This window comes from Buttiauxella gaviniae ATCC 51604 (assembly GCF_001654835.1).
Taxonomy (GTDB): domain Bacteria; phylum Pseudomonadota; class Gammaproteobacteria; order Enterobacterales; family Enterobacteriaceae; genus Buttiauxella; species Buttiauxella gaviniae.
On the sequence record NZ_LXEP01000017.1, the window covers coordinates 57,672 to 115,342 of the forward strand.

Below are 57,671 nucleotides of genomic sequence, written 5' to 3' on the forward strand. Positions count from 1 at the left end.
CATTTGTGATGGATCGCCTGATGCAATCCCTCGGCCTGCCGGGCAAATCATTCGTACCCTTGATTGTTGGCTTTGGCTGTAACGTGCCGTCGGTGATGGGTGCACGTACGCTCGATGCTCCGCGTGAACGCCTGATGACCATCATGATGGCGCCGTTTATGTCATGTGGCGCACGCCTTGCCATCTTTGCAGTATTTGCCGCCGCGTTCTTCGGACAGCAAGGTGCGCTGGTTGTCTTCTCACTCTATATTCTTGGCATCGTGATGGCGATTCTGACCGGGCTGATGCTCAAGCACACCATCATGCGTGGTGAAGCAACGCCATTTGTGATGGAACTGCCGGTCTACCACGTTCCGCACCTGAAAAGCCTGCTGCTGCAAACCTGGCAACGCCTGAAAGGTTTTGTACTGCGTGCCGGTAAAGTTATCGTCATCGTCAGTATTTTCATTGGTGCGCTAAATAGCTTCTCGTTTAGCGGCAAAGAAGTGGACAACATCAACGATTCGGCGCTGGCGTCGGTCAGCCGTGTGCTCACTCCGTTGCTAAAACCGATTGGTGTCCACGAAGATAACTGGCAGGCGACCGTCGGCCTGTTCACTGGCGCCATGGCAAAAGAAGTGGTGGTCGGTACGCTCAACACGCTTTACACCGCCGAAGACATGCACGAAGAACCGTTTGATGCTGCAAGCTTCAATTTGCTTGATGAGTTAGGCGGCGCAGCAGGTGAAACCTGGCAAAGCCTGAAAGACACCTTCAGCCTGAGCGTGCTGCTCAACCCAATCGAAGCCAGCAAAGGCGACGGTGAAATGGCAAGCGGCGCAATGGGTGTGATGAGCAGCAAATTTGGCAGCCCGGCTGCGGCCTATAGCTACCTGATTTTCGTTCTGCTCTATATCCCCTGCATTTCGGTGATGGGTGCGGTCGCCCGCGAGTCCAGCCGTGGCTGGATGATGTTCTCGGTATTGTGGGGGCTAAATATCGCCTACTCGCTGTCCACGCTTTACTACCAGACGGTAACGTTTAGTGCTCATCCGAAGTACAGCCTGGTCTGTATTCTCGCGGTGGTGTTGTTCAACGTGCTGTTAATTGGTGGGTTGCGTAAAGCTCGCAGCCGTGTGGATGTCAGCCTGATGACAACCCGTAAAACAGTCGAAGCGGCCTGCTGTAAAAGCACTGCTGGCGATTGCCACTAAGGAGAAGGTATGGCGAGCTTAATTGAGATTCGTGATGCGCTGGCGCTACAAGGGCGCATGGATGCCACGCAAATTAGCCAACAGCTCGCCACGCCGTTGCCATTGGTGAATGCAATGCTGAGCCGCCTTGAAGCGATGGGTAAAGCAATACGTATCACCGAAGACCCAAGCGATTGCCTGACGGGGAGCTGCAAGAGCTGCCCTGAAGGGAAGAAATGTGTTCGGGAAGTGTGGGCGTTGCGCGCGTAGGTGGAGGGTGTCGCTTACGCTAATCCCCCTACAAAACCCGCAAATGAACTGAACGCGTGCGAACCGACATCCGACATTAACCAAGCTGCTTTTGAAACGCCTCAAGTGCCAGGCACACATCCTGTGGATGCGAAATAAATGGCGCATGAGCCGCTTTCTGGAAAATCACTGCTTCGCTTTGCGGCCACTGTTCATCTAACAAACCCGCGATTTTACGCGGCACCAGCCCATCCAGATAACCGTATAAACGCAAGAACGGTACCGTAAGCTGGCGCAAAGGCTCGCGTAAATCTGCAGTCTTGAGAATTTCCAGCCCACCGTTTAACACCTCAACACCCGGCATTGGTTGCTCAAGCACTACCGCTTTCAAACGGCGAGCGTCCTGGCGTGCGGTTTCTGTTCCCAGCGTCTGGAGCGCCAAAAAGCGCTCAACGGTACGCTGAAAATCTTCACTCAATTGCTGCTGGAAACCTGCCAGCACTTCAGGCTTGATGCCCGGCCAGTCACCTTGCGCGGTGAAACAAGGCGAGGACGCGATAGTCACCAGCCCTTTCACACGCTCCGGATGACTTAATGCAACCTGACTTGCCACCAGCCCACCCAGACTCCAGCCAAGCCAAATCGCCTGCTCTGGCGCCTGCGCCAACACGATATCAGCCATTTCCTCTAGTGAGAGCGCCCCGAAGCCCTGGCTGCGGCCATAGCCTGGCAAGTCGACAAGATGAAGACGAAAATGCGAGCTTAATTCCTCACAAATGCAATGCCACACTTCCGCATTCAGCCCCCATCCGTGCAGCAGCACAAGATCATCTTTCCCTTCACCTTTTGTCTGCCACCAAAGCTTGCTCATCAGTTACTGTTCTCATTTTTATCTGCAAGGAAGCGAATATGCTAACAATCCCAGGGCTATGTTGGCTATGCCAGATGCCACTCACCTGCGCACATTGGGGCCTTTGTTCATGCTGCGTTAAAGCATTACCCGCTCCGCCGCCCTGCTGTCCGCGCTGTGGATTACCTGCCACACATACAAAATCGCCCTGCGGCCGTTGCCTGCAAAAACCACCCGAATGGGATGCGTTGTTGTTCGTCACGGATTATGGCCCACCGCTAAGTCAGCTTATTCAGCGGTTTAAATTTAACGCCACTGTCGCGCTGGCTCCGGCATTGGCGCGTTTAATGCTGTTGCGTGTACTGCAAGCAAAACGCTTTAGCCAGTGGCCTAAACCCGATTGTATCGTGAGTGTTCCATTGTATTCGCGTCGTGCCTGGCGGCGTGGTTTTAATCAAAGCGACCTGTTGGCAAGACAGCTTTCACACTGGCTGCAATGTGACTATATGCCGCGAGGGTTGCTGCGGATCCGCGCTGCGCAGGTGCAGCATCAACTGAACGCACGTATGCGTCGCAACAATCTTAAAGGTGCTTTCAGGGTTGATTTTCCAGTGGCTGGGCGCCATATAATTATTGTGGATGATGTCGTCACGACGGGCAGTACGGTGGCGGAAATTGCGCGGATGCTGAAAAAGCAGGGCGCGGCGACTATCCAGGTGTGGTGCCTTTGTCGAACCTTGTAGACCCTCGATGATGGGCGTATTATAACCGACTAAAATAGTCAACTATTGAGCAATCGTTATGATCCGTATTTCCGATACAGCACAATCCCACTTTGCCAAACTGCTGGCAGGTCAGGAAGAAGGGACGCAAATTCGCGTATTCGTCATTAATCCTGGTACTCCAAATGCGGAGTGCGGGGTTTCTTACTGTCCGCCGGATGCGGTAGAAGCGTCAGATACTGCCCTCAAATTCGAGCAGTTGACCGCATATGTCGATGAACTGAGCAAACCTTATCTTGAAGATGCTGAAATTGATTTCGTCACCGACCAGCTTGGCTCACAGCTGACGCTGAAAGCGCCAAACGCCAAAATGCGTAAAGTTTCCGGTGATGCGCCTTTGATGGAGCGCGTTGAATACATGCTGCAAGCGACGGTAAACCCACAGCTGGCAGGCCACGGCGGTCGCGTTACGCTGATGGAAATCACTGATGAAGGTTTTGCGATTCTGCAATTTGGCGGCGGTTGTAACGGCTGTTCAATGGTAGACGTGACCCTGAAAGAAGGCATCGAAAAGCAGCTGCTGGCTGAGTTCCCGGAACTGAAAGGCGTTCGCGATTTGACCGAACACCAGCGCGGCGAGCACTCGTACTACTAATTGATGTATCGGATGATGCTACGCTAATCCGACCTACAAAATACGAATAAAAAACCCCGCATCGCGGGGTTTTGTTTATCTCTTCTTACGTCGCTTATCCAAATCCTTCAGCAACTTATTCACTTCTTTATCGGCGAATATCGCCTCAAGCGAAGTCGATAACTTGCGACGCCAGTTCTTATATTGATAGCTGGTGCCTGGAATATTCACCGGCTCCGCCATACCCAACCAATCCTCCGGCTGCAGGCCCAGTAACGCACTGTTGCTATCGGCGATGTAACGCTGCATTGCGCGATTAAGCGTTGATGTCATCGCCATCATTGAAGCCTTGTGCCCGGCGCGTTTTGGCAGGCAACCATATTCATGCAGCCCATCCAGCAAACCTTGTTTCGCACGTTCACGATCCTGATACAACTCAGTCAACATCTCGTCGTCAGGATAAAGCCCAAGCGTTTTACCCAGCGTCAAATCACCGCTTTCCCAGTAACCACGCAGCGTCGGTAAATCGTGAGTCGTAGCAACCGCCATTGACTGCTTCGGCCACGCTTTTGGCGAGCGGAACTGCTTTTCGTCGTCATGCTCGAAATAGAGCACTTTATACGAGTAAACCCCGCTGTCGCGCAGCTTACCGACGATCTCAACCGGCACAGTACCCAGATCTTCACCGATCACCATGCAATTATGACGTTTACTTTCCAGCGCGAGGATCGACAGAAGATCGTCGACCGGGTAATGCACATATGCGCCTTTATCTGCGGTTTCACCGTAAGGGATCCACCACAAACGCAGCATCGACATCACGTGGTCAATACGCAATGCACCGCAGCTGGTCATATTGGCGCGCAGCAGCTCGATAAATGGCTGATAGGCACGCGCCGTAATCACATGCGGATCCATCGGTGGTAAACCCCAGTTCTGGCCGAGCGGACCGAGAATATCCGGCGGGGCACCCACCGAGGCTTTCAGGCAGTAAAGCTCGCGGTCACACCAGGTTTCAGAACCGCCTTCGGCAACACCTACCGCTAAGTCGCGATACAGGCCAATTGGCATTTTAAAGCCCTGGCTGGTTTGCCAGCATGCATCGAACTGAACGTAGGCCAGGTATTGCAGCCACAGATAGAAATTCACTTCGTCACTGTGTTCGGTGCAGAACTCTTTTACTTCAGGATTATGCGCGTCGCGGAAACCTTCCGGCCATACCGGCCAGCCCCAACGCATTTCATCTTCTTTAACCTGGTATGCGTGCAGCGCATCGAAAGCGGCCTGGTAATAGAGGCTATCACCGCCTTCCTGCACAAACTTCTGGAATGCGACTACTTGTTCATCACGCGCACCGCGCCGCGAAAACTGCTTCCACGCCATGCGCAGAGCGGCCATCTTCAGCACGGTCACGGCGGAATAATCCACCCATTGCGCATCACGGGCTTCATTCAGCATTTGCTGCGTGACCGGCATTTTCCACCAGTCTTGCGCTTCATCACTGAGCAAGAAATCATCGACCGCATTCACGTCGATATAAATCACATTCAACCATCGGCGAGAAGACGGGCTATACGGGCTGGCGCTTTCCGGGTTTGCTGGATACAGCGCGTGGATTGGGTTCAGGCCGATAAACGCCCCGCCCCGTTTTGCGACATCCACCAGCATGCGTTGTAAATCACCGAAATCGCCAATTCCCCAGTTATGCGCGGAACGTAAGGTGTAGAGCTGCACGCATGCGCCCCACAGTTTTTCATCCTGCATCAGTGCTACAGGTTCATAGCAGCGTTTTGGCGCAACAATCACGCGGCACTGCCAGTGGTGTTCATTCTGGCTGACCGTCAGTTCGTGGTAGCCTTCCGCCAGCGTGGCAGGCAGAGTCAGTTTTTTGCCTGCCAGTGCATGGCCTTTATGCTGCTTACCGTCTTCGGTCGTTAACTGCCAGCTGTAATCACCGTTGCCTTCCAGCACCGTCGCCATGCGAGTGCCAGAGGTAAACACCAGTACATTTGCCACTGGCGTCACCACCACCTTTTTCAAGGTGGTGGTACGGCTCATGGCTTCCAGCAAACGCTGCTTGGTATCCGCAGGAATAGCCTGCGGTTTGCCATGGGCGTTAATGTAGTTTGGGCTAATTCCCGCCTCAAGAGCGGCGTTATCAAGACGTTTGCTGTCCATGCGTTCCCTTAGCGTTTTGCCTGCCAGATGCGTTGCTGATAATCACGGATAGAGCGATCGGAGCTGAACATGCCGCAACGAGCCGTGTTAAGAATGGCGGCGCGCGTCCAGGCTTCCTGGTCGAGATACAGTGCATCCGCCAGTTTTTGCGCTTCTGCGTATGCGGTGAAGTCTGCCATCACTAAATACGGGTCGCCGCCTTGTTTACCGATGCTGTGCAGCATCTGGTCGAACGCATGTTTATCGCCATCGGCATAAATGCCCTTCTCCAGCTCTTTGAGCACCGCATCCAGCGTTTTATCTTTCTTACGCCATTTCACCGGGTCGTAGCCTTTGGCTTTGAGCGCTTTCACTTCTTCGACGGTGTGGCCAAAGATAAAGATGTTTTCCTCACCCACTTTCTCGGCAATTTCGACGTTCGCACCATCCAGCGTGCCAACGGTCAGTGCACCGTTGAGTGCCAGTTTCATATTGCCGGTACCGGATGCTTCTTTACCTGCGGTAGATATTTGTTCAGAAATATCCGCCGCCGGGATCATCACTTCCGCCGCAGAAACGCAGTAGTCAGGCAGGAATACCACTTTCAGTTGATCGCCAACGATCGGATCGTTATTGATGGCGTGGGCGACTTTGTTGATCGCGAAGATAATATTTTTGGCGAGGTAGTAACCCGGTGCCGCTTTCGCGCCAAACAGATACACACGCGGCACGCGGGCGGCTGTTGGGTTCTCACGAATTTCTTTGTACTGCGCCAGGATATGCAGCAGGTTCAGGTGCTGGCGTTTGTATTCGTGCAGGCGTTTGATTTGTACGTCGAACAACGCATCCGGGCTTATCACAATTCCAGTACGCGCTTTCACAAATGCCGCCAGCTTCACTTTGTTCTGGTATTTGATGTCGCGGTATTCTTTGCGGAATTTCGCGTCATCGGCGTATTTTTCCAGACCTTCCAGCACATCCAGATCGTTGGCCCACTCTTTCTTGAGTTTCTTATCAAGCAGAGCTGCCAGCGCCGGGTTGCACTGTTTGATCCAGCGGCGCGGTGTAATGCCGTTGGTGACGTTATGGAATTTGTTCGGCCATAGCTGGTGATATTCCGGGAACAGATCTTTGACCACTAAATCGGAGTGTAGCGCCGCAACGCCATTCACGGCGAAGCCACTGACAACACACATATTCGCCATGCGAACTTGTTTGTCGTGCACAACGGCCAGTTTCGCCCAGACAGCCTCGTCGCCCGGCCAGGTTTTAGTAACCAACTTCTTAAAGCGAGCGTTGATCTCATTGATAATCTGCATATGACGCGGCAACAGCGCTTTCACCAGCTTCTCATCCCAGCACTCCAGCGCTTCAGGCATCAAAGTGTGGTTGGTGTAAGCGAAGGTTCTGCTGGTGATGGCCCATGCGTCGTCCCAGCTCATCTGGTGCTCGTCGATAAGCACACGCAGCAGCTCTGGAATCGCGATAGTCGGGTGGGTGTCGTTCAGCTGAATCACTTCGTAATCAGCCAGTTCTTTTAGCTTACGACCCGCCAGATGGTGACGACGTAAAATATCGCCCACTGAACAAGCGCACTGGAAATACTGCTGCATCAGGCGCAGTTTCTTGCCGTTCAGGTGGTTGTCGTTCGGGTAAAGCACTTTAGTCAGTTTTTCAGCGTCGATGCCCTGCTGTTCTGCTTTCAGGAAATCGCCGTCGTTGAATTTGGTGAGGTCAAACGGATGAGCGTGTTTTGCCTGCCACAAACGCAGCGGTTGCGCCACGCCATTACGGTAGCCGAGAACAGGCAGATCCCAGGCTTCGCCATGGAAGATGAACGCCGGTTCCCAACGCACGGTTTTACCGTCTTTAATCACTTTACCGCCAACGCCCACTTGCACATCGAGCGCTGCGTTATGCTGGAACCACGGGTAGCTGCCGCGTTTCCAGTCGTCAGGCGCTTCCATCTGATGTCCATCCTGGAAGGATTGACGGAACAGGCCGTACTGATAATTCAGACCGTAACCAATCGCAGACTGACCCACCGTCGCCATGGAATCCAGGAAACATGCCGCGAGGCGTCCCAGACCACCGTTGCCCAATGCCGGATCAGTTTCTTCTTCCAGCAAATCAGTCAGGTTGATATCGAACGCTTTCAGCACATCCGCCACTTCCTGATACCAGCCAAGGTTCAGCAAGTTGTTGCCCGTCAGACGACCAATCAAAAACTCCATCGAGATGTAGTTTACGTGGCGCTGCTGCTTCTCAGGTTTCGCAACAGGCTGCGCTGCCAGCAATTCGGCCAGCGCACCACTCACCGCATGCCACCATTGTTGCTGGGTCATTTCGGAAGCAGAGTGAAGTCCGTAACGCTGCCACTGACGTGTCAGTGCAGCCTGAAATTGTGCTTTATTGAAGGTCGTCTGTGACATAGGGGCTCGGGTCCTGTGATGTTCTAATTTCATTACCCGTTAGTGTGCCGGGTGGCCTGGGCTTATTCCTCCTCCTGAGGGGGATTAGGGAGGGAGGAGTAGCGGGGAGTAGCTAAAAATGTGATCGCCGCCACTTAACGGTAGGTGCTTGCTGGCAGAATGCCCACCAGCACTGAATTTTTGCTTCGACCAACTCTACGCCTCGAATGGATTCATCTAATCAGTAGATTTGTGACAAAGTGCAACTTACAACGTCTGAAACCCTTAACAATCTTGCAATAAGCCTTAATCTGGTCGACCTTGTAGTTAGTATTAATTACGAAGCGTGAAAAAAATCGCATTCGTGCATATCTCATACACAGTGAAGTGATTGACCATGCTGATCCCCTCCAAATTAAGTCGTCCAGTTCGTCTGGAAAATACAGTGGTCCGCGACCGGCTGTTGATGAAATTATCGACAGCTAATAACTATCGGCTGGCGCTAATAACCAGCCCGGCGGGTTATGGGAAAACCACACTGATTTCTCAGTGGGCGGCAGGGAAAAATGAGCTAGGTTGGTACTCTCTGGATGAGGGTGATAACCAACAAGAACGATTCGCCAGCTATTTGATAGCGGCTATTCAACAAGCAACATCTGGTCATTGTGTGACCAGCGAAGTGATGGTGCAAAAACGCCAATATTCAAGCCTGACAGCTTTATTCGCACAGCTCTTTATTGAAATGGTGGAATGGCATCGCCCACTATTTTTAGTGATTGATGATTACCATCTCATTACTAACCCTGTAATTCATGAAGCTATGCGCTTTTTTATTCGCCACCAGCCAGAAAATATGACGCTGGTCGTGTTGTCGCGCAATTTGCCACAGCTGGGTATCGCCAATTTACGCGTGCGCGATCAACTGCTTGAAATTGGTAGCCAGCAACTCGCGTTTACCCATCCGGAAGCGAAGCAATTCTTTGATCATCGGCTCAATTCTCCACTCGAACATACCGACAGCAACAGCTTGTGTGATGATGTTGCGGGCTGGGCAACCGCGCTGCAATTAATTGCGCTTTCCGCACGCCAAAACAGCAACTCATCGGCGCATCACTCTGCGCGTCGTCTTTCGGGCATTAATGCCAGCCACTTATCCGACTATCTGGCCGATGAAGTGCTGGATAATGTCGATGCGCAAACGCGTAACTTCCTGCTGCGTAGCTCAGTCCTGCGTTCGATGAACGATGCATTGATTGTGCGCGTCACGGGCGAAGAAAACGGCCAGATGCGCCTTGAAGAGACTGAGCGGCAAGGACTGTTTATCCAACGCATGGATGACAGCGGCGAATGGTTCCGTTTCCATCCGCTGTTTGGCAATTTCCTGCGCCAGCGTTGCCAGTGGGAACTGGCGACAGAACTTCCGGATATTCATCGCGCCGCCGCAGAAAGCTGGATGGCGCAGGGTTTCCCAAGCGAAGCTATTCACCATGCCCTTGCCGCAGGCGACGCCACCCTGCTGCGCGACATCTTGCTGCATCATGCCTGGGCACTGTTTAATCACAGCGAACTCACATTGCTGGAAGAGTCGTTAAAAGCACTACCGTGGGAAAGCCTGCTGGAAAACCCAAAACTTGTTTTGCTTCAGGCGTGGCTGATGCAAAGCCAACATCGCTACAGCGAAGTGAACACTCTTCTGGCGCGTGCTGAACAAGAAATGAATGTCGTGATGGATGATGTCATGCACGGCGAATTTAATGCCTTGCGCGCCCAGGTTGCCATTAATGACGGCAACCCTGAAGAAGCAGAACGCCTCGCAATGATTGCTCTCGACATGCTGCCGCTGGCTAGTTTCTACAGCCGCATTGTCGCAACTTCAGTTCACGGCGAAGTGCTGCACTGCAAAGGCGAGCTGACCAAATCGCTGTCGGTAATGCAGCAAACTGAACAAATGGCACGCCGCCACGATATGTGGCACTACGCGTTATGGGGCTTATGTCAGCAGAGCGAAATCTTACTGGCACAAGGCTTCCTTCAGTCTGCCTGGGAATCGCAAGAGAAAGCCTTTGCGCTTATTGAAGAGCAGCATCTTGAGCAGCTCCCACTGCATGAGTTTTTATTGCGTATTCGCGCGCAATTGCTTTGGGCGTGGTCGCGCCTGGATGAAGCTGAAGCAACCACACGCATGGGTCTGGAAGTGCTTTCAGGCTATCAGCCACAACAGCAATTACAGTGCATGGCGTTGTTAGTGCAATGTTCATTGGCACGAGGCGACCTGGACAATGCGCGTAATCACCTGAACCGACTTGAAAACTTGCTGGGCAATGGTGCGTTCCATAGCGACTGGGTTTCCAACGCCGACAAAGTGCGGGTGATTTACTGGCAAATGACGGGCGATAAAAAATCTGCTGCCAATTGGCTACGCCTGACGCCGAAACCAGAATTCGCCAACAACCATTTCCTGCAAAGCCAGTGGCGTAACATCGCTCGCGCGCAAATTTTGCTGAGTGAATTCGAACCCGCCGAAATGGTGCTCGAAGAGTTAAACGAAAATGCGCGCAGTCTGCGCCTGATGAGCGACCTTAACCGCAACCTGTTACTGCTAAACCAGCTTTACTGGCAGGCCGGGCGTAAAAGCGATGCACAACGTGTGTTGCTCGAAGCGCTGGCGCTGGCTAACCGCACCGGGTTTATCAGCCATTTTGTGATTGAAGGCGAAGCCATGGCGCAGCAGTTGCGCCAGTTAATTCAACTCAACACACTGCCTGAGCTGGATCAACACCGCGCGCAGCGCATTTTGCGTGAAATTAACCAGCATCACCGCCATAAGTTCGCCCATTTTGATGAGAACTTTGTTAACCGTTTACTTACGCACCCTGAAGTGCCGGAGCTTATTCGTACCAGTCCACTGACTCAGCGCGAATGGCAGGTTTTAGGGTTGATTTATTCAGGCTACAGCAATGAGCAAATCGCCGGCGAGCTGGATGTTGCGGCCACGACGATTAAAACGCACATTCGTAATTTGTATCAGAAACTGGGTGTCGCGCACCGCCAGGATGCGGTGCAGCATGCGCAGAAGTTATTGAAGATGATGGGTTACGGGGTTTAACTTTCTGAAATAAAACTAGCAGATGAAGCTAATGCTTATCCGCACTATGGGAAAGGTGGTTGTAGGGTGGATAAACGCAAGCGTCATCCACCGCTAGTTTTAAGACGCCAGCGATAACTTCGCCTTAGCGCCCCTCTTTCCCAGCCACTGTGCCACTCGCGCCTGTTGTTCTTCGCTTAACCACATACCCAATTTGGTACGACGCCAGATGGCATCATCAACGCCACGCACCCACTCATGCTCAACCAAGTAACGCAATTCGGCCTCATAAAACTCATGCCCGAAATCTTCACCTAAATCACTGATGCTGGTAGCTCTGCCCAGAATCAAATCACTGTTGCTACCGTAAGTACGTGAGTAACGGCGTGCCAGGCTTTCGGTCAGGAACGGGTAACGGCGGCGCAACTGCGCGGCGTAATCATCACGGTCACCATTGATATCGCCACCCGGCAATGTGCAGCCTTTGGTCCATGCAGGCCCCATTTTCGGGTAATAACCTTTCAGCTTCTCCAGCGCGTGTTCCGCAAGTTTACGATACGTGGTGAGCTTACCGCCAAACACAGACAACAGTGGGGCTTTACCCTGCTCGTCATGAATATCAAGCGTGTAGTCACGCGTAATAGCTTGCGGTGAATCAGACTCATCATCACACAGCGGTCGCACGCCAGAGTATGTCCAGACAATGTCCTCGCGGCTCAGTGTCTTTTTAAAGTGCGCGTTATACGCATTCAGCAGGTAATTAATTTCATTGTCATCGATGTGAACATCTTTCGGGTCGCCCTTATATTCAACATCGGTGGTGCCAATAATCGAAAACTCATCCATCCACGGGATCACAAACACAATGCGCTTATCTTCGTTTTGCAGAATGTAAGCCTGCTTCTGGTTGTGCACGCGTGGCACGACGATATGGCTGCCTTTGATTAGGCGGATGCCATATGGCGAAGGCAACTGGAGGCCATCGTCAAAGAAGTTCTTCACCCAAGGGCCGGTAGCATTCACCAAGCCACGAGCGCGCCAGGTAAAGGTTTCGCCAGTATCAATGTCCTGCGCTTCGACAATCCAGTGGCCGTTTTCACGGCGAGCACTAGTGGCACGGGTGCGGGTTTTCACTTCGCCACCTTCACGCGTCACCATCTGCGCGTTCGCTAACACCAGGCGGGCATCGTCTACCCAACAGTCAGAATATTCGAAACCGCGCACAATATTAGGTTTCAGGACAGAATCTGCGCCAAAACGCAAACTGGTGGACGCAGGTAAACTGGTACGTTTACCTAAATGGTCGTACATAAACAGGCCAATTCGAATCATCCACGCCGGGCGCAGATGCGGGCGATGTGGCAAACGAAAGCGCATCGGGAAGGCAATATGCGGTGCCATATTGAGCAGCACTTCGCGCTCGGCTAATGCTTCACTCACTAGGCGAAACTCATAATGCTCCAGGTAGCGCAGGCCACCATGAATCAATTTCGAGCTATTCGATGATGTGGCACTGGCCAGATCCTGCGCTTCAAGCATCAACACGGATAAACCACGGCCTGCGGCGTCAGCGGCGATACCAGCCCCGTTAATTCCTCCGCCAATCACAATCAGATCTTTAGTTTCCATGTTGCCCTCACACGCTTTCGTTAAAGTTCAAATATGTTCGTTATCGCTCATACTAGCAAGAGTACGCGCGGTTTGTAACGAAAAAAAAACATTACTGCGTGATATGGATAACATAATGACGTTAATATCAGCGGCCAGAGGGGAGATTCCCTTAATATAGCGCAAGGCAATTCAATAAAATGACGAGCAAAACCATGGAAACTTTTGAGTGTATTGGTGTGGAAGAAGCGCACCAGAAGTTGCAGCAAAAACACGCTGTGTTAGTGGATATCCGCGATCCACAAAGCTTTGCGATGGGCCATACGCCGGGCGCGTTCCATCTGACTAACGACCGCCTTGTCGCTTTTATGCAGCAAACCGATTTTGAAACCCCTGTCATGGTGATGTGCTATCACGGCAACAGCAGTAAAGGTGCGGCGCAGTATCTGCTGCAACAAGGTTACGATCAGGTGTATAGCGTCGACGGTGGTTTTGACGCATGGCATCGCCATTTCCCGTCAGAAGTCGCACACGGCGCGTCTTAATTCGTCAGGAAATGCCGGCGTTGCGGGTATACTCATTTCTTTTGTACGGATTTGGTTGAAACCTTATGATCATGATTACCTCGTTTGCCAACCCGCGAGTCGCGCAGGCATTTGTCGACTATATGGCGACGCAGGGGATTATCCTCACGATTCAACGGCATGAACAAAGCGATATCTGGTTGGCTAATGACAGCCAGGAGTCGCGCGTTCGTGCTGAGCTTGAACAATTCCTCGCCAATCCTGGTGATTCACGTTATCTGGCCGCAAGCTGGAATACCGGCCACACTGGCAGCGGCTTGCAGTATCAACGCTATCCGTTCCTCGCTACGATTACGCAAAAAGCTGGCCCCTTCACAATGGTGATCATGGCCGCCTGTGTGCTGGTCTACCTGATGATGCAAGTGATGGGCGACCGTGCGGTTATGGTCTGGTTAGCGTGGCCGTACAAAGACAGTTTGCACTATGAATTGTGGCGCTACTTTAGCCATGCTTTGATGCACTTTTCTATTATGCATATCGCGTTTAACTTGCTGTGGTGGTGGTATCTCGGCGGCCCGGTAGAAAAGCGCCTCGGCAGCGGTAAACTCATTACGTTAACGCTCATTTCAGCGCTGCTTAGCGGTTTCGTGCAGGCGAAATTCGGCGGCCCGCTGTTTGGTGGCTTATCCGGCGTGGTATACGCGTTGATGGGTTATGTCTGGCTGCGTGGCGAACGTGACCCTGACAGCGGCATCTATATGCAGCGCGGCCTGTTAGGCTTTGCAGTTTTGTGGATTGTGATAGGATTTTTCGATGTTTTAGGAATGTCGATCGCCAACGCCGCGCATATTACCGGTCTGGTGGTTGGCCTGGCGATGGCGCTGGTTGATACTTTGCATGCGCGAAAACGAACATAGCATTTCAGGAGAATAAAACAGCGTGAAGCAAACACAACGTCATGATGCGATTGTCGAACTGGTTAAAAAACAAGGCTATGTCAGCACGGAAGAGCTGGTTGAGCAGTTTGCGGTAAGCCCACAAACTATTCGCCGCGATCTCAACGATCTGGCTGACCAGAACCTGATCATGCGTCACCACGGCGGCGCGGCATTACCTTCAAGTTCTGTGAATACGCCGTGGCATGACCGTAAAGCGACTCAGACAGCGGAAAAAGAGCGTATCGCCCAGAAGGTCGCCAGTCAGATCCCTAACGGTGCCACGCTGTTTATTGATATCGGCACCACGCCGGAAGCCGTCGCGCATGCGTTGTTGAATCACAGCAATTTGCGCATAGTCACCAATAACCTGAACGTGGCGAACACGCTGAAGGTTAAAGAGGACTTCCGCATTATTCTCGCCGGGGGCGAATTACGCAGCCGTGATGGTGGAATTATCGGGGAAGCGACGCTCGATTTTATCTCTCAGTTCAGGCTGGATTTCGGTATTCTGGGGATTAGTGGCATCGACGGTGACGGTTCGCTGCTGGAGTTTGATTACCACGAAGTTCGCACCAAACGCGCCATCATTGAAAACTCTCGCTGCGTGATGCTGGTTGTCGATCACTCTAAATTCGGCCGTAATGCGATGGTGAATCTGGGTAGTATTGGCCTGGTTGATGCGGTTTACACCGATGTGATGCCGCCCGCAGGCGTGATGCAGGTGATTGCTGAGAACAATGTGCAACTGGAGTTATGCTGAGATTGTTTTGCGTGGAACAACCCTCACCCTCTCCCTGAGGGTGAGGGGAATAATTACAATCTCACCGGCTTAATATGCCAAATCTCATCGGCGTATTCCTGAATCGTCCTGTCGGATGAGAAATACCCCATGTTGGCAATATTGTGCATCGTGCGGATCGTCCACTCTTCCGGCTGGCGATACAGCTCATCTACCCTATCCTGGCAATCCACATAGCTGCGGTAATCTGCCAGCACCTGATAGTGGTCACCAAAGTTAATCAGTGAGTCCAGCAGGTCGCGGTAGCGCGTCGGTTCGCCAGGACTAAATGTGCCCGTGCCGATTTGCGTCAGCACCTGGTGCAGTTCTTCATCTTTTTCATAATATTCGCGCGGCTGATAGCCTTTACGCCGTAGCGTTTCAACCTCTTCCGCCGTATTACCAAAGATAAAGATATTATCCGCCCCCACATGCTCCAGCATTTCGACGTTTGCCCCATCCAGCGTGCCGATGGTCAGCGCGCCGTTCAGGCCAAACTTCATATTACTGGTGCCGGATGCCTCGGTTCCCGCCAGAGAGATCTGCTCGGAGAGATCCGCCGCCGGGATAATGATCTGTGCAAGGCTCACGCTGTAGTTCGGGATAAACACCACTTTCAGGCGATCTTTCACCACCGGATCGTTGTTGATCACCGTCGCCACATCATTGATGAGATGAATGATATGTTTTGCCATGTAATACGCCGATGCCGCTTTACCGGCGAAGATATTCACGCGCGGCACCCAGTCGGCTGTCGGGTCGGCCTTAATCCGGTTATAGCGCGTAATCACATGCAGGACGTTCATCAGCTGGCGTTTGTACTCGTGAATACGTTTGATTTGCACATCAAATAACGCGTTCGGGTTCACTACCACATTGAGCTGCTGGCCGATGTAACTTGCCAGGCGCTTCTTGTTGGCCAGTTTCGCCTTGCGAACATCCTGATGCACCGTCGGGTAATCAATATGCTGCTTCAGATCGTTCAACTGGCTCAGATCGGTGCGCCAGGTGCGGCCAATATTTTCATCCAGCACTTCCGACAGCGGCGGGTTAGCCAGTGCCAGCCAGCGGCGCGGGGTCACGCCATTGGTTTTATTACAAAAACGCATCGGGAAGATGGCAGCAAAATCAGCAAATAACGACTGAACCATCAGGTTGGAGTGCAGTTCAGAAACGCCATTCACTTTGTGACTTACTACCACTGCAAGCCATGCCATACGCACTTTACGGCCATTAGATTCATCAATAATCGAAGTGCGCCCCAGCAGAGCGGTATCGTTTGGATGCTGCTCCTGCAAAGTTTTCAGGAAGTAGTCGTTAATCTCGAAGATTATCTGCAAATGGCGCGGCAGAATTTTGCCCAGCATATCTACCGGCCAGGTTTCCAGCGCCTCGCTCATTAGCGTGTGGTTGGTATAGGAGAATGCCTGGCAGCAAACTTCAAACGCATCTTCCCAGCTGAACTTATGCTCGTCGATTAACAAACGCATCAACTCAGGAATCGCTAATACCGGATGTGTGTCGTTGAGGTGAATGGCGATTTTATCCGCCAGATTGTCATAGGTTTTATGGAGCTGGAAATGACGGCTGAGAATGTCCTGCACCGTTGACGACACCAGGAAATACTCCTGACGCAGACGCAGTTCGCGGCCTGAATAGGTCGAGTCATCCGGGTAGAGCACGCGCGACACGTTTTCCGAATGGTTTTTATCTTCTACCGCTGCGAAATAATCGCCCTGGTTAAACTTACCCAGATTGATTTCGCTACTGGCTTGCGCATTCCACAAACGCAGCGTGTTTGTTGCATCGGTATCGTAGCCAGGGATTATCTGGTCATACGCGACCGCAAGAATTTCTTCAGTTTCTACCCAACGGAATTTTTTGGCTTCAAGCTGCACGCGCCCACCAAAGCGCACTTTGTAGCGTGTGTTGTGGCGCTTGAACTCCCACGGGTTACCGTACTCGAGCCAGTAATCCGGCGACTCTTTCTGGCGGCCATCAACGATATTTTGTTTAAACATACCGTAATCGTAGCGAATGCCGTAACCACGGCCAGGCAAGCCCAGTGTTGCTAATGAATCGAGGAAACAGGCGGCGAGACGACCGAGCCCGCCATTGCCGAGGCCGGGGTCGTTCTCTTCGTCAATCAACTCTTCAAGATCCAGCCCCATTTCTTCCAGCGCATTTTTGACGTCATCATAAATACCCAATGACAGCAGTGCGTTGGAGAGCGTGCGGCCAATCAAAAACTCCATCGACAGATAGTAAACCTGGCGAACTTCCTGGGATAGCTGAGCACGGTTAGAGCGCAGCCAGCGCTCTACCAACCTGTCACGAACCGCAAACAACGTGGCGTTTAGCCACTCATGTTTGTTCGCAATGGCAGGGTCTTTGCCCACCGTAAACATCAGTTTATAGGCGATTGAGTGCTTTAGAGCCTCAATACTGAGCGTTGGTGAAGCATAGGAAAAGGGTGCGTTCATATCAGTGATTCCTGGTGGATGGCTACAGCAAACGTTGGTACAGATCGCGGTAGGAATGCGCCGCTACCTGCCAGCTAAAATCCATGCCCATTGCCTGACGTTGAACAAATCGCCACAGCGAAGGGCGAGACCACAACACGAAGGCACGTCTAATCGCTCTTAACAGCGACCAGGCATTACTGTCTTCAAACACGAATCCACTGGCGATACCGTCAGCCAGGTTTTCCAGCGAGCTGTCAGACACGGTATCTGCAAGCCCGCCTGTACGCCGCACCAATGGCAATGTGCCGTACTTCAGGCCATACAATTGCGTTAAACCACAAGGTTCAAAACGGCTTGGCACCAGAATGACATCTGCCCCGCCTATAATGCGGTGCGAGAAAGCTTCGTGATAACCAATTTGGACACCCACCTGCCCTGGATGTTCTGCCGCCGCCGCAAGGAATCCTTCCTGCATCACCGAATCACCCGCGCCCAGTAATGCCAGTTGCCCACCTTGCTCGAGTAACCCCGGCAACGCTTCCAGCACCAAATCCAGGCCTTTCTGGCTGGTTAAACGGCTAACGACTGCAAACAGCGGCGCTTTATCGTTAACCTTAAGTCCCATCGCCACCTGCAGTTGGCGTTTGTTCTCAGCCTTTTCCTCAAGCGTGTCGCGGGTATAGCGAGAAGCCAGAAGCAAGTCATGAGCCGGGTCCCAAATTTTCTCATCCACGCCGTTAAGAATGCCGGACAGTCGTCCCTCGCGGTGGCGCTGGCGCAACAGCCCTTCCATCCCGTAAGCAAATTGCGGCTCGGTTATCTCACGGGCATATGTCGGGCTGACCGCCGTAATATGATCAGCATAGTAAAGGCCAGCTTTCAAGTACGAAATTTGACCGTTAAACTCCAGACCGTTGATGTTGTAGAACGACCATGGCAGGTCAATTTCATTCATATGATGGGCGTAAAACAGCCCCTGATAAGCCAGGTTGTGAACGGTAAATACCGACTTTGCCGGGCGACCACGAGCCTCGAGATACGCTGGCACCAGGCCCGCATGCCAGTCATGCGCATGCACAATATCCGGGTGCCAGAAGGGGTCCAGACCACATGCCATCTCAGCGCCGACCCAACCGAGCAATGCAAAACGCAGCACGTTGTCGGTGTAAGCGAACTGATTGGTATCGTGATATGGGCTGCCGGGGCGTTCGTATAAATGTGGAGCGTCAATGAGGTAAATCCCCACGCCGTTGAAGTGGCCATATAACAAAGTCATATGACCCGCGAAGGTGTCGCGGTGTGCAACAACCTGTGCATCAACAATGCCACGACGAATATCAGGGAAAGCAGGCAGCAGGACTCGCGTCTCCACCCCGCCTGCAATTTGTGCCGCCGGTAACGCGCCAAGCACATCTGCCAGACCACCCGTTTTCAGCAGTGGAAACATTTCAGAACATACATGTAAGACCTGCATTATCGCTCCCGTATGGAAAGTCGCAGCGCTCTCATCAAGTAAACTTCAGGAGCGCCAAACGATAAAACTTCACCGTGCAGCCCTTGCTGCACGGTGATCAATCCTTTAAAACTTAACCAGGCAGCTTGGCCAGCATTTCACGGGTGACAAGCACAATGCCTTCTTCAGAACGATAGAAACGGCGTGCATCTTCTTCGGCGTTTTCCCCGACGACCATCCCTTCAGGAATGACACAGGCGCGGTCGATAATGCAACGGCGCAAACGGCAGGAACGCCCGACGACGACATCTGGCAGTAATACTGACGAATCAATATTGCAAAACGAGTTAACGCGCACGCGTGGGAACAACACCGACTGAACCACCACCGAACCGGAAATAATGCAGCCGCCAGAAACCAACGAGTTCAGCGTCATGCCGTGGCTGCCCGAGCGGTCTTGCACAAACTTCGCCGGAGGCAACGGTTCCATATGCGTGCGGATTGGCCAATCCCGGTCGTACATATCCAGCTCTGGCGTTACCGAAGCGAGGTCGAGGTTGGCTTTCCAGTAGGCTTCAAGCGTCCCCACATCACGCCAGTAGGGTTCGGCATCCGGGTCTGACTGCACGCAAGAAAGTGGGAATGGGTGGGCGAAGGCCGAGCCGGATTTCATGACGTACGGAATGATATCTTTCCCGAAATCATGGCTTGAGGATTCGTCTTTATCGTCAGCTTCCAGCAGTTCGTAGAGGTAATCTGCATCGAACACGTAGATACCCATACTGGCGAGAGCTTTACTGTCGTCACCAGGCATAGACGGTGGGTTAGCTGGTTTCTCAACGAACTCGATTATTTTCTCTTCGTTATCAACCGCCATCACGCCAAATGCTGATGCTTCATGGATCGGAACTGGCATACAGGCCACGGTACAACGCGCACCTTTTTCCACATGGTCAATCAACATGCGCGAGTAATCTTGCTTGTAGATATGATCACCCGCGAGGATAACCACATACTCCGCTTTGTAGCGGCGGATAATATCGAGGTTCTGCGTGACGGCATCGGCGGTGCCGCGATACCAGTTTTCACCATGCACACGTTGCTGCGCCGGGAGCAAATCGACAAACTCGTTCATCTCTTCGCTGAAGAATGACCAGCCGCGCTGAATATGCTGTATCAACGTGTGAGACTGATATTGCGTAATCACGCCAATACGGCGAATACCTGAGTTAATGCAATTCGACAGTGCAAAATCAATAATACGGAACTTGCCACCAAAGTGGACAGCAGGCTTGGCGCGCGTTGAGGTCAAATCTTTCAATCGGGTACCGCGCCCACCAGCCAGAATCAGGGCTACAGATTTATTTGGCAGTTGTCTTGCCAACATCAGAGGATCGTTCTTATCAAGCCTAACCATGACTGACTCCTTTTTTATGATTTCTGGAAAACGCATACTCCGTGCGCGGGACCATGCCATACAGCCATTACCACCGGGTTGTCTTCGCCGGCAAACGGAGGAATAGCACGCCATTCCCCTTCGGGTAGAACGATGTCAGCCACTTCTTCGGTAGCGTTAATCGTTATTAGCCAACGGTCTGAGAGTTGGATTTGTAACCGATGAACCCCGTTCTCCCACTCGTCAGCATTCAGAGGTTGAGCCTCTTTATTCCACCAGCGCACATTGCCATCGCCTTCCTCCCACCAGACATTCCGGGTAAGTGCTGGAATCGTCTTGCGTAGATGAATCAATGCCGCGGTAAAAGTGGTTAAGCCATCGTTGCAGTTTTCCCAGTCAAGCCATGTCAGTTGGTTATCCTGGCAATAAGCATTGTTATTACCATGCTGACTGTGACCGTGTTCATCACCGGCCAAAAGCATCGGCGTACCCTGAGAAAGCAGCAACAACGTCAGCAAGGCGTGAACGCTGTCGCGCCGTCTTTCCTTAATATTCAGTGAAGCTTCCAGCCCTTCGAAGCCATAGTTATTGCTGTAGTTATTGTTGGTGCCATCACGGTTGTCTTCACCGTTCGCTTCATTATGTTTTTGATTGAAGCTGACACAATCGCGCAGCGTAAAACCGTCGTGAGCCGTGATTAAATTGATGCTGGTCGAAGGGAGGCGATCCCCATGTCGATAGACATCGCTTGAACCGGCAAAGCGGCAAGCGAATCCTCCCACCGATAAATCTTGTCGCAGCCAGAAACGGCGCATGCCATCACGAAAATGATCGTTCCACTCCGCAAATAACGGTGGATAGTTGCCGACCTGATAACCCCCCGCGCCAATATCCCAGGGTTCAGCTATCAGTTTTATCTGCGACAAAACCGGGTCATTTTTGATGGCTTCAAACAACGGCGCATCCTGACGGAACACTGGCGTACGCCCCATGATCGAGGCAAGATCGAAGCGGAACCCGTCAATATGGCAGCTGTCGACCCAATAACGCAGGCAATCCACCACCTGCGCCACCACGCCTGGCGTACTCAGATTCAGCGTATTACCGCAACCGGTCCAGTTCTGGTAATCACCGTTATCCATTAACCAATAATAGCTACGGTTGTCGATTCCGCTTAGGGAGAGGGTCGGGCCGTCGCGATCAAGCTCCGCACTGTGGTTAAGAACGATGTCGAGAATCACCTCAATGCCCGCTTCGTGCAGCGCTTTCACCGCACCACGCAGCTCGTTAGCAGCCGCCAGCGGGTCATGATTCACCGCGTAGTAGCCTTCGACGGCGTAAAACGAACGCGGGTTATAGCCCCAATAGTTGCTTAAACCTAAATGGGCGACGCGTGGCTCTGTGACAAAATGCGCGACCGGCATCAGTTCAAGCGCCGTGATCCCGAGGCGTTTGAAATAGTTAATCATCACCGGATGGCCGAGTGCGGCATAAGTGCCACGCAGCTCTTCGGGTATTTCAGGGTGCAGAAGCGTCAACCCACGAACATGCGCTTCGTAAATAACCGTGTCGCCCCAAGGGGTACGCGGGTGTTCGTCGCCTTCCCAGTCAAACTTATCGCGCACCACCACGCATTTCGCCATGTGTGGGCCGCTGTCTTCCAGGTTCGGCTCGTCATAACCACCGTGAAGATGAGGGTGGTTATCGACACCGCCAACAACCACTCGAGCGCAAGGGTCTAGCAGCAGTTTTGCCGGGTTAAAACGGTGCCCGTTTTGCGGGTCCCACGGGCCATGGACGCGATAGCCATATTTCAGGCCAGGTTTAGCATCGGGCAAATAACCATGCCAGATGTCGCCTGTGCGCACCGGCAAGTCATAACGACGCTCGTGGCCGTGTTCGTCAAAAACGCAGAGTTCGACTTTTTCTGCATGAGCCGAAAACAGCGTGAAATTGACACCTTTGCCATCAAAAAACGAACCATACGGAGCCGGGTTCCCGGCAGTCAGTTGCGTCATTCAGCCTCCCGTACCAACCAGATAGTCGAAAGCGGCGGCAATGTCAGACTCAGAGAATGGTCACGCCCGTGGCTTGGGATCTCGTCGCTATGTACCGCGCCACTGTTCCCTGCATTACTGCCGTGATAATGCATTGAGTCCGTGTTCAGCTCCTCGCGCCAACGCCCCGGCTGGTTGATACCAAAGCGATAGTTGTAGCGCGGCACCGGAGTGAAGTTACTGGCAACAATGATTTCATTGCCCTTCGAGTCGCGGCGCACAAAGATAAACACCGAATTAACGTTGTCTTCGACCACCAGCCATTCAAAGCCGTAGCTGTCAAAATCCAGCTCGTGCATCGCAGCGTGGTGACGGTAAGTATGGTTCAAATCGCGGACCAGGCGTTTCACACCGTGGTGCCAGTTGTCGCCCCCTTCCAGCAAATGCCAGTCGAGGCTGCTGTCGTGGTTCCATTCGCGACCCTGGGCAAATTCGTTGCCCATAAACAGCAACTTCTTGCCTGGGAATGCCCACATCCAGCCGTAGTAAGCACGCAGATTGGCAAATTTCTGCCAGGCATCACCCGGCATACGGTCAAGAATGGATTTTTTACCGTGGACCACTTCATCGTGCGACAAAGGCAGTACGAAGTTTTCGGTGCTGTTGTACAGCATGCCGAAAGTCATTTTGTCGTGATGGAATTGGCGATGCACCGGGTCGAGTTTCATGTAATCGAGCGTGTCGTGCATCCAGCCGAGGTTCCATTTAAACCAGAAACCTAAGCCGCCCATTGAAGCCGGGCGCGAAACGCCTGCAAAGTCGGTCGACTCTTCCGCCATCGTCACCGCACCTGGCGTTTGCTCGCCGATAATACGGTTGGTATTACGCAGGAACTCGATAGCTTCGAGGTTTTCGCGCCCGCCTTTATCGTTGGGGATCCACTCGCCTGGCTGGCGGCTGTAATCACGATAAATCATTGACGCCACCGCATCGACGCGCAGGCCGTCAATGCCGAAGCGCTCAATCCAGTACAGTCCGTTACCGACCAGATAGTTACTGACTTCACGCCGCCCATAGTTATAAATCAGCGTGTTCCAGTCCTGGTGATAACCCTCGCGCGGGTCGCCGTGTTCATACAGCGAGGTGCCATCAAATTTCGCAAGGCCAGCATCGTCCGTCGGAAAATGGCCTGGAACCCAGTCCAGCAGCACATTCAGGCCCGCAGCATGTGCGGCATTAATGAAATAGCGGAAATCGTCGCGCGTGCCGAAGCGGCGTGTCGGCGCATACATCCCTTGTGGTTGGTAGCCCCAACTGCCATCGAACGGATGCTCATTAATCGGCAGCAGTTCGAGGTGAGTAAAGCCCATCTCTTTGACGTACGGTACCAGTTGATCTGCCAGTTCGCGGTAACTGAGCCAGAAATTATTGTCGGCATGGCGACGCCAGGAACCGAGATGCACTTCGTAAATTGAAATCGGCTGGTCAAATCCGTTGGCGCGTTGACGCGCAGGACTCAGCGTAGTTTTTTCAGGCAGGCCACAAATCAGCGACGCCGTTTCCGGGCGCATTTGCGACTCAAACGCATACGGATCAGCCTTCAGGCGCAGATGCCCTTCGGTGTCGATAAGCTCGAATTTATATAACTGCCCAGGGTGAGCGCCAGGAATAAACAGCTCCCAGATACCGCTTTCACGGCGCAAACGCATAGGATGGCGACGGCCATCCCAATAGTTGAACTGACCAACAACTGAGACACGGCGGGCATTAGGTGCCCAAACGGAGAAACGAGTACCGGTAACGCCATCCATTGTGTCGGCGTGCGCGCCGAGCGTTTCATAGGGGCGTAAATGCGTGCCTTCGGACAAAAGCCAGCTATCCATCTCCTGAATTAGCGGGCCAAAGCGATATGGGTCATCAATCAGGTTTTCATGGCCATGCCAGACGACAGCCAATTGGTAACGAAAGATATTTTTACGACGGGGGATTACCCCGCAAAAGAAACCGCGCGAATCAATACATTCTAACTTACCGACCTTCCCACCGGTCTTCGGGTCGATAATCCACACTTCTGTCGCGTTCGGTAACAGGGCACGAACTTCCAGCCCGGCTTCAGTTTTATGCATTCCCAGCAGCGAAAAAGGATCAGCAAAATGACCCGCAATTAGCGCATTTATCACGTCTTTCTCTGGATGAACAGACATGGAATTCGTCCTGTTTTTTATGTTTCATCCCGGCGCTACGCTTACACGCTCAGGTGAAAGTTATCATTGACCCAACAGGCAGCGTAAATGGAACTCCTGTAAGCTGCTCCGCCCAACAACCCATCAAGACAGTTTTTCACTGCCCTGAATAAAGCATAGCCAACGCTCTGTTTTGCTCCCGAAAATTAATGAACGAAAGTCATACGCTTCATGTATACCCAAATAATTCATGTTATGGGGTGACGGAGTGCAACCAACACATCCATAACGTGAAGTATGAAGGGTATATGACGTGATAAAAAAAGGGGCTGCAATGCCCCTTTGGTGAGTAAGTGTAATTATGCGAGCAAGCGCAACATTCTACGTAACGGTTCGGCAGCGCCCCACAGCAACTGGTCGCCAACAGTGAAGGCAGACAAGTACTCAGGACCCATATTCAGTTTACGCAAACGCCCGACTGGAGTAGTGAGCGTGCCGGTTACTGCCGCAGGCGTCAGCTCACGCATAGTGATATCACGGTCGTTTGGCACGACTTTGACCCAATCGTTATGCCCGGCCAGCATCGCTTCGATGGTTGGCAGAGAGACATCTTTTTTCAGTTTGAGGGTGAATGCCTGGCTGTGGCAGCGCAGTGCGCCAACGCGGACACACAAGCCATCAACTGGAATGATAGTGCCGGTATTAAGGATTTTGTTGGTCTCAGCCTGGCCTTTCCACTCTTCGCGGGTCTGGCCATTATCAAGCTGCTTGTCGATCCATGGGATCAGACTGCCAGCCAATGGCACACCGAAGTTATCGGTTGGCAGGCTGCCGCCACGAGCAAGATCAGTCACTTTACGTTCGATGTTCAAAATGGCAGATGCAGGATCAGCAAGCTCGCTGGCAACATGGCTATGCAGTTGGCCCATCTGGGTCAACAGTTCACGCATATGGCGTGCACCGCCGCCGGATGCCGCCTGGTAAGTCGCAACAGAAACCCAGTCAACCAGGTCGTTTGCGAACAGGCCGCCGAGGGACATCAGCATCAAGCTGACTGTGCAGTTACCGCCCACAAAGGTTTTCACGCCGTTGTTCAGACCTTCCTGAATAACGTGCTGGTTTACCGGGTCGAGAATAATAATCGCGTCATCTTTCATACGCAGTGAAGACGCTGCATCAATCCAGTAACCTTGCCAGCCGCTTTCACGGAGCTTTGGATAGATTTCGTTGGTATAATCGCCGCCCTGGCAGGTAATGATAATGTCCAGTGCCTTCAGCGCTTCCAGGTCATATGCGTCTTGCAGCGTGCCATTGTTCTGGCCTGCAAAAGACGGGGCCGGGAGGCCTAACTGAGAAGTGGAGAAGAAAACTGGGCGAATGGCGTCAAAATCGCGTTCTTCAACCATGCGTTGCATGAGAACGGAACCGACCATACCGCGCCAACCGATAAAACCAACATTTTTCATAGCGACTAATCCTGCGGATGTGTGTTGTGTACATTAATTGAGATTACTGTTCACCTTACAAAATGCTGCCGAAGTCGCAAGTGAAATTAATCAATGATATGCAAGCTATTAGAAATAGAACTTATCAATGAACACGTTATTTATTAGAGAACACCATTCATGACCGAAATCATTTCTGCGGCAGTACTGTTAATCCTGATTATGGACCCGTTAGGAAACCTGCCGATTTTTATGTCGGTGCTCAAGCATACCGAGCCGAAGCGCCGCCGGGCCATCATGATCCGCGAGCTGCTTATTGCGCTGATAATCATGCTTATTTTCCTGTTTGCCGGGGAAAAAATTCTCGCGTTTCTTAATCTGCGTGCGGAAAGCGTGTCGATTTCCGGCGGGATTATTCTGTTCCTGATCGCCATCAGAATGATTTTCCCAAGCAAGGAAGGAAACGCTTCTGGCCTGCCTGCGGGTGAAGAACCCTTTATCGTGCCACTGGCGATTCCATTGGTTGCCGGACCGACACTTCTGGCAACTTTAATGCTGTTATCGCATCAGTATCCAAACCAGATGGGGCATTTAGTCGCCGCACTTTTACTGGCCTGGGGCGGTACCGTGGCAATTTTGCTGCAATCTTCTCTTTTCTTACGCCTGTTGGGCGAGAAAGGGGTGAATGCGCTGGAGCGTTTAATGGGGCTGATATTGGTCATGTTGGCAACCCAAATGTTCCTCGATGGGTTGCGGGTGTGGATGAAGGGTTAAATAAAAAAACGGTGGATGTCGCTTGCGCTAATCCACCCTACAACTGCTCTTCGTAGGTCGGATTAGCGTTAGCGACATCCGACACATTCACTAAAGCTCGATAACCAAACCTGACTCAGCCGAATCTGGCGTAATCACCACACCCTGCTCGCCCGCAACACTCTTACCTGCCTTCACGCTCTTCACATTACCGATATTACGCAAACACAGCGTCCAGTCTTTCGCCTGGCCTTTACCCTGCACCGTCAGCGTATTGCCCTCGCGCTTCACTTTCAGCGTGAAGATAACCGAACCGTCTGCCGCCGGGACTTCGCAAATTGCTTCGCGGCCATCGTCGAGATTAAACAGCTGGAAGGCGGTGCCTTCGTGCCATGCGTAATCCGGCTTCTGGTCGTTATTACCGAGCGCCAACAGCGTGTTGTCACGCACATACACTGGCAGGCTCTGGAAACCGTGCTGCTCTTTATGCCAGCGGCTGCCCTGCGCTTCAACGTTGTTGAACAGATGCGTCCAGCGCCCTTCCGGCAGATAGAACTGCACGTCACCCGCTTCACTGAACACCGGCGCAACCATCACTGACTCGCCCAACATGTACTGGCGGTCGAGATAATCACAGCCCGGATCGTCCGGGAACTCCAGCATCATCGAGCGCATCATCGGCGTACCGAACTCTGCGGCAAATGCGGCCTGGCGATACAGATACGGCATCATGCGCGATTTCCACTGCGTGAAGTGGCGCACCACATCGCAGGCTTCGTCGTCATACGCCCATGGCACACGGTAGGATTTGCTGCCGTGCAGGCGGCTGTGGCTGGAGAGCAGCCCGAACGCGCACCAGCGCTTATAAACATGCGCAGGCGCGGTGTTTTCGAACCCACCAATATCGTGGCTCCAGAAACCGAAACCGGACATGCCGAGGGATAAGCCGCCGCGCAGGCTTTCCGCCATAGATTCGTAGTTGGCGTAGCAGTCGCCACCCCAGTGAACCGGGAATTGTTGTGCGCCAACGAAAGCCGAACGCGCAAACAGCACCGCTTCTTCTTCGCCCAGTTCCTGCTTGAGCACATTCCACACCAGTTCGTTATAGATGAACGCGTAATGGTTGTGCATTTTCTGCGGGTCAGAGCCGTCATGCCACACGACGTCAGTCGGGATACGTTCGCCGAAGTCCGTTTTGAAGCAATCCACACCCATGCGCACCAGGCGTTTCAGGTGCCCTGCATACCATTCGCATGCTGCCGGGTTGGTAAAATCGACAATAGCCTGGCCGGGCTGCCATTTATCCCACTGCCACACCGCGCCGTTCGGGCGTTTCAGCAGGTAGCCCTTTTCCATCCCTTCGCGGAACAGCGGGGATTTCTGGCCGATGTAGGGGTTTATCCACACGCAGATTTTCAGGCCGCGCGCTTTCAGGCGTTTCAGCATCCCTTCCGGGTCCGGGAAGGTCACCGGATCCCACTCAAAATCACACCACTGGAAGGCTTTCATCCAGAAGCAGTCGAAGTGGAAAACGTGCAGCGGCAAGTTACGCTCCGCCATGCCGTCGATAAAGCTGTTAACCGTCGCTTCGTCGTAGTTGGTGGTAAAGGAAGTGGTGAGCCACAGGCCAAACGACCACGCAGGCGGCAGCGCCGGGCGGCCCGTGAAGCGGGTATAACGATCGAGCACCGCTTTCGGCGTTGGGCCGTCAATCACGAAATATTCGAGATATTCGCCTGCCACGCTGAACTGCACTTTGGAAACTTTTTCGGAACCCACTTCAAAAGAGACACATTCCGGATGGTTCACCAGCACGCCGTAGCCACGGTTAGTGAGGTAGAACGGAATGTTTTTGTAAGATTGTTCGGTGCTGGTGCCGCCGTCGCGGTTCCAGGTTTCCACCGTCTGACCATTTTTCACCAGCGCGGTAAAACGCTCGCCCAGACCGTAAACCGTTTCGCCGACGCCCAAATCCAGACGCTCGAACATATGGGTATTTCCGGTATTACCGTCCTGCACGTAGCCGTTGTTTTTCACCGCACTACCGGTGATGCGCACGCCGTCACGCATGAAATCCAGCGCCCAGTCCAGGCCTTTGGTGACACGCACCGCCAGGTTGCCACTTTTCAGCTCGGCAAACTCTTCCGTGTTCTGCATGGTGACTTTCACGTCCTGCAACACGTTCAACGGGTAATGTGGGCCGTTATTCACCGCGCCCTGGAAGTGCTCGATACGCACGCCGACCACACCTTCCTGCGGGGAGAAAAAGCGCAGCGTAAACAGAGGTGTATCGAGCTGGTTGCCACGTTCGCGCACATCTTTCATGCCCGCGTACACCACCATCTCGTTACCCTGCTGCTCCACATCGAAAACCTGCACCGGGTGGATAAGCGATAAACCCGGCTGAATCAGCCAATTGCCGTCACTAATTTTCATTATGCCGTCCTTTTGAATACTGAATTTTTGGAAACGGTGTGCCAGTGGGTCTGGTGATCACCTTTAAAAGCGAGTGTAAAAAATTCGATAGTTCAGGTTTTAAAGCATCGGGAGGCGGGCCGGAATTCCAATTTCTGGTTATCAGATTATGTTTCTTGATAACTGTGAGCAGTGTCGCTCTCTTAGCAGACTAAGAGTTAAGGAATGGGTGTTTTTCGGGCGGTTTGATTGATCTGGCTAATAGTTTCTGAGAAATGATTGGGGAAAGGACAAAGCATTGTTTGGTAAGGGGGGAAAAGTCGGTATACTGCGCACCGCCTCCATGTAGCAATCGAGGCTAGGAAGATCGTCGTCTCCGGTGAGGCGGCTGGACTTCAAATCCAGTTGGTGCCGCCAGCGGTGCCGGGCAGGTTCAACTCCTGTGATCTTCCGCCATTTTTCTATCTATAATGCACATATTGTCATTCCATAGTTGCAAGCGGTCATCTCCCCAGTCGGGTATATTATTCCTATCACCTAATTTTCTTGATATATTTATAAATTCAAAACACACGTAGAGGAAATATCGTGGAATGGCTGATCGGTGGTTTTATTTTATTAGCAATAATCGGAAGTATTCTCAAACCAAGAAGATGCAGTGTTTGTGACTTAAGTTTCAAAAGAAAATAGTACACATGGAAAATTGGAGGGAAAAAGCAACATCTTTGTCCTAACTGCAACAGCAAAATGACCCGCAGAGTGAGTTCTGAGAAGTTTAAGGACAGATTTGATTAGTCTTAGATACAAATTATCTTCACTGCACAATAATTACTACATATCAAAGCAGCAACCATAGTTATGTCTAAAAATAGAATACCAATCGTCAATAAGTTGCTATTTTAATATTTAAACACACTCTGTAATACAAATTCCACTTCATATTATTTATATACATTTAAATAATCACGGCACTTATATACTTATCTAAATTTGATTATTTTCTCTATCCAAACGCTCCAACTCATCCCTCCCCAACGTCTTCAACCAATTACCTAAACTCATACCTGCATCTTTCGCTGCAACTTCAAACTGAGCTTTCAGTTCTGGTGAGATCCTGATCTGAAAAGCAGGATTTTTACCAGAAGCGGACTGTTTAGCATCATATTTGACCGTTGACATGTATGTACCCTTAGGATTAGTGTGGTTATTAAGGTACACACCCTATCATAGGGTAGCCTGAAAAAAAACGCCCCCGAAAGGTATTACGAGTACCAGACGGAGGCTTACCACTAACGTTAAGGACATAACGCAATGGCTAACACCAATACTATCACAACCACCCGCACTGAAATCGTGTGCCCGCCGTCAGTTAATGAAACCGCTATTATCAGCCTGTTGAAAATCCCACTTGGTGCGCATCTGGATTTATTCCAGCTCCTCGATAACTGCCAGCACCATGTCGATGCGCTGATTGAAAACGACGACAACACCGAATGTATGGCGCTTTGTGGGCGTTTATATGCCGCGCTGGAAATGTTGAAGTTCGCGCTAAAAGCGCCGTTACCGGCACATTTAATTGAGTGCCTGACGGTGAATGTGGCAGAACCCGATAACTATCGCGGCCCACTTTCTACCGATTCAGAAACTATGCGCGAATATTGCGCGGCATTAACCATGCTGCTGTTGCAGCACCAGCCGTCGCCGGAACAGAAAGAACACATCACTGGGCTGTTATTCGAGTTAGTTAACGTTCTGGTCGAGGATTTAAAAGCACCACGCTTTGTTAGCACAGATGCAGGTTTGGTGATGATCAGCGGCGAGGCAGTGCCTGGGATTCATTAGGTTTTGTAGGTCGGGTAAGCGCAGCGTCACCCGACAAACTGGTGGATGACGCTAGCGCTTATCCACCCTACGTCCCCCCCGCCGCACAACCTATACGGTCTTCTTTGTCACCACGGCATGTGACATACTGTGCCGATATTGTTCCCGCCGTAAAAAAACAAACTGGCGTAAACAAGACAAAACAAGGGGTTACGCAATGGCGTAGCCCTTTTTAATGCCTGATGAAGCAGGCATTCATTGAAGAGGTTTTTATGAACTGGGATGTGTTGAAGTGGTTGATTGGCATCTACTTTGGCTGTTTTTTTGGGCTTCTCAAAGTCGCCTACTCCGACCCAAAATTTTATCTTGAGTACATAGATAAAAAACTGACCTGGTTTTGTTACACCTGTCTGGTCGGCTTCAGTGCCTTCTGGTACGGGCTTTATGCGTGCAAAAATTACACCATAGAAAACATCGACCTGATATCAGAGCAGTTGACCCATCTCGACAAAGAATATAGCTACGTCACTTCCTATCTTCTTGTTTTGATTATTGCGTCCTGTTTGTCTTTCGGCGCCAGCATTTTGTTTATTGATATCGCACGCAGAAAACAAGCTCACTTGAGTTCTTAAGCTTCGAAGAGTCTGAAAATTGAAAGCCCACACGGTAAATCCCTGTGGGCTTTTTTGTTTTGCAGCTTAGTCGTATCTGAATTTCGTAGGACGGATAAGCTTGCGTCATCCACCATTTTAAACTGAACTTCCATCGCGTAGCAGAACACTCTGTAGCGATACGTCAGCAATACGGAATGAAACTACCTGATGCCATTATTTTGGCCAGTACGCAAATTAGTGCCAGGAAACTCGTCACTCGAAATTTAAAAGACTTTAAGGATCTACCGGGCGTAATTTTGCCTTATTCCCTGGGATAAATACTCCTTGCTTCGCAAAAGCACGTTTGGCGTACCACCGTCACCGGAAGCCGAATAGTTGATTGAGCTTATTGACCGACCCGCCACGCAACATCACGCATGGCATCGCGGGCTGCCTGGCTGATACCGCCAAGCTGGAAAAAGCCATGGATCACGCCGAGATAGCGTTGGCAGGTGGACTCAACACCTTGATCCATCAGGCACTCATGCAGAACCTCGCCTTCATTGCGCAGCGGGTCGTATTCAGCGGTGATGATATGCACCGGTGGCAAACCTGCAAAATCCTCACGAAATAATGGGCTGGCTTCATCGTCCATTGGGTCAAGATCGGGCATATAGGCTTCGTAACCTGAAAGCAGCGTATCGCGGGTAATGATGTAGTCGTAGCCATTTTCCTGATAACTGACAGACTCCGCCGTCGCGTCCAGCATCGGGTAAATCAGCATCAGCCGCGCAGGCAACCAGTTTCCGGCACTTTTCAGGCGCAGGGCAGTTACGAGGGCAATGTGTCCGCCGGCGCTGTCGCCTGCGAGCGTCATTCTTTCACGATTCACTTCCAGTTGATCTGCCGCTTTCCAGATAGCGTCCGCGGCACGCTCAGCATCGTCATGCGCTGCCGGATAAGTGTGCTCCGGTGCCACACGATACTGAACGGCAATCACCCGGCAGCCGCTGTAATAGCAAAGCTGGCGTAACTGATTGTCATGGGTTTCAAACCCACCGCTAACAAAGCAACCGCCGTGGTAGTAGATCACGGCGGGTAGTGATCCGCTCGCATTGAGTGGGGAAAATAGGCGTAACGTGCAGCCATTCAGACAGATGTCTTTCACGTCGACTCGGGTTTCCGTTTCACCCGCTAAAACAGTGCTGGCGATATACCCGGCCCGGCGTTCGGCAAAAGTTTGTTGGCGTGAAGAAGGGCGGCCGGAGTCGATGAACTCATCAACCAGCCCGGCGATTCCGGGTTCGAGGGACATATTGTTATCCTGCGTGATGACCAGGGCGGATAAGCCAAAGCTCTCCGCCCTGGGAACTGATTACTCGCCTTCCCCTGGGAACAGGAAAGGATTAATGCTGCTGCGGGCAAAGCCTTCTTGCTCCATGCGAGCATCCAGCACCAGTGTGGCTAAATCGTCGGCCACGGCTTCGACTTTGGCATCTTTCTCCTGATAGAGAATCTTCAGGTAAGTGCCGCAGTCGCCACAGCTTTCCGCTTTAATTGCTGACTGCTCGCTTTCCAGCGACCAGTAGTTCAAATCGCGGGTTTGCTCGCAGTTACTGCATTTCACCCGCACCACGTGCCACTCGGTTTCGCACAAGTTGCAGTGCAGATAACGCAGGCCGCTGGTGCCGCCAATCTGCACGATGCTGGAAACCGGCATCGAACCGCAAACCGGGCAAAACTGGCGTTGCTCACCGTATTCCGCTTTCGCACGCCCAGGGATCAGGCTTGCCATTTGCGCCCAGTAGAGCGATAACGCCGCCCAAATGAACGGGGCTTTGTCGCTGGAAACCAGTGCAAAATCAGCGTTAAACAGCGCAGTAGCCATCTCTTCCAGCTCTTGCGTTGAGGCTTTCTCCAGGTTTTCGATAACCGCCAGTGCCTGGCCGCTCATCTCTGGTTTTAGCTCAGCAATCAGCGAGTTAAGCAAACGCTGCCAGTGTGGGTCACGCGGCAGAACATGGATGTCTAACGGCGGTTTGCCCGTTTCAGAGGATTTCTGAATCAGCGCCGTTAAGTCCATTTCCAGCGGGTGGTCGTACAGCACCACTTCCTGGGCGTGGGCGATTAGCGCGGCAAAGCGCAGGAAATCACCCAGCGGATTATCGGCGGCCAACTCAAGCAGGCGTTCTGCACGGCGGTTGTAGAGATTTTTCAGCCGGGGGAACAGTAACGGCGGGATCATCTCCGCCGTACGTTTGTCGCTCTTCTCCAGCTGGTCTTGCGGGATTATGCGAATACTCATTCCTGTCGTTTTTCCTGTTTTTGGCGAACTTCACGATACCATTTCGGATGGTGTTTCTTCGCCCAGGACGTTGTGACCCAGCCTTCCACCATCGCAGTAATCGTGCCTTTCACCCAAAGGGCGGCGTAGATGTGGACCATAATAACCACAATCAGTGCCACTGCGGCAAATGAATGCACCATCAGGGCTACGCGAATCACCGGGATTGAGAAAGCAGGAGCGAAATAAGGACGCCAGATAATCACGCCGCTCACCAGCAGTAGCACCAGGAAAATAATCGCCGCCCAGAACACGCATTTCTGGCCGAAGTTATAACGCCCGGTGTCACCCACTTCCTCGTTGACGACGATCTTACGAATATTCTTCGCCCAAAAGATATCATCCCGATTGATTAGATTGTGGTGCCAGTAACGGAAAAACATGATGATAAACGAGGCAAACATCACCACTCCGACGAACGGATGGAGGATGCGCGCCAGCTGTGGCGTACCCAGAATGTGCATCAGCCAGTTAAAGGATGGGAAGAAGAAGCCCAGCCCGCTCACCGCCGCCAGCACGAAGCAGAAAGCGGTGATCCAATGGTTGATGCGCTCCGGTGCGCTGTAACGTTGAATGGTCACTTGTTTTTTCATGGTTTGCGCACCTCGTCATCGTCATGGTGCAAGTTTTCGTCTTCATCATCGGCACGGTTCGGGCCGACTCCCACATAGTGGAACACGCTGGCGGCGAAGGTTGCAGCAAAGCCGATGGCGGCCAGCGGCTTCCAGACACCTTTCCAGAATTTCACGGTTGGGCTGATGGACGGATTTTCCGGCAGGCCGTGATACAGCGTCGGCTTGTCCGCATGATGCAGCACGTACATAACGTGAGTGCCGCCAACGCCTTCCGGGTCGTACAACCCGGCGTTGTCATAACCGCGCGTTTTCAGCTCGCTCACACGTTCGCCCGCCAGCGTTTTCATATCCTCTTTCGAGCCAAAATGAATCGCACCGGTTGGGCACGTTTTCACGCAGGCAGGCTCCTGGCCGACGGTCACACGGTCTACGCACAGGGTGCATTTGTAGACACGGTTGTCCTCCGGGTTCAGGCGCGGTACATCAAACGGGCAACCGGCGATGCAGTAACCGCAGCCGATGCACTGCTCGGACTGGAAATCGACAATGCCATTGGCGTACTGAATGATTGCGCCTTCAGCCGGGCAGGCTTTCAGGCAGCCCGGATCCGCACAGTGCATACAGCCATCTTTGCGGATCAGCCATTCCAGCTTGTCGTTTTGCTCCACTTCCGAGAAACGCATCACCGTCCACGATTTAGCAGTCAGATCCGCCGGGTTGTCATACACCCCGACGTTGCTGCCGATCTCATCGCGCAGATCGTTCCACTCCGAACAGGCCACCTGGCAGGCTTTGCAGCCAATGCAGGTGGTCACGTCGATAAGTTTCGCGACCTCTTGCTGGTGATCCCGCGCCTGAGGCGCGGGCGTGAGGCCGTTGGTGGCGGAACGGCGGATAATATCTTGAGATTGATAAGCCATAATTCCTCTCCGCTACACCTTTTCCACATTGACCAGGAACGCCTTAAATTCAGGCGTTTGCGTGTTGGCATCACCGACAAATGGCGTCAGGGTGTTAGCGATAAAGCCTTTCTTCGCCACGCCTTCATAACCCCAGTGAATCGGAATACCGATGGTGTCCACTTTTTGGCCATTCACATCCAACTGACGAATACGCTTGGTCACCACCGCTTTGGCTTTGATAAAGCCACGGTTGGAGGAGACTTTCACCGTGTCACCGTGAGCAATACCGAGTGAATTTGCGAGCTTTTCGCCAATCTCGATAAACTGCTCTGGCTGCGCGATGGCGTTCAGTACCGCGTGTTTGGTCCAGTAGTGGAAGTGCTCGGTCAGGCGATACGTGGTGCCGACATACGGGAATTTGTCGTGTTTGCCCATCGCTTCCAGATCACCTTTGAACACGCGCGCCGCCGGGTTAGAAACCACGTTCGGGTGCAGCGGGTTGGTGCCAAGCGGCGTTTCAAATGGCTCGTAGTGTTCCGGGAACGGCCCTTCTGCCATCTTGTCGATAGCAAACAGACGCCCTAAACCTTCCGGCTGCATGATGAATGGCCCAACGTCGGTACCCGGTGCGGCGGTGCTGTAGTCGGCGATATCTGCGCCACTCCACTTCGCGCCATCCCAGGAAATCAGGCGGCGTTTTTCATCCCACGGTTTACCTGCGGGATCAGCAGAAGCACGGTTATACAGAATGCGACGGTTAAGCGGCCACGCCCAGGCCCAGCCTAACGTGTTACCCAAACCAGACGGGTCAGCGTTATCACGGCGTGCCATCTGGTTGCCGTCTGGCGTCCAGGAACCGGCGAAGATCCAGCAGCCACTTGAAGTGGTGCCGTCATCGCGCAGTTGAGCAAATGAACTGATTTGTTGGCCTTTTTTCACCAGAACCGTACCGGTTGCCGGGTCGACAACGTCCTGCAACGCTTTACCGTTGCTTTCCATCGCCACTTCTTCCGGCGCCGGGTTATCAGGCGTCTGGTAATTCCAGGTCATGTTCAGCACTTGCTCAGGCAGCGCACCGCCTTCGGCCTGGTACATGTGGCGCATGCGGCTAAAGATGCCCGCGAGGATTTCGCCATCGTTCAGCGCTTCCCCTGGGGCGTCCGCACCTTTCCAGTGCCACTGCAACCAGCGGCCGGAGTTAACGATAGAACCGTTTTCTTCGGCAAAGCAGGTGGATGGTAAGCGGAACACTTCGGTCTGGATTTTCGACGGGTCAACATCATTAAATTCGCCGTGGTTTTGCCAGAAGTTCGCGGTTTCAGTGTTCAGCGGGTCGATGGTCACGAGGAATTTCAGCTTCGACAGTGACGCAATAACTTTGTTTTTGTTCGGGAACGAGGCAACAGGGTTGAAGCCCTGACACAGATAACCGTTCACCTTGCCCTGGTTCATCATCTCGAAATATTGCAGGACGTCGTAGCCCTTGTCCCACTTCGGCAACCAGTCATAACCCCAGCTATTTTCCGCTGTGGCTTTGTCGCCAAAGAAAGCTTTCATCATCGAAACGAAGAATTTCGGATAGTTGCCCCAGTAGTTGACCTGGCCTTCCAGCAGAGGTTTCGGCGTGTTGGCGGCAAGATAAGACTGGAGATCGGCTTGTTTCTCGTTCGGCAGCGTCATGTAGCCCGGCAAGCTTTGTGACAGCAGGCCGAGGTCCGTCAGACCCTGAATATTGGAGTGCCCGCGCAGGGCGTTCACGCCACCGCCTGCCATTCCCATGTTGCCAAGCAGCAACTGAATCATCGCCATGGTGCGAATGTTCTGCGCGCCCACAGAGTGTTGCGTCCAGCCCAGCGCATACAAGAACGATGCAGTTTTATTTTTTGCGCTGGTTTCTGCGATGTATTCACAAACTTTCAGGAAATCATCTTTCGGGGTGCCGCAAATATTGGAAACCACTTCCGGCGTGTAGCGAGAAACGTGCTCTTTGAGCAGGTTCCACACGCAACGCGGATGAGTCAGCGTCAGGTCGCGTTTGGCGAAACCTTTTTCGTCCAGCTCATAGTTCCAGGTGGTTTTGTCGTATTTACGGTTTGCCGCGTCGTAGCCCGAGAACAGGCCGTCATCGAAGCTGTAATCCTCACGCACAATCAGGTTGGCGTTGGTGTAAGCCTCAACGTATTCACGGTTGAATTTATTGTTGTTTATCAGGTACAGCAGCACGCCTGACAGGAAAGCAATGTCAGAACCGGAACGAATCGGAGTGTAGAAATCCGCCACCGATGCGGTTCGCGTAAAGCGCGGATCGATAACAATCAGCTTCGCGCCGTTGTGGATTTTGGCTTCCATCGCCCAGCGGAACCCGACTGGATGAGCTTCTGCCGCGTTTCCACCCATCACAATAACGAGATCGGCGTTCTTGATATCAACCCAGTGGTTGGTCATCGCACCGCGACCAAATGTTGGAGCAAGACTTGCTACCGTTGGTCCGTGTCAGACACGCGCCTGGTTATCCACGGCAAGCATGCCGAGGGCGCGGGAAAATTTCTGGGTTAAATAGCCGGTTTCATTACTGGAAGCGGATGCGCACAACATGCCGGTGGAGAGCCAACGGTTAACCGTGGTTCCCTGGTCGTTCTGGGCAATAAAGTTGGCATCGCGGTCAGCTTTCATTAGTTTGGCAATACGGTCAAATGCCGTTTCCCAACTGATCTGCTCCCACTTATCCGAGCCTGGTGCGCGGTAAGACGGGAATTTCAGACGGCTTTCGCTGTGGATGAAATCCACAAGTCCTGCACCTTTAGGGCAAAGTGCACCACGGTTAACCGGGTGATCCGGGTCGCCTTCGATATGGAAGATAGATGCTTTGGCATTTTTCGCGCCGTCGCCGAGGCTATACATCAATAGCCCACAACCAACGGAACAGTATGTGCAGGTATTACGCGTTTCACGGGTGCGCAGCAATTTATATTGCCGTGTTTCCGCAAGTGCCACGCCTGGGGCAAAGCCCAATGCGGCTGCCGTAGTCCCTGCCATACCGCCAGCACAGATCTTAAAGAACTGTCTTCTGCTGACCTGCATGGGTGCTCCTTGTTTCGACATTATTCACATGACTTTATAGGTGTAATTTTTGCGGTTTGACCGATGAAGGTTCACAATCAAACCCAAACTGGAAATACCCCCTAATCCAATAGGGGTAGTGTTTCCAGAATACCACATTAGAATTAAGGCTGTTCCAATCAGGTTAAGACAAAGTGAACAATTCCAACTCAAATCAGAACAAAATTGTGAACGCCGTCACTGGCGCACGGACCATAGCGCTATGGCAGCGCCAGGATTTAGATCGGTCAAAAGATGACTGGCTGGCTGAAGAAGTCCCGGTGGCTCTGGTCTACAATGGTATTTCGCATGTGGTAATGATGGCATCTCCCAAAGATCTGGAGCTTTTTGCATTAGGTTTTTCCTTATCAGAAGGGATAATTGAATCGCCAGCAGACATTTACGGAATTGATGTTTCGCCAGTGTGTAACGGCCTGGAAGTGCAAATTGAGCTCTCAAGCCGCCGCTTTATGGGGCTGAAAGAACGCCGCCGTTCTCTTGCCGGGCGCACTGGCTGTGGCGTTTGTGGCGTTGAGCAACTCAACGATATTGGCCGCCCAATCTCTCCCCTGCCGTTTACGCAAACATTCGACCTGAACAACCTTGATGCAGCCTTAAACCAGATGCGCGACTACCAGCCAGTCGGGCAACTCACCGGCTGCACGCATGCCGCACTCTGGCTTAATGAAAACGGCACTATTCTGGATGGCAAAGAAGATATCGGCCGCCACGTAGCGCTGGATAAATTGCTTGGCGCACGTGGGCGTGAGGCCTGGCAAAACGGTGCAGTTTTAGTCTCAAGCCGCGCCAGCTATGAGATGGTGCAAAAGTCGGCCCAGTGCGGGGTGGAGATTCTGTTTGCCGTCTCAGCCGCAACCACGCTTGCCGTTGAAGTGGCAAGCCGCTGCAACCTGACGCTCGTTGGATTTAGCAAACCAGGTCGAGCCACGGTTTATACCCATCCACAGCGGTTGTGTTAACAGGCTGTACATTCCGTTACGTACCGACACCAATCACTCACTGAACGTATTTGTTTGTTGGCATAAAGTTATTTCAACGGGCCAACAACCCACACATAAACAAATACGAGACTATCAAAATGAAAAAAGTATTAACTCTGATTGCTGTTGCTGTAATGGGTATGTCCTCTGTTGCTTTCGCTGCTGAAACTACTGCAGCACCTGCTCCAGCAAAACACACCACTACTGTGCACCACAAGAAACACCATAAAGCAGCACCGGTAGCTCAGAAAGCGCAAGCAGCTAAAAAGCACCACAAAAAAGCCACTACAACTGCAACTCCAGCAGCACCACAGAAAGCCCAGGCTGCTAAAAAGCACCACAAAAAAGCCGCTACCACTGCAACTCCAGTAGCGCCACAGAAAGCTCAGGCTGCTAAAAAGCACCACAAAAAAGCAGCTGCACCAGTAGCGCCAGCAGCAAAACCAGCGGTTAAACCAGCTGCATAAGTTGCAATGAAACCCCTCATTATTAAAAACACCCGGCTTGCCGGGTGTTTTGTTATCAAACCTGAGCAACTGCTAAAACGCTTTCGGTTTGAAATCATCTTAATGCTGGTCATTCTTTACGGAATGGCTGCGGTCTGCTGCTACTTTTTGTTTTTCACGCCGTCCACGACTTAAAATCCGCCTGGGTTCTTAACCCACCAATCGTCCGTGCATCACACTTCTGAAAAACTAAATTCCGCCAAACATCGTTGCCGTAGGGGTTCCTTGCCGGGTGATACGAGAAATTACCGCAGAAGATAAGTTGGCGTTTGCCAGGTAGGGTTGGGTAACGCCCTCCCGCTCTGAGAGGGCGTAGGTTAATCATCAAGAAGCAGGTGAAGCCACGAGTTTGCGCGTCTTACCATAAATAATTGTCAGAACCGCAGGGACAGTAAATGCGACGATTATCGCAAACACTTCATAAATCATTTTTGAGTCTGGGCCGCTGAAGAGACCTAACTCGAACACATTAAGCACTGGCAGGAAGCTGTAAGTTTTAACGCCCAGCAAACCGGTAATGCCACCGCCCAACGCGGCACCAATACAACCGAACACAAATAACATTCTGTATTTCAGATTCACGCCATACAGCGCCGGTTCAGTAATACCGAAGAAGGCAGAAATTGAGGCAGAAATCGCGATCTGTTTGTCCTTGAGGTTGCGGGCAATAAAGATTGCGCCGAATGCCGCGCCAAACTGCCCCATTACCGCCGACATGAACATCGCCATAATGGTGTCATAACCATTAACCTGAATATTGATTAGCGCCAGCGGGATGATGCCCCAGTGCACACCGAACACCACAAACAGCTGGCCGATACCTGCCAGCAGTGCGCCAGAAATGACCGGGCTGAGGTCATAAAGCCATGCATATCCGTTAGCAATACCGACCCCAACGTAATCCGCAATCGGGCCAATTAAGGTGAACACCACAAATCCGCAGATGATGAGCGATAAACAAGGCACAAATACAAATGCAGCCAGCTCCGGGATTATCTTCTTCAGCCAGCGTTCCACATAGCTCAGGAACAACACGGCAAATACAGCAGGGATAACCGCGCCACCATAAATCTTAACGTTCAGCGCAAGTCCCATAATATGGAATGCACCGGGAACACTTGGGTCGGTTAAAGGGAAAATCATCGCCGCAGTCAGTGCCAGCGCGGTAAATTTATTCGTTTTAAAACGTTCAGATGCCGTAACTGCAATAAACAACGGCAACATCACAAACACACCGCTCGACAGCGCGTTAAACACGGTGAACACGTAAGAATGCGTATCCACCAGGTTCATTGTTTGCAGCAATACCACAATCCCTTTTACGACACCGACCCCCGCCAGCACACCGATGTAAGGCGTGAAAATAGCGGAAAGTGTAGCCAGCAAGCGGCTTGCCCATGAGCCTTGCGCAGTTGTTTCTTCAGCTACAGGCGTTTGTTCACCGAGCTGCTCTTTAATCGCTGAACATACCTGCTCGACTTTCGGGCCAATGACTATCTGGAATTGACTCGGGCTATCCACTAATTTCACGACTTCAGGAAGACCATATAGCGCTTCCGGATTCACTTTATTTTTATCTTTTAAGGTAAAACGTAAGCGTGTTGCGCAATGAGTAATATGTTCAATATTCCCAGGCTCACCAACATGCTTAATTATTTGTTGGGCAAGCTGACTATATGTCGTCATGGTATTTCCTTAGTTTCAAGGTTTGCGCTGTATTTATTACCCGATAAAAGTATCGGGCAACGTTGTAGGGTAAATTAGTAATCAAAGAATAATTAGGCGTAATCGCCAGGTTTTGTTTTACTCTTAACAGAAATACCAAAATCGGTAAAAATACGCTGTGGCAAGTTATTACCTTTCGCTTCAGCGATATGGTGCGCCAGAATCTGGAAAGGAATAACCATCAGTAACGGGGCGATAAATATATCTACCGCAGCATTAATGGTGAGCGTTCTTTCATCGCTACTTTCGCCTAATTTAACGGTGTAAATATAATCGGTATATTTTTGCTCATAAGCTTTCAGAAGTAATAAACGCTCACGCGCTTCTCCAGGCGTGTCGAGGAAAAACATCCTATGATTGCCGTTCACTTCAAAATAAGGGCCATGCATAAAGGCTTCCAGTTCTACCCCTTGCGATGGCACGCGAATAGTTTCTGCAAACTTGGTTTCCATTTCTTTAATCACACCCACACTCGGGCCATAGCCAATTGCCGTAAATCTTGGGGAGGCAGTTAGCTCATCTTTCCATTTTTCGAAAAAGACTTCAGTTGTATCAATAATCTGTGGGATAGATTTTACTGCTATGGCTAATTTCACTAACTCTTCGGCTTCCTGCGTTTCAGTGATTAAACCATTGCAACGCGCAGTATAAAGACCCAGCAACATGAATTTAAAAATAGTCGCCACATAACCTTTAGTGACGTAACCCACGCGCTCTTCACCAATTTCAATATCGATGGCGTGATCAACAGTTTTCGCCAGTTCGCTTAACAGTTTGCTGGTTAAACCGTACGTCACCACCGGGAAACTTTTACGAATGTGTTTTATCGCATTGATGGTGGATGTGCTTTCGCCACTTTGCGATACGCCAAGCACCAGATCGGTCGCGGTATCCATTTTTTCGTAGTGCTGGAAGTGGAACGGCTCCTCCACGGTAACGCGCACGTTCGCCAGGTTTTCAACATAGTATTTCGCGCTTTTGATGGCGTTTATACTTGAACCAGTAGCTAAAACCAACCACGTGCTCTTTCCTTTAATCGCTGGTAGATCATGCGGATAACGATCAAGCATTGCTGAAAGTGTAGCTTGCTCTTCGTGAATGTAAGTCATCATTGTCGGCTTCATTGGCCCTCCTGAAATCAAAACCTGAAAACGTTTTCAGGTTTTAGGCTAGAGGAGCACGCGTGGGGTTGTCAATCCACTTTTCAGCAATTGTGGTGGGGATCAAAAAATATCGTGTACGGGGGTTTTGGAGCCGTCAGAAATACTGAAATGCTAAGAGAGAGCTAGCAGGACTCGCCTGGTATCAGGCTCAGCTGGATTTTTTCAGGCACTACAGATTCAGTCGTATCTTTCAGCAATGTCATTAAAACTTGCATCACTGTTTTACCGATGAGTTCATTGTGATGGTTCACCGTGGTAATTCGTGGAATGAAATATTCACTACCGGGGAAATACTCACAGCTGACAATAGCAATATCTTCAGGCACAGCAATATTTTTATCTTTTAATGCCCGAATTGCACCTTTTGCCACATGGTCATTAATCGCCACAATAGCTTCGGGCAATTTTTCACTTTGCGAGAGCAACTTATCTACCGCTTCATAGCCATGTTGTAAGTAGAAGTTATTTAATACAATGTGATTATCGTCAACCATTATATTAGCTTGCTGAAGCGTGTTTTTAAATGAATCTATACGTTGCTGGGTGATATAAACACTTTTCGAGCCACCAATGAACCCGATGCTTTTATAGCCCTTACTTATCAGATGATTAGTTGCAAGTGCAACACACCCAGACTGATCGCGCTCTACACAAGAATAATCTACACCGACTAATTGCCGCCCAACAACAATAACCGGAATGGCCGCACAAAGTTTCTTCAACTCATGGGAATAAGAGTCTGGCACATTATTATAATCAATATTCCCACCAAGAATAATAACTCCATCAATTTGGCTATCAGTAATCGAGTTAAAAATATTTTCTTCAGGAATAATTTCACTCTGTGATGAGGATTTATTAGCTGATTGAGTATCGTAGAGTGTGACTTTATATCCCGCCCGTAAACTCTCATTTTCGATTTGAGCAACCAGCATCACAAAATATGGGTTACTGATATCGGAAACGACAATCGCCAGCGTCTGTGTCTTTTTGGAAATCATACCGCGCGCCAACAAATTGGGGCTGAATTGTTGCTCCTGAATAACCTTTTCAACCCTGGCGCGAGTTTTATCCGCCACCCAGCTGTTGTTATTCAGAACACGGGAAACTGTCGCAATAGATACATTGGCCAGTTCTGCAATATCCTTGATTGTTAGCGGCTTTTTCATTTTTTTGTCTCGTCCCTACAAGGCGTTAATAGTAGGGCAACGCGCCGAGTGAAGCAAAGGGGGATTTTCTTCATCCAAACAGACTGCACTTTTTATTCCATCTGCCGATAACTTAAACAGGGAACGGGGCAACGATGACCCGCCGGGTTACAACCAGAGGTTTAAATGGATAGTTTTCAAAAAGATATTGATGAAAGGGCTAACCTGGCGTTATCCAACAAGTTTGAGCTTTTGTTGTTCCGCTTAGGGGAAGGTCAGCACGGCGGAAAATCAGAGCTGTATGGCATCAACGTGTTTAAACTGCGCGAAATTGTGCCAATGCCGAAAATTAACCGCGCGGCAGGGATGATGTCACCGCTGTTGGGCATGGCAAATATTCGTGACCAATTTATCCCGGTTATCGACCTGCCCGCCGTTACCGGCTGCACGCCAAAAACTGGCCTCAATCTTCTTTTAATTACCGAATACGCCCGTAGCACGCAGGCATTTGCGGTGGAGTCGGTAGAAAATATTATCCGCCTCGACTGGAGCCAGGTTCACGCTGCCGAATCTGGTGTGAGTAGCCGCAATATCACCAGTATCGCTTCACTCAATAGCGACGAATACAAAGGCGAGCTGGCGCTGGTACTCGATGTTGAACAGATTCTTTACGACATTATTCCTTCCGGGCGCAAAGTCGATATGGCGGCCATCGAAGGGAACACAAACCCTCTGAAACCGGGTGCTGTCGCGATTGTTGCCGAAGATTCAAAAGTCGCCCGCCAGATGCTTGAGCAAGGCCTGAAAGGCATGGGTATTCCGGTGATGATGCATTCCACGGGGCTTGAAGCGTGGGAGAAAATCAAAGTGATTGCCGCAGAAGCCAAAGCCGCTGGCCAGCCGATCACCGATCGTATTGGTATGGTACTAACAGATATTGAAATGCCGGAAATGGATGGCTTCACCCTGACCCGTAATATCAAATCGGATATCGTGTTAAAGCAGATTCCTGTGGTGATTCACTCGTCTCTATCAGGTAGCGCCAACGAAGATCACGTCCGCAAAGTGGGCGCGAATGGCTATGTCGCCAAATTCGATGTGAAGGAGCTTTCCGAGGTGATTCATAAGGCGCTGGATGGCGCTTGAATAAAATTCAACCTGTAAGGGTTATTTACAAGTTCGTCATGAGCCTGAGTTGTTCGGTTTAACCGAACAACTCAGATTGCTAATCAAGGTTTTATAAGGGGATAAGCGGCATGCACCATCCACCACTTTTGTCGGTTGGCTCTACGCTTGCCAAAAAAAAAGCGTAGCCCCTCCCCCTACTCTAAATAAAATACCCCTTTCAGCTCCACACTCACCGGGCTGTTGTCGGCATTACTCGGCATGATTTCGCTCATATGCTTCCACCAGCGCTGGCAAACTTCCGTTTGGGCAACCGCGTTCCAGCGAGCTTCGGACTCAATTTCTACCGTGGCAAAAAGTAGGTTGCGTTGAGCATCAAGATAAATAGCGTAGTGATGAGCACCGTGCTGCTTAAGTACCGCTTCCAGCTCTGGCCAAATCGGCGTATGACGACGTTGATATTCTTCATGGGCATCGGAATTCACCTGCATCACAAAGGCTTTGCGGATCATAACGCCTCCAGATAAAGCTCGCGCACTTCCTCGCGGGTCGCCACGCGTGGGTTGCACCCTGCGCACGGATCGGCCAGCGCGTTGTCCAGCCAGCCTTCAATGTCAGCGGTTTTAATGCCAAGCTGGCTAAAGCCAGATGGGATGCCAACGCGTGAAGATAATGCGCGAATGGCGAGAATCGCCTCAAAACTGGCTTCTTCTTCGCTCATATCCTGAGTATTTACGCCCATCGCTGCGGCAACTTTCGCAAAACGTGCAACGGCTTTCGGGCGGTTAAAGGCTTCGATGACGGGCAACAAGATGGCATTACACACGCCATGCGGCAGGTTGTGCGTCGCACCCGGCTGGTGTGCCAGCGCATGCACCAGGCCAAGGCCCGCGCTGTTAAATGCCATGCCCGCCAGGTACTGCCCGTAAGCCATCATTTCACGCGCTTCGAGGTTGTGTCCGTTTTCGACCGCTTTTGGTAACCACTGGCTAATCAGGCGGATAGACTCCAGCGCGTTGGCATCGGTCAGCGGGTGTGCGGCAACGGAAACATAGGCTTCGATGGCGTGAGTTAGCGCGTCCATGCCGGTTGCAGCAGTGACGCTTGCCGGGATGTCGAGCATCACGCTGGCATCATCGACGGCAATATCCGGGATCAGATTGGTGTCGATAATCACTTCTTTTACGTGGCGCACGGAATCGGTGATGACCGCATTGCTGGTCATCTCAGCCGCAGTCCCGGCAGTGGTGTTAATAGCCACCAGCGGCACGCCTGGGTTAGTCACTTTACCCACACCTGAATAGGCGGTTGATGGGCCTGGGTTTGCGGTGAGGATCTTCACTGCTTTGGCGGTATCAATCGGGCTGCCGCCACCGAAGGCGATCAGATAATCACAGTCGCCTGCCTGATACGCCGCGAAGCCTTTTTGCACCAGTTCTTCTGTCGGGTTCGGGAACACTTCATCGAACAGTTCGTAAGAAAGCTGATGTTCGTCGAGCGCGCTAAACAGGCTGTCGAGCAGGCCCATTTTTACCAGTTGCCCGTCGGTGATAATTAACGCTTTTCCCCAGGGTTTGGCGGCAATCAATTTCACCATGTCGCCGATGGCACCCGCGCCGTGAAGGCTGATTTTTGGTAAGGCCAACATAAAGCTCATTGCTATTCTCCTTAATATTATGACGATGGCCACCCGGTCATCGTCTCGGTATTCATCCTCGCCGACGTGCTAAAACGCGCCGGGTAATAATCGGTAGCGAAATCACGGTGATCAGCATCGCGCCGACGATAATCGACATCACGATGCCCGGCACATTCAGCAGACTCAGGCCGAAGGTCACCAGCCCCATAAGGAATGCGGCGATAATCACGCCCGCCATGCTGCCGGAGCCGCCAAGAATATTGACACCGCCCAGCACCGCCATGGTCACCACGCTCAGCTCCCAACCCATCGCAATCGTCGGGCGCGTGCTGCCAAGACGTGAGGTCAGTAAAACCGACGCCAGTCCCGCCATCACGCCCACCAGCACAAACAACATCAGGTTGTGGCGCTTCACGTTAATGCCGGAATACCACGCGCCAGTCGGGTTATTACCGATGGCGTACGTCCGGCGGCCAAAGTTGGTTTTGTGCAGCAAGAAGGCGAACACCGCCGCCAACACCATGAACAGGGCAAACTCGAACGACAACGCGCCCCAGACGTAACCCTGCCCAAGCCAGGCGAAACTTTCCGGGTAGTGATTCAGTGCCTGGTCGCCGAGCAAAATGTAGGTAATGCCGCGATACAAACTCATGGTGCCGATGGTGATCACAATCGACGAAAGGTTAAAGCGTGTGACCAGCAGGCCATTGAACAAACCGCACAGCAACCCGATGCCAAGCCCGATGCACACCAGCCCAGCGGTATCGACGCCTGCCTGAGCGCAAAAGCCCATTGCCGTTGAACTGAGCGCAATAGTTGAGGCAACGGACAGGTCAATTTCCCGGGCGATAATCAACATCGCCATCGGCAACACGATGATCGCTTTTTCGGTGAAGTTGAAGGTGGCGTCCGACAGGTTCCAGATATTGAGGAAATACGGCGAGGCCAGTGCGTTCACCACAAATACCGCCAGCGTCACCGCCAGCAAAAACGACTCCCAGCACAGCAAGCGGCGCAATAATGGAGCCGTCGCGGCCTGCGGTGGAACAGATTCAGAAATCAGCGTCTTATTCATGGCTCACTCCCGGAGTTTGTCGCGCCAGCGCTGCGTCGCGCAGAATCAGCCGCCCTTTGCGTTTGTTGCCGCGTTCATTGAGCAACACCGCCACCACAATCACTGCGCCGGATATCGCCATTTGCCAGAACGGCGACACGCCAATCACCGGCAGCGCATTGTTGATGACGCCGAGGAACAGCGCGCCAAACAGGCAGCCGAGCACACGCCCGATACCGCCCATGGTGCTGATTCCGCCAATGACACAGGCTGCGACGATTTGCAGTTCAAAACCGTTAGCTACGTCGACATACGCAACGGCAAATCGAGAAATCCACAAATAGCCGCAAAAACCGGCCAGCGCTCCCGAAAGGCTAAAGCTGATGAACTGCATTTTCCCGGCATTGATACCGGTGTAATACGCCGCCGTGGCGTTGCCGCCCGCGGTGTACATCGCCCGCCCGGTGCGGCTGTAACGCAAGAAATAGCCCACCAGCAAAAGCGCCGCGACCGCACACCAACTCAGCAACGGCATTCCCAGCACGACCGCGCGCGGCAATCCGAGAAACTCGCTACTCATCTGATGCGCATTAATCCAGCCGCCGTTTGAGAGCAGGAAGATAATGCCGCGATAAATACTCATGGTGCCCAGCGTGACGACAATCGCCGGAATGCCGAGCTTCCAGACCAGCAAACCGTTAATTACCCCCATCACCAGACCCAGAACGGTCGCCAGGGACAGCAGTGCCCACACCGGGATTTGCGGATAGTGGAAGTTAAGCAAGGCGACAATCATGCCGGTCAGCGCGAGGTTCGCCGCCATCGACAAATCAATGCCTTTGGTCAGCAGCACCATCATTTGGCCGAGGGCGAGAATAATCAGGATCGAGGTGTCATTGAACATTTCCACCAGATTGCCTGGCGCCAGGAACGACGGCACGCGGCTGCCAATCCCCAGAATCATCAGCAAGATGACGCCCGCCAGCAAGAATTCGCGATGTTTGAGAAGAGATTGCCACATTACGCTGCCTCCTCATGGGAGCCGCTGGCGGCGCTGACAATCATCTCAGCACTCGCTTCGCCCGCTTCAAATTGCGCCACCATCAGCCCTTCGTGCATCACGATAATGCGGTCGGCCATGCCCATCACTTCCGGCAATTCTGACGACACCATGATCACCGCCAGGCCGTGGCCGACCAGCTCAGACATAAACTGGTGCACCGCCGCTTTCGAGCCGATATCGATACCTTTGGTCGGCTCATCGAGAATGATGACTTCCGGTTGAGTCGCCAGCCATTTGCTAATCACCACCTTCTGCTGGTTGCCGCCGGAAAGCGTTTCAACCGGCTGTTTCCAGCTAAAGGCTTTTACTTGTAAACGTTTGGCGTATTCATCCGCCAACGCCCATTCACGCGCATCGTTTAATACGCCGCGCGGGTTAAGGCGGCTCAGTTGTGGCAGGCTAATGTTTTGATAAATCGGCAGTTCGATAATCGCGCCCTGCTTCTGACGCTCTTCCGGCACGCAGACAATCCCGGCTTTAATCGCGTCCGCTGGCTGGCGAAACTGCATCGCCTGGCCGTTGAGCAAGATTTCACCGTGAGACGGGCGTGAAACACCCGATAGCGCCTGCATTAATTCGGTACGCCCGGCGCCGACTAAGCCGTAGAAACCGAGGATTTCCCCTTTGCGAAGCGTGAAGTCGATATGGGCAAACTCGGTTGGATGGCAGAGATCTTTCACCTCTAACACCACGTCACCAGGTTCGCAGTTCACTTTCGGGAAGGCGTGTGTGATTTCACGCCCGACCATCATGGTGACCATGCGTTCTTCGCTGATATCGTCGATTTGCCCGGAGCCGATGTACACGCCGTCGCGCAGAATGGTGTAGTGATCGGCGATGGCAAAGATTTCGTCGAACTTGTGCGAGATAAACAGAATCGCTTTGCCTTCGCGTTTCAGGCGTTCAACGATTTGATAGAACTCGACGATTTCATGCTGCGAAAGTGCGGCGGTCGGTTCATCGAGGATCACCACTTGCGCTTCAAACGATAACGCGCGGGCAATCGCTACCATATGGCGTTGGGCAATACTGAGAGTTTTGAGCGTGGCGCGAGGGTTAATTTGCACTTCGAGGCGAGTGAGGATTTCCTGCGCCTGCTGGTGCATGGCGGGCCAGTCGAGCTTCTTGAAGAAGCCGCGGTAAATATAGTGGCCGACGAAAATATTTTCGGTGACGGTCAGTTCATCGAACAGCACCGTTTCCTGGTGAATCGCTGTGATACCGACTTTGTGCGCCGCTTCCGGGTTGGGCAGCGTAATCGGTATCGCTTTATAAAGCAGTTCGCCTTCTTCCGGCTGATAAATCCCGGTCATAACTTTGACCAGCGTGGATTTACCCGCGCCATTTTCACCGATCAGCGCCGTGACTTTGCCCGGCCACAAATCCAGATGAACGTTTTCGAGGGCGCGTACGCCGGGGAAAACTTTGGTTATTCCCTTCAGGGACAGCAATGGTGTGGTGAGTGTCATGGTCAATTCCCCATCCAAAATGGTGGATGGCGCGAACGCTTATCCACCCTACGTTTGGCTTTTGTAAGGCGGGTAAGCAAAGCGTCACCCGCCAATACCCAATCAGAAGATTTTGGAGAATTTATCGATGTTGCTGGCATCGTAAACAAACGGCTCAGCCATCGCACCGCTGCCGTCGGCATCCAGCTTCACTTTGCCCAGTTTGCCCATGCTGGCTTCATCTTTGGTGGCCGTTCCTTTGACTAAATCGTCCGCCAGATAGGTTGCCGCGTAGCCCAAATCAATCGGGTTCCAGATAGCGAAACTTTTCGACGCGCCAGATTTCACCGCGCCCGCCATTTCAGACGGTAAACCCAGGCCAGTCACATAAACTTTGCCGATTTTGCCCTGGTCTTTCACCGCTTGCGCAGCGGCGACAATCCCGACGGACGACGGCGAGACAATCACTTTCAAATCCGGGTAGGATTTCAACAGGCCGACGGTTTCACGGTAGCTTTTATCAGACAGATCATCGCCATAAGCGACGGTCACTAAATTGATAGACGGATACTTTGGCAGCACCTTTTTCATCTCAGCAATCCAGATATTCTGGTTAGTTGAGGTGGGTGTGGCGCTAAGAATTGCCACGTCGCCTTTTTCCACATTCATGGCTTTTAAGGCGTCGGCGGCCAGTTTGACGTTGGTTTCGCCAATCAGCGCGTTATTGGAAGGATTAAGGTGAATCTGGCGGCCCTCTTTTGCCACGCCGGAATCCCAGGAAACCACTTTAATCCCACGCTGCATGGCCTTTTTCAGCACCGGAACCAGTGCGTCAGGGTCATTGGCAGAAATAGCAATGGCATCAACACCTTGAGCGATCAAGCCGTTGAGGACTTCAATTTGTGCTTCGGCCGTCGTCGTGGTTGGGCCGGTATAAATCACTTTCACATCGCCCAACTCTTTGGCGGCTTCTTGTGCCCCGACGTTCGCGGCTTCAAAAAAACCATTGCCGAGGGATTTCGCCACCAGCGCGATTTTCACTTCAGCAAGGGCAGAGGTGGACAGAGCGAGTGCAACAACGGTAAGCGTACAACCTAGTATTGATTTAGTTTTCATTGCTTGTACTCCGATGTATGTAGGGGTTGCAGGTGTTTTTTATTTTTTTCATAGGGTGGATTAATCCACCCTATGTTTACGACTTACAGTTCTAAAGCACTGGCTAACGGGGTGACACCAAAACGTTTGCCGAGCGCGATAAGCTCATCACGAGAGATGGTTTGTTTCATGCCACCCATCGAAATAACTTTTACCAGCACTTCAGCCGACTTCTCAGCGGTATCGATAAGACCAAACGCTTCATCGAGCGTTGGGCCGCTACCGAATACCCCGTGGAACGGCCACAACACCAGCGAGTGTTTTGTCATCTCGCCAGCGGTCGCTGTACCAATTTCATCGGTGCCCGGCACCATCCACGGCAGAATGCCGACGCCGTCCGGGAACACCACTAAACACTCGGTGCTGCCTTCCCACAATTTACGGGTAATCACATCCGTGTTGTTTTCCAGCACATAGGTCAGGGCAATCAGGTTGGTGGCGTGGCAATGCATGATGACGCGATCTTTACCGCCCGTGGTTTTGATGCGCACGCTGTGTGACTGGAAATGCGAAGCCAGTTCAGACGTTGGCACCGCTTCGTTCTCCAGCCCCCACAAAATGTGGTAGCCCGTACCGCGATTGTCCACTTTCACCACGCCAATATTTGCCGCCGGGTCGAGCTGCACGTTACGGAAGAATTTGCCGGAACCGGTGACGATAAACGGCGTGTTCGCCAGTTCAGGCATCGGCTGGCTTAGCGCGATATAACGCGGAGCAGCGTGGAAATCAGCCTGGAATGGCGCGATATCCGCTTCATCCAGACGCATAGTGATATTGCCGCCGTTACGCTCGTCCCAGCCTTTCAGCCAGGCGTCGCTCGTTGCTTTGATCATGCCTTCTACAAACCAGGCTTTAAGGATGTTCTGCATAGTCTTGTGGTTCCTGTTGTGTATACCTCTCCCAAAGGGAGAGGTAATTAATCATATTTTGTCCTTCTCCCTCTTAGGAGAAGGTTGGGATGAGGGTGGTTAGCCGCGTTGGCTCAGCACGTCTTTTTCATAAGTCCGCACTGTTTTCAGCCACTGGGCATCAACCGGCGTGTCATTGCGCTGGCAATACATTTCCCAGACCGCCGCCCACGGCAGCGATTTCTGCTCTTCCAGCAGTGCCAGGCGTGCGGTGTAGTCGCCTTCAAGTTCAAGCTGGCGCAGGGTTTCAGTAGGTTCCAGCAATGCACGCAGCAGTGCTTTCTTCATGTTGCGCGTGCCGATAACCCACGCAGCGATGCGGTTGATTGAAGCGTCGAAGAAATCCAGACCGATGTGCACGCGGTCGAACAGATCGTGGCGAATAATCTCGCTGGCGATCGCTTGAGTTTCATCATCCAACAGCACGACGTGGTCGCTGTCCCAGCGTACCGGGCGGCTCACATGCAGCAGCAGGCGCGGCACATACAACATGGCGCTGGAGATTTTGTCGGAGATCACTTCAGTCGGGTGGAAGTGGCCTGCGTCCAGACACAGTGCGGTCTGGCGGCTGGTCGCGTAACCAAAATAGAATTCGTTGGAACCGACGGTGTAGCTTTCTGCACCAATGCCGAACAGCTTGCTTTCTACCGCGTCGATGTGGTGTTGCGGATTGAGTTTTTCGCTCATCGCTTCATCAAGTGCGGCCACTAAACGCTGGCGCGGAGCCAGGCGGTCAACGGTGATGTCTTTCATGCCATCCGGGATCCAGATGTTCATGACTGACGGCGTGCCAAGTTGTTCGCCGAAGTACGCGGACACTTTGCGGCTGGCCTTAACGTGATCAATCCAGAACTGGCGGATTTCATCGTTAGCGTGTGAGAGCGTAAAACCATCAGCGCTCAACGGGTGCGAGAAGCAAGACGGGTTAAAGTCCAGCCCTAACTTGTTGGCCTTCGCCCATTCAACCCAGTTTTTAAAATGCTCTGGTTTGATTTTGTCGCGGGAAACCGGCTGGTCAGATTCCAGATAAATTGCGTGCAGGTTCAGGCGTTTTGGCCCCGGGATCAGGCTTAATGCGCGTTCCAGATCAGAACGTAATTCAGCGGCGTTGCGCGCCTTACCTGGGTAATTGCCCGTCGCCTGAATCCCGCCGCTTAGCGCGCCTTCCGGGTTTTCAAATCCGGCAACATCATCGCCCTGCCAGCAGTGCATAGAAACAGGTAAACGGTCGAGCTGTTGCAGTGCGGCTTCAGCATCAACACCGACAGCAGCAAAGCGCTGTTTCGCCAGTTCCCAGGCTTGATCAAGAGGTGTGGTCATGCGCAAAACTCCTTACGTTTTTGAATGCTCAGCGGGAACTGCGCGATATATCGGGCAATTTCGCTATCGGATTGGGGATTAAAAGATTTCAGTTCATAGTTGGCGGCGACAACTTTGCGGAAGTCATCGACATCAGTGATTTCGTCCAGCGCCATTAACTGGCAGCCGATATTGCCGAGCGTTGAGGCTTCAATCGGCCCGGCGAACACTGGAATACCGCAGGCATCGGCGCATAGCTGATTGAGTAAAGCGTTCTGGCTGCCGCCACCGACGATGTGCAGGCAGCTAAACGGGCGGCCACGCACGGTGGCGAGTTCTGACAGCGTTTTGGCATACAGCAGCGCCAGGCTGTCGAAAATGCAGCGCGCTAGCTCGTTATCGGTGAACGGCACCGGCTGGTTGCTTTCGCGACACGCCGCCTGAATTTCGCGGCTCATGCTTTCCGGATTAATAAAACGATCGTCATTCGGGTTGATCACAAAACGGCAAGCCGGTGTTTGTTTGGTGCGATCGATAAGATCCGCCAGATCGGTGATGTCCAGCTCGCATGTCACGCGCTGCAACAACCACAGTCCCATAATGTTTTTCAGCACCCGATAACGCCCTTCCGCACCCCCTTCGTTGGTGATGTTGGCGGCGAGCGCTGCACTATTGGCATAAGGCGTTTTGCTCTCAAAACCCATCAGCGACCAGGTGCCAGAAGAGAGATAAGCCGCATCTTTGTCTTTCAGCGGTGCGCCAATTACCGCGCTGGCGGTGTCATGCGTGGCAACCGAAACCACCGGGATTTTGTTGCCTTCACGGCAAACCCACTGGCCGATAACGTTGCCCGGATGCGTCGGTGTGCCGAACCATTTATGCGGTACGCCCGCCCAATCGAGCAACGTTTCATCCCAGTTGTCGCTGTTGATGTTCACCAGTTGTGTGGTGGTGGCGTTGGTATATTCCCAGTTCAGGGCGCCAGTCAGGCGGAAGCAGAAATAGTCCGGGATCAGCAGGGCGTGCTCAACGTTATCGATAAGTTCTGGCTGCTGTTCCACCAGCGCACGCAATTGATAAAGCGTGTTGAAAGGCATGAACTGGATGCCGGTGCGACGGTAAATATCGTCACGACCAAGCTGGCTAAAAGCGGTGTCCATCACGCCATCGGTACGGCTGTCGCGGTAAGAAACCGGCTGCCCGACGCGGTTGCCTTCGCGGTCAATCAGCACGTAATCCACACCCCAGGTGTCGATGCCGATGCTGTCGATGGCAATGCCTTCGTCACAGGCTTTTTGCAGACCGGTACGTATTTCATCTTCCAGCGCGTCGACGTCCCAGACGGTGGAAGCTTCAGCCAGTTTTAAGCAGTTAGTGAAACGATGAATTTCGCGCAGGCAGAGACTGCGAGTGTCGCTATCAAAACGCGCCAGCATGACACGGCCGCTTGATGCGCCCAGGTCTACCGCAACACTATGGCGTAGAATCATTTTTGGGGTCCTTGCTAAATTAATTGCCCCCACTCTAAAAAGTAACGCCCTCGTCCACCTTCTCGACACTGACAGTGCAAATCAGCCGTTGGCAAAAAGGCAAAGGTGAACGTGAGTGATGTCACAGATTCATGTTTATCACGCATAAAGCTGCCCTGTGACGCTCTCCGCATTTCCTGATATTTCCCGGCGTTTCTTAAAAAACGAGCAGCTTTTAAGTAATTTCGTGTCGAAACTTTAAGGTGCAGATGAGTCTCGTTACCTACTATCAGGCAACAATAAAAAGGCTTGGGGGTAATGATGACGGTATTACATGGTTTTGACTTTTTCCCATCTGGACATTCATCCGTGGCGATTGAGCCACGTTTACCCCAGGCTGCATTCCCTGAGCATCATCATGATTTTTATGAAATTGTTATTGTGGAACACGGTACTGGAACTCACGTTTTTAATGGCCAGCCATACACATTGAGTGGGGGTTCGGTCTGTTTTGTCCGTGATCACGACCGCCATTTGTACGAGCACACCGAAAACCTCTGCCTGACCAATATTCTGTATCGTGCACCGGATGCGTTTTGCTTTTTGTCCGGTCTCGACAAGCTGCTCCCGCAGGAACAAGACGGTAATTATCCGTCACACTGGCGCGTAAACCAGCCGGTGCTGCAACAGGTACGCGGTCTGATTGATCAGTTTGAGCAAATTGGCGAAGCGGCGGACACACACGCCGTCGCCAACCGTGAAATTCTGTTTATGCAGCTTCTGGTGTTGCTGCGTAAAGGCAGCATGATGGAAGGTGCAAGCAACTCGGAAGGCCGCTTAAACCAACTGATGGCGTGGCTGGAAGATCATTTTGCCGAGGATGTTTGTTGGGAACAGTTAGCCTCGCAATTCACGCTTTCCCTGCGCACGTTGCATCGGCAGCTAAAACAGCAAACCGGCATGACGCCGCAGCGTTATCTCAACCGTTTACGCCTGATGAAAGCGCGTCATTTGCTGCGCCACGGCGAACAGAGCGTGACGGAAATCGCCTTTCAGTGTGGTTTTGGCGACAGTAACCATTTTTCGACACTTTTTAAGCGTGAATTTTCCTGGTCTCCGCGTGAGATTCGCCAGGGGCGCGACACACAACTTCAGTAATCGCGAAGGCAGTCACCGTTTTTTTAGCCGAAAAAGCCAATACTTGCCCGTTAGTTTGTCGGATGACACTACGTTTATCCGACCTACGGATCGGGTTTTGTCGGGTGGATCATCCACCATTTAGTTTTGGCTTTTGAGGTGTTGCGGTGGTGGGTCATTTAGTTCTCAAAAAAGCAGATTTTTTCGCCTCTGCCAGGCAGCCCGTGGCGGTGGCTGACCGCTATCCGCAAAACGTCTTTGCTGAACATACCCATGATTTCTGCGAGCTGGTTCTGGTGTGGCGCGGCAACGGCCTGCATATTCTCAATGACCGTCCTTATCGTATTACCTGCGGCGACCTGTTTTACATTCGGGCCGAAGACCGCCACAGCTACGAATCAGTCAACGGTTTGGTACTGCATAATATTATTTACTGCCCGGAACGGCTGAAACTGAACGTCGACTGGAAGGATTTGCTGCAAACCACCGCGGTGGCAGGGAAAGATCCGCGCTGGCGATTGAGCAGCCACGGCATGGTACAAGCGCGGCAACTTATTGGACAACTGGAACACGAAAGTGTGAAAACGGACGCGATGTCGGTGTGCCTGACCGAGAGTCTGTTTTTGCAACTGTGCATTTTGTTGCATCGCCACCGTTATCAATCTCAGGATGCGACCGGGCCTGACAGCAGTGAAACTCTCGATTTATTGATGGCGGCATTGGGGAAAAGTCTCGATTCGACCTTTGAACTTACGCAGTTTTGCCAGCAGCACCAGGTGGCAGAGCGCCATTTACGGCAGATTTTCCGCCAGCAAACCGGCATGAGCATCAGCCAATATTTGCGACAGTTACGCATTTGTCAGGCTCAGGATCTGTTGCGTCATAGTGAGTTGTTGATTGGTGATATCGCCACGCGTTGCGGCTTTGAGGACAGTAATTACTTTTCAGTGGTGTTTACCAAGGAAACGGGGATGACGCCACGGCTGTGGCGTCAACGGTATGCTATTGAAACGTAATTAATTTGCCATGCCGAGGCCGACGATATTCGCAGCAATAATAATCACCACACAACCGACGCTCAACACACCAACAGGACGGGTTCCTGCCGATTTCCACTCTTTCATAATCAAGCCAACCAACCCGCCGCACAACACGTAGAAGCTCATGTGCAACATCCAGCTCATGTAGTCGTATTGCGCCGGAATTTTAGCGTGGCCCCATGCGTAGAAGAAGAATTGCAGATACCACATCAAACCAGCCAG

Annotated in this window: 46 protein-coding genes, 1 tRNA gene and 1 pseudogene (2 of these 48 cut by a window edge); 18 read left to right on the top strand and 30 right to left on the bottom strand. The window is 52.1% G+C overall.

What is annotated here, in order from left to right; translation table 11 throughout:
* Positions 1 to 1,193 carry the 3' portion of a Fe(2+) transporter permease subunit FeoB gene (gene feoB, locus M977_RS09525; protein ID WP_064514350.1) on the top strand. 1,129 nt of this gene lie to the left of the window's left edge, so the window shows 1,193 of its 2,322 coding nt (coding positions 1,130-2,322); its start codon lies off the left edge, out of view; the stop codon is at positions 1,191 to 1,193.
* A 9-nt stretch (positions 1,194 to 1,202) separates the two neighbouring features.
* Positions 1,203 to 1,442 carry a [Fe-S]-dependent transcriptional repressor FeoC gene (gene feoC / locus M977_RS09530; RefSeq protein ID WP_064514352.1) on the top strand — a complete coding sequence of 80 codons (240 nt, stop codon included), beginning with the start codon at positions 1,203 to 1,205 and terminating at the stop codon, positions 1,440 to 1,442.
* A gap of 76 nt (positions 1,443 to 1,518) precedes the next feature.
* Here the strand turns inward: feoC and bioH are convergent, their stop codons facing one another.
* A complete protein-coding gene (gene bioH / locus M977_RS09535) occupies positions 1,519 to 2,292 on the bottom strand; it encodes a pimeloyl-ACP methyl ester esterase BioH (protein WP_064514354.1) in 774 nt (257 codons plus the stop codon).
* 38 nt (positions 2,293 to 2,330) lie between these two features.
* Here bioH and gntX point away from each other — a divergent pair, with 38 nt between their 5' ends.
* Together gntX and nfuA are read left to right on the top strand one after the other, a co-directional pair.
* On the top strand, positions 2,331 to 3,014 hold the full coding sequence (gntX, locus tag M977_RS09540) for a DNA utilization protein GntX (protein ID WP_064514357.1): 684 nt from the start codon (positions 2,331 to 2,333) through the stop codon (positions 3,012 to 3,014).
* Between the two features lie 58 nt (positions 3,015 to 3,072).
* Positions 3,073 to 3,648 (top strand): Fe-S biogenesis protein NfuA, encoded by a 576-nt coding sequence (gene nfuA, locus M977_RS09545; protein ID WP_064514359.1) that lies wholly within the window; start codon positions 3,073 to 3,075, stop codon positions 3,646 to 3,648.
* 75 nt (positions 3,649 to 3,723) lie between these two features.
* On the opposite strand, the gene malQ is transcribed toward nfuA, so the two are convergent.
* Complete coding sequence (gene malQ / locus M977_RS09550) at positions 3,724 to 5,805, bottom strand: 4-alpha-glucanotransferase (protein ID WP_064514361.1); 2,082 nt, start codon at positions 5,803 to 5,805, stop codon at positions 3,724 to 3,726.
* Positions 5,806 to 5,813: 8 nt separating this feature from the next.
* Entirely contained in the window at positions 5,814 to 8,216 is a 2,403-nt protein-coding gene (malP, locus tag M977_RS09555; RefSeq protein ID WP_064514363.1) for a maltodextrin phosphorylase, read from the bottom strand.
* A 376-nt stretch (positions 8,217 to 8,592) separates the two neighbouring features.
* Here malP and malT point away from each other — a divergent pair, with 376 nt between their 5' ends.
* The gene (gene malT / locus M977_RS09560) at positions 8,593 to 11,301 is read left to right on the top strand and encodes an HTH-type transcriptional regulator MalT (protein ID WP_064514365.1); all 2,709 of its coding nucleotides are present in this window, start codon (positions 8,593 to 8,595) and stop codon (positions 11,299 to 11,301) included.
* A gap of 99 nt (positions 11,302 to 11,400) precedes the next feature.
* Here the strand turns inward: malT and glpD are convergent, their stop codons facing one another.
* Complete coding sequence (glpD, locus tag M977_RS09565) at positions 11,401 to 12,909, bottom strand: glycerol-3-phosphate dehydrogenase (protein ID WP_064514367.1); 1,509 nt, start codon at positions 12,907 to 12,909, stop codon at positions 11,401 to 11,403.
* A 194-nt stretch (positions 12,910 to 13,103) separates the two neighbouring features.
* Between glpD and glpE the strand changes: the two genes are divergently transcribed.
* The 3 genes from glpE (at position 13,104) to M977_RS09580 (ending at position 15,110) form a co-directional block, all read left to right on the top strand.
* The gene (gene glpE / locus M977_RS09570; RefSeq protein ID WP_064514524.1) at positions 13,104 to 13,433 is read left to right on the top strand and encodes a thiosulfate sulfurtransferase GlpE; all 330 of its coding nucleotides are present in this window, start codon (positions 13,104 to 13,106) and stop codon (positions 13,431 to 13,433) included.
* 65 nt (positions 13,434 to 13,498) lie between these two features.
* Positions 13,499 to 14,329, top strand: a complete 831-nt coding sequence (gene glpG, locus M977_RS09575; protein ID WP_064514369.1) for a rhomboid family intramembrane serine protease GlpG — start codon at positions 13,499 to 13,501, stop codon at positions 14,327 to 14,329.
* Positions 14,330 to 14,351: 22 nt separating this feature from the next.
* The gene (locus M977_RS09580) at positions 14,352 to 15,110 is read left to right on the top strand and encodes a DeoR/GlpR family transcriptional regulator (protein WP_064514371.1); all 759 of its coding nucleotides are present in this window, start codon (positions 14,352 to 14,354) and stop codon (positions 15,108 to 15,110) included.
* A 53-nt stretch (positions 15,111 to 15,163) separates the two neighbouring features.
* Here M977_RS09580 and glgP read toward each other — a convergent pair whose 3' ends face one another.
* The 6 genes from glgP to asd all read right to left on the bottom strand — a co-directional run bounded on the left by glgP (position 15,164) and on the right by asd (position 26,088).
* Positions 15,164 to 17,611, bottom strand: coding sequence for a glycogen phosphorylase (glgP, locus tag M977_RS09585; protein WP_064514373.1), 2,448 nt, complete (start codon positions 17,609 to 17,611; stop codon positions 15,164 to 15,166).
* Between the two features lie 22 nt (positions 17,612 to 17,633).
* Complete coding sequence (gene glgA, locus M977_RS09590) at positions 17,634 to 19,067, bottom strand: glycogen synthase GlgA (RefSeq protein ID WP_064514375.1); 1,434 nt, start codon at positions 19,065 to 19,067, stop codon at positions 17,634 to 17,636.
* A gap of 112 nt (positions 19,068 to 19,179) precedes the next feature.
* Positions 19,180 to 20,463: a glucose-1-phosphate adenylyltransferase gene (gene glgC, locus M977_RS09595; protein ID WP_064514378.1), complete on the bottom strand. Its 1,284-nt coding sequence runs from the start codon at positions 20,461 to 20,463 to the stop codon at positions 19,180 to 19,182.
* Between the two features lie 14 nt (positions 20,464 to 20,477).
* The gene (gene glgX / locus M977_RS09600; RefSeq protein ID WP_064514380.1) at positions 20,478 to 22,460 is read right to left on the bottom strand and encodes a glycogen debranching protein GlgX; all 1,983 of its coding nucleotides are present in this window, start codon (positions 22,458 to 22,460) and stop codon (positions 20,478 to 20,480) included.
* Positions 22,457 to 24,643 carry a 1,4-alpha-glucan branching enzyme gene (glgB, locus tag M977_RS09605; protein WP_064514382.1) on the bottom strand — a complete coding sequence of 729 codons (2,187 nt, stop codon included), beginning with the start codon at positions 24,641 to 24,643 and terminating at the stop codon, positions 22,457 to 22,459. Before glgB ends, glgX begins: the two co-directional genes overlap by 4 nt.
* A gap of 338 nt (positions 24,644 to 24,981) precedes the next feature.
* Positions 24,982 to 26,088 carry an aspartate-semialdehyde dehydrogenase gene (gene asd / locus M977_RS09610; RefSeq protein WP_064514384.1) on the bottom strand — a complete coding sequence of 369 codons (1,107 nt, stop codon included), beginning with the start codon at positions 26,086 to 26,088 and terminating at the stop codon, positions 24,982 to 24,984.
* A 159-nt stretch (positions 26,089 to 26,247) separates the two neighbouring features.
* Here asd and M977_RS09615 point away from each other — a divergent pair, with 159 nt between their 5' ends.
* Positions 26,248 to 26,841 (top strand): YhgN family NAAT transporter, encoded by a 594-nt coding sequence (locus tag M977_RS09615; protein WP_064514385.1) that lies wholly within the window; start codon positions 26,248 to 26,250, stop codon positions 26,839 to 26,841.
* 90 nt (positions 26,842 to 26,931) lie between these two features.
* Here the strand turns inward: M977_RS09615 and yicI are convergent, their stop codons facing one another.
* Complete coding sequence (yicI, locus tag M977_RS09620) at positions 26,932 to 29,256, bottom strand: alpha-xylosidase (protein WP_064514387.1); 2,325 nt, start codon at positions 29,254 to 29,256, stop codon at positions 26,932 to 26,934.
* A 340-nt stretch (positions 29,257 to 29,596) separates the two neighbouring features.
* Between yicI and M977_RS09625 the strand changes: the two genes are divergently transcribed.
* Positions 29,597 to 29,691: transfer RNA gene (locus M977_RS09625), tRNA-Sec, on the top strand.
* Between the two features lie 528 nt (positions 29,692 to 30,219).
* On the opposite strand, the gene M977_RS09630 is transcribed toward M977_RS09625, so the two are convergent.
* Positions 30,220 to 30,414: a toxin-antitoxin system HicB family antitoxin gene (locus M977_RS09630; protein WP_064514389.1), complete on the bottom strand. Its 195-nt coding sequence runs from the start codon at positions 30,412 to 30,414 to the stop codon at positions 30,220 to 30,222.
* A gap of 132 nt (positions 30,415 to 30,546) precedes the next feature.
* On the opposite strand from M977_RS09630, the gene M977_RS09635 reads away from it, so the two are divergent.
* From M977_RS09635 to M977_RS25800, 3 genes and pseudogenes are all read left to right on the top strand, one after another.
* Positions 30,547 to 31,077: a hypothetical protein gene (locus M977_RS09635; protein WP_064514391.1), complete on the top strand. Its 531-nt coding sequence runs from the start codon at positions 30,547 to 30,549 to the stop codon at positions 31,075 to 31,077.
* A 251-nt stretch (positions 31,078 to 31,328) separates the two neighbouring features.
* Complete coding sequence (locus M977_RS09640) at positions 31,329 to 31,688, top strand: hypothetical protein (RefSeq protein WP_157092060.1); 360 nt, start codon at positions 31,329 to 31,331, stop codon at positions 31,686 to 31,688.
* 137 nt (positions 31,689 to 31,825) lie between these two features.
* A pseudogene (locus M977_RS25800) lies at positions 31,826 to 31,987 on the top strand (PIN domain-containing protein); the annotation flags it as partial.
* A 68-nt stretch (positions 31,988 to 32,055) separates the two neighbouring features.
* On the opposite strand, the gene M977_RS09645 reads toward M977_RS25800, so the two are convergent.
* Genes M977_RS09645 through fdnG form a run of 5 tightly spaced genes read right to left on the bottom strand, consistent with a single transcriptional unit; the run spans position 32,056 to position 38,551 of the window.
* Entirely contained in the window at positions 32,056 to 32,964 is a 909-nt protein-coding gene (locus tag M977_RS09645) for an alpha/beta hydrolase (RefSeq protein ID WP_064514394.1), read from the bottom strand.
* A gap of 60 nt (positions 32,965 to 33,024) precedes the next feature.
* Positions 33,025 to 33,954, bottom strand: coding sequence for a formate dehydrogenase accessory protein FdhE (fdhE, locus tag M977_RS09650; RefSeq protein ID WP_064514396.1), 930 nt, complete (start codon positions 33,952 to 33,954; stop codon positions 33,025 to 33,027).
* Complete coding sequence (gene fdoI, locus M977_RS09655; protein WP_064514398.1) at positions 33,951 to 34,586, bottom strand: formate dehydrogenase cytochrome b556 subunit; 636 nt, start codon at positions 34,584 to 34,586, stop codon at positions 33,951 to 33,953. The genes fdhE and fdoI overlap by 4 nt, the downstream gene beginning before the upstream one ends.
* Entirely contained in the window at positions 34,583 to 35,488 is a 906-nt protein-coding gene (gene fdxH, locus M977_RS09660; protein ID WP_064514400.1) for a formate dehydrogenase subunit beta, read from the bottom strand. Before fdxH ends, fdoI begins: the two co-directional genes overlap by 4 nt.
* 12 nt (positions 35,489 to 35,500) lie before the next feature.
* Positions 35,501 to 38,551: a formate dehydrogenase-N subunit alpha gene (fdnG, locus tag M977_RS09665; protein WP_157092061.1), complete on the bottom strand. Its 3,051-nt coding sequence runs from the start codon at positions 38,549 to 38,551 to the stop codon at positions 35,501 to 35,503.
* A 173-nt stretch (positions 38,552 to 38,724) separates the two neighbouring features.
* Here fdnG and fdhD point away from each other — a divergent pair, with 173 nt between their 5' ends.
* Positions 38,725 to 39,549, top strand: a complete 825-nt coding sequence (fdhD, locus tag M977_RS09675; protein ID WP_064514404.1) for a formate dehydrogenase accessory sulfurtransferase FdhD — start codon at positions 38,725 to 38,727, stop codon at positions 39,547 to 39,549.
* 119 nt (positions 39,550 to 39,668) lie between these two features.
* Positions 39,669 to 40,037 carry an acid resistance repetitive basic protein Asr gene (gene asr, locus M977_RS09680; RefSeq protein ID WP_064514407.1) on the top strand — a complete coding sequence of 123 codons (369 nt, stop codon included), beginning with the start codon at positions 39,669 to 39,671 and terminating at the stop codon, positions 40,035 to 40,037.
* Positions 40,038 to 40,400: 363 nt separating this feature from the next.
* Here the strand turns inward: asr and M977_RS09685 are convergent, their stop codons facing one another.
* The 3 genes from M977_RS09685 to M977_RS09695 all read right to left on the bottom strand — a co-directional run bounded on the left by M977_RS09685 (position 40,401) and on the right by M977_RS09695 (position 44,133).
* Positions 40,401 to 41,762: a PTS transporter subunit EIIC gene (locus M977_RS09685; protein WP_064514409.1), complete on the bottom strand. Its 1,362-nt coding sequence runs from the start codon at positions 41,760 to 41,762 to the stop codon at positions 40,401 to 40,403.
* Positions 41,763 to 41,854: 92 nt separating this feature from the next.
* On the bottom strand, positions 41,855 to 42,925 hold the full coding sequence (locus tag M977_RS09690) for an SIS domain-containing protein (RefSeq protein WP_064514412.1): 1,071 nt from the start codon (positions 42,923 to 42,925) through the stop codon (positions 41,855 to 41,857).
* A gap of 161 nt (positions 42,926 to 43,086) precedes the next feature.
* A complete protein-coding gene (locus tag M977_RS09695; protein WP_064514414.1) occupies positions 43,087 to 44,133 on the bottom strand; it encodes a LacI family DNA-binding transcriptional regulator in 1,047 nt (348 codons plus the stop codon).
* Between the two features lie 165 nt (positions 44,134 to 44,298).
* Here M977_RS09695 and M977_RS09700 point away from each other — a divergent pair, with 165 nt between their 5' ends.
* The gene (locus M977_RS09700) at positions 44,299 to 45,258 is read left to right on the top strand and encodes a chemotaxis protein (RefSeq protein ID WP_064514416.1); all 960 of its coding nucleotides are present in this window, start codon (positions 44,299 to 44,301) and stop codon (positions 45,256 to 45,258) included.
* Positions 45,259 to 45,434: 176 nt separating this feature from the next.
* Here M977_RS09700 and rhaM read toward each other — a convergent pair whose 3' ends face one another.
* From rhaM to rhaB, 9 genes are all read right to left on the bottom strand, one after another.
* Positions 45,435 to 45,749, bottom strand: a complete 315-nt coding sequence (gene rhaM / locus M977_RS09705) for an L-rhamnose mutarotase (protein WP_064514418.1) — start codon at positions 45,747 to 45,749, stop codon at positions 45,435 to 45,437.
* Entirely contained in the window at positions 45,746 to 46,894 is a 1,149-nt protein-coding gene (gene fucO / locus M977_RS09710) for a lactaldehyde reductase (protein ID WP_064514420.1), read from the bottom strand. Before fucO ends, rhaM begins: the two co-directional genes overlap by 4 nt.
* Before the next feature lie 52 nt (positions 46,895 to 46,946).
* On the bottom strand, positions 46,947 to 47,951 hold the full coding sequence (locus M977_RS09715; RefSeq protein ID WP_064514422.1) for an ABC transporter permease: 1,005 nt from the start codon (positions 47,949 to 47,951) through the stop codon (positions 46,947 to 46,949).
* Positions 47,944 to 48,951 (bottom strand): ABC transporter permease, encoded by a 1,008-nt coding sequence (locus M977_RS09720; RefSeq protein WP_064514425.1) that lies wholly within the window; start codon positions 48,949 to 48,951, stop codon positions 47,944 to 47,946. Before M977_RS09720 ends, M977_RS09715 begins: the two co-directional genes overlap by 8 nt.
* On the bottom strand, positions 48,951 to 50,462 hold the full coding sequence (locus M977_RS09725) for a sugar ABC transporter ATP-binding protein (protein ID WP_064514429.1): 1,512 nt from the start codon (positions 50,460 to 50,462) through the stop codon (positions 48,951 to 48,953). The genes M977_RS09720 and M977_RS09725 overlap by 1 nt, the downstream gene beginning before the upstream one ends.
* Before the next feature lie 102 nt (positions 50,463 to 50,564).
* A complete protein-coding gene (gene rhaS, locus M977_RS09730) occupies positions 50,565 to 51,557 on the bottom strand; it encodes a rhamnose ABC transporter substrate-binding protein (protein WP_064514432.1) in 993 nt (330 codons plus the stop codon).
* An 83-nt stretch (positions 51,558 to 51,640) separates the two neighbouring features.
* Positions 51,641 to 52,465, bottom strand: a complete 825-nt coding sequence (gene rhaD / locus M977_RS09735) for a rhamnulose-1-phosphate aldolase (RefSeq protein WP_064514434.1) — start codon at positions 52,463 to 52,465, stop codon at positions 51,641 to 51,643.
* A gap of 99 nt (positions 52,466 to 52,564) precedes the next feature.
* Positions 52,565 to 53,824: an L-rhamnose isomerase gene (gene rhaA / locus M977_RS09740; protein ID WP_064514437.1), complete on the bottom strand. Its 1,260-nt coding sequence runs from the start codon at positions 53,822 to 53,824 to the stop codon at positions 52,565 to 52,567.
* Positions 53,821 to 55,293 carry a rhamnulokinase gene (gene rhaB / locus M977_RS09745; protein WP_064514440.1) on the bottom strand — a complete coding sequence of 491 codons (1,473 nt, stop codon included), beginning with the start codon at positions 55,291 to 55,293 and terminating at the stop codon, positions 53,821 to 53,823. The genes rhaA and rhaB overlap by 4 nt, the downstream gene beginning before the upstream one ends.
* A 300-nt stretch (positions 55,294 to 55,593) precedes the next feature.
* Here rhaB and rhaS (M977_RS09750) point away from each other — a divergent pair, with 300 nt between their 5' ends.
* Positions 55,594 to 56,430, top strand: a complete 837-nt coding sequence (rhaS, locus tag M977_RS09750; RefSeq protein WP_064514526.1) for an HTH-type transcriptional activator RhaS — start codon at positions 55,594 to 55,596, stop codon at positions 56,428 to 56,430.
* Positions 56,431 to 56,576: 146 nt separating this feature from the next.
* The gene (gene rhaR / locus M977_RS09755) at positions 56,577 to 57,425 is read left to right on the top strand and encodes an HTH-type transcriptional activator RhaR (RefSeq protein ID WP_064514442.1); all 849 of its coding nucleotides are present in this window, start codon (positions 56,577 to 56,579) and stop codon (positions 57,423 to 57,425) included.
* On the opposite strand, the gene rhaT is transcribed toward rhaR, so the two are convergent.
* Positions 57,426 to 57,671: the end of an L-rhamnose/proton symporter RhaT gene (rhaT, locus tag M977_RS09760; RefSeq protein ID WP_064514445.1), read on the bottom strand. The gene runs 789 nt beyond the window's last position; only the last 246 of its 1,035 coding nucleotides appear in the window; its start codon lies off the right edge, out of view; it ends in the stop codon at positions 57,426 to 57,428.

Coding starts and splice junctions, on each gene's coding strand:
- rhaS (WP_064514526.1), top strand. CDS start 55,594: ATGACGGTATTACATGGTTTTGACTTTTTCCCATCTGGACATTCATCC.
- malQ (WP_064514361.1), bottom strand. CDS start 5,805: ATGGACAGCAAACGTCTTGATAACGCCGCTCTTGAGGCGGGAATTAGC.
- rhaB (WP_064514440.1), bottom strand. CDS start 55,293: ATGATTCTACGCCATAGTGTTGCGGTAGACCTGGGCGCATCAAGCGGC.
- rhaS (WP_064514432.1), bottom strand. CDS start 51,557: ATGAAAACTAAATCAATACTAGGTTGTACGCTTACCGTTGTTGCACTC.
- asr (WP_064514407.1), top strand. CDS start 39,669: ATGAAAAAAGTATTAACTCTGATTGCTGTTGCTGTAATGGGTATGTCC.
- rhaA (WP_064514437.1), bottom strand. CDS start 53,824: ATGACCACACCTCTTGATCAAGCCTGGGAACTGGCGAAACAGCGCTTT.
- M977_RS09695 (WP_064514414.1), bottom strand. CDS start 44,133: ATGAAAAAGCCGCTAACAATCAAGGATATTGCAGAACTGGCCAATGTA.
- M977_RS09690 (WP_064514412.1), bottom strand. CDS start 42,925: ATGAAGCCGACAATGATGACTTACATTCACGAAGAGCAAGCTACACTT.
- M977_RS09715 (WP_064514422.1), bottom strand. CDS start 47,951: ATGAATAAGACGCTGATTTCTGAATCTGTTCCACCGCAGGCCGCGACG.
- bioH (WP_064514354.1), bottom strand. CDS start 2,292: ATGAGCAAGCTTTGGTGGCAGACAAAAGGTGAAGGGAAAGATGATCTT.
- gntX (WP_064514357.1), top strand. CDS start 2,331: ATGCTAACAATCCCAGGGCTATGTTGGCTATGCCAGATGCCACTCACC.
- rhaD (WP_064514434.1), bottom strand. CDS start 52,465: ATGCAGAACATCCTTAAAGCCTGGTTTGTAGAAGGCATGATCAAAGCA.
- fdhE (WP_064514396.1), bottom strand. CDS start 33,954: ATGAGTATTCGCATAATCCCGCAAGACCAGCTGGAGAAGAGCGACAAA.
- M977_RS09725 (WP_064514429.1), bottom strand. CDS start 50,462: ATGACACTCACCACACCATTGCTGTCCCTGAAGGGAATAACCAAAGTT.
- M977_RS09635 (WP_064514391.1), top strand. CDS start 30,547: ATGGCTAACACCAATACTATCACAACCACCCGCACTGAAATCGTGTGC.
- M977_RS09630 (WP_064514389.1), bottom strand. CDS start 30,414: ATGTCAACGGTCAAATATGATGCTAAACAGTCCGCTTCTGGTAAAAAT.
- glgC (WP_064514378.1), bottom strand. CDS start 20,463: ATGGTTAGGCTTGATAAGAACGATCCTCTGATGTTGGCAAGACAACTG.
- malP (WP_064514363.1), bottom strand. CDS start 8,216: ATGTCACAGACGACCTTCAATAAAGCACAATTTCAGGCTGCACTGACA.
- M977_RS09700 (WP_064514416.1), top strand. CDS start 44,299: ATGGATAGTTTTCAAAAAGATATTGATGAAAGGGCTAACCTGGCGTTA.
- rhaM (WP_064514418.1), bottom strand. CDS start 45,749: ATGATCCGCAAAGCCTTTGTGATGCAGGTGAATTCCGATGCCCATGAA.
- fdoI (WP_064514398.1), bottom strand. CDS start 34,586: ATGAAAAAACAAGTGACCATTCAACGTTACAGCGCACCGGAGCGCATC.
- glgB (WP_064514382.1), bottom strand. CDS start 24,643: ATGTCTGTTCATCCAGAGAAAGACGTGATAAATGCGCTAATTGCGGGT.
- fucO (WP_064514420.1), bottom strand. CDS start 46,894: ATGAGCTTTATGTTGGCCTTACCAAAAATCAGCCTTCACGGCGCGGGT.
- glgA (WP_064514375.1), bottom strand. CDS start 19,067: ATGCAGGTCTTACATGTATGTTCTGAAATGTTTCCACTGCTGAAAACG.
- nfuA (WP_064514359.1), top strand. CDS start 3,073: ATGATCCGTATTTCCGATACAGCACAATCCCACTTTGCCAAACTGCTG.
- glpD (WP_064514367.1), bottom strand. CDS start 12,909: ATGGAAACTAAAGATCTGATTGTGATTGGCGGAGGAATTAACGGGGCT.
- glgX (WP_064514380.1), bottom strand. CDS start 22,460: ATGACGCAACTGACTGCCGGGAACCCGGCTCCGTATGGTTCGTTTTTT.
- M977_RS09615 (WP_064514385.1), top strand. CDS start 26,248: ATGACCGAAATCATTTCTGCGGCAGTACTGTTAATCCTGATTATGGAC.
- malT (WP_064514365.1), top strand. CDS start 8,593: ATGCTGATCCCCTCCAAATTAAGTCGTCCAGTTCGTCTGGAAAATACA.
- M977_RS09720 (WP_064514425.1), bottom strand. CDS start 48,951: ATGTGGCAATCTCTTCTCAAACATCGCGAATTCTTGCTGGCGGGCGTC.
- fdxH (WP_064514400.1), bottom strand. CDS start 35,488: ATGGCTTATCAATCTCAAGATATTATCCGCCGTTCCGCCACCAACGGC.
- M977_RS09640 (WP_157092060.1), top strand. CDS start 31,329: ATGAACTGGGATGTGTTGAAGTGGTTGATTGGCATCTACTTTGGCTGT.
- M977_RS09685 (WP_064514409.1), bottom strand. CDS start 41,762: ATGACGACATATAGTCAGCTTGCCCAACAAATAATTAAGCATGTTGGT.
- glpG (WP_064514369.1), top strand. CDS start 13,499: ATGATCATGATTACCTCGTTTGCCAACCCGCGAGTCGCGCAGGCATTT.
- asd (WP_064514384.1), bottom strand. CDS start 26,088: ATGAAAAATGTTGGTTTTATCGGTTGGCGCGGTATGGTCGGTTCCGTT.
- M977_RS09645 (WP_064514394.1), bottom strand. CDS start 32,964: ATGTCCCTCGAACCCGGAATCGCCGGGCTGGTTGATGAGTTCATCGAC.
- glgP (WP_064514373.1), bottom strand. CDS start 17,611: ATGAACGCACCCTTTTCCTATGCTTCACCAACGCTCAGTATTGAGGCT.
- feoC (WP_064514352.1), top strand. CDS start 1,203: ATGGCGAGCTTAATTGAGATTCGTGATGCGCTGGCGCTACAAGGGCGC.
- yicI (WP_064514387.1), bottom strand. CDS start 29,256: ATGAAAATTAGTGACGGCAATTGGCTGATTCAGCCGGGTTTATCGCTT.
- glpE (WP_064514524.1), top strand. CDS start 13,104: ATGGAAACTTTTGAGTGTATTGGTGTGGAAGAAGCGCACCAGAAGTTG.